Origin of the sequence: Clostridium sp. AM29-11AC, assembly GCF_003480545.1 — a bacterium.
Classification (GTDB): domain Bacteria; phylum Bacillota; class Clostridia; order Lachnospirales; family Lachnospiraceae; genus Otoolea; species Otoolea saccharolyticum_A.
On the sequence record NZ_QUJI01000002.1, the window covers coordinates 1 to 57,671 of the forward strand.

Below are 57,671 nucleotides of genomic sequence, written 5' to 3' on the forward strand. Positions count from 1 at the left end.
CTACAATTATAGGCAAAACTTGAGGATCAGGAAATCCGCAGGAATATTTGGCGCTTACGCTGTCAGTGTCAGAATGGCCGGGGAAGATAAAGAAAAGGAAGAACAAAAGACAGAGTGTGGAGTATCCTGCGCTCTGTCTTTTACCTTGGTCTCTGGAAGGTGTGTCCCATGTAGTAGGACAGCTCTGCCGCGCTGTGCTTTACCTGTTCTATCATATGTTCTAAATGAATATCATCGGCAATTCGGCTGTAGGGAGCGATGATTCCCACAGAGGCTGCAACCTTTCCGTCTATGCTGAATACAGGAGCTCCTATCCCAACTGCGTCGTGGACGTATTCTCCGTGTGAGACAGAGAGCCCTGTCTCGCGGATTTCCTTCAGCTCTTTGAGAAGTCCTGCCCGGCTTGTCTGGGGGAACGCCTCCGGGCGGTCTAAAACCTGTCTGGTATAGTAGTCCAGGTATTCCGGTGTCTGATAGGCAAGAAGAACCTTGCGTATGGCACCGCAGTGGAGATCCAGCTCATACCCGAATTTTTCCACTACCTTTAAGTGGTTGGGGCCGTCCACTTTGTCGAGAACGAGCCCCTTATCGCCCACCTGGATAATGAGGTAGGAATCCTCGCGCGTCACATAGGAGAGATTCTTCAGAATAGGAATAGCTGCGTCCTGAATGCGTACATTTGCCGCTGCCGCCCGGCCCAGTGAGATGAGCGCCGGGCCGAGACAGTAGGTGTGTGTGTGTTCATCCCGGATTACATATTTTTTTTCGCAGAACGTCTGGAGAATCCGGTGAATCGTGCTTGGTGGAAGTTCAAGCCGCTCTGAAAGCTCTGCAATCGTTATCTTGTGGTCAGACTCCTTGAGGACCTCCAGGAGATCCAGGGAGCGCAGAAGGCTCTGAATCATAGTTTAAATCCTGCCCTCCATTACTGATTTTCGGTTTCTTCGTCGTCCACAATGGTGGTTGCAGAAGTTTCTGCCCCAGGGGAAGCGGAGCTCTCTGACTTCTCTGAGAACAGGGGCTCATCATCCAGAAATTCCATGTCGCTGTCCAGGTAACCGGTATTTTCGGACGAAGCCTTTGGCTTTTCTTCTGTTTTGCCGGCACTGCCTTCTTCGGTGGAATCAGCAGGAGCGGTTCCGGGCATCTCTGCCTCTGTTTTCAGGGTATCCTCAGCTGCCTTCTCGGGAGTCAGGGAAACGTAATTTCTCTGCGGAGATTCTTCCTCGCTTTCCCCGACGTCAAACTCATCGAGATCATCTTCAAAATCGTGGAAATCTTCTTCCAGCTCTTCGTGAAAGGATTTGTATCTGAGAAAATAAGTGATTCCCACTGCGGCTCCTGCCAGAGCGGCGAGAGCAGCAATTCTTCCAAACTGTTTTTTTGCCATGATATAACTCCTTTTTTAGTTAATATTTTATATTTGCTCCTGCCCGATGATGTACAGCACCAGGTGGAAAATTCAAACATATTTGAGCAGAGGCGGGGAGAAGGGATCTCAAAAAAGGGACCTCAAACTCCGCTATGCTCCGTTTGGGTAGCGGGGGGAGAAAAGGAACCTCAAACTCCGCTGCACTCCGTTTGAGTAGCGGGGGAGAAAAAGGAACCTCAAACTCCGCTGCACTCCGTTTGAGTAGCGGGAAGCAAACAGCACTTGTGCTGTTTGCTTCCCTTTATTGTAATACGAATTCGCTGAAAAATAAAGGGATTGGGGATGAATAAATTGTAAAAAAAGGAATAAACTAACAGGGATGATGGAAGAGGCGGGGGAGAACAGGGGAGTTTTGGAAAATTTTTGAAGCTGTGGATTAAAATAAAAAGTGTTTATATATTCGGAAGTGCCTGAAAATCAGCCGGATAGCGGAAGGAACTGTTTTGCTCTGAAAAGGGAAAGTATTAAATCTCTATAAATTTATCAAAAATTAGCACTCACCTATTGACAGTGCTAATAAAGCGTGGTATAACTTTTCTTGTGATTGAGAGAGGAAGATATTTACAATAGAGGATGGTTCTGAGAGGGAGCCATGAGAGCTGCAGATGACAGAGTCAAAAACAGATTATTCTGCTTATTTAAAGAAAATCACAAACAGTAAGGAGGAGTCAGTAATGAAATTAGTACCATTATTTGACAGAGTTGTTTTAAAACAGTTAGTTGCAGAGGAGACTACAAAGTCAGGCATCGTTCTTCCAGGTCAGGCAAAGGAGAAGCCGCAGCAGGCTGAGGTTATCGCAGTTGGCCCGGGCGGAGTGGTTGACGGCAAGGAAGTTACCATGCAGGTAAAGGTTGGCGATAAGGTAATCTACTCCAAGTACTCCGGAACAGAGGTTGAGGTAGAGGAAGAGAAGTATGTTGTCGTAAAGCAGAACGACATTCTGGCTGTCATCGAATAGGCAGAGAGCAGAGTGGGGCTGCTGAAAACGGCGTGAGATTCTGAAAACGCAAAACAGCATCAGATTTGAAAAACAGAGATTGAAACAAAACATAGTTTGAAATAATGTTGGAGGTTGATAACCATGGCAAAGGAAATTAAGTACGGCGTAGAAGCCAGAAAAGCACTGGAATCCGGCGTAAATCAGTTAGCAGATACAGTACGCGTGACATTAGGCCCGAAGGGAAGAAACGTAGTTCTTGACAAGTCTTTCGGAGCTCCGCTTATCACAAACGACGGCGTGACCATCGCAAAGGAGATTGAGTTAAAGGATCCATTTGAGAACATGGGAGCGCAGCTCGTAAAAGAGGTTGCCACAAAGACAAACGACGTAGCCGGCGACGGTACAACGACAGCCACTGTTTTAGCTCAGGCTATGATCAATGAGGGAATGAAGAACCTGGCAGCAGGCGCAAACCCAATCGTTTTAAGAAAGGGTATGAAGAAGGCCACAGAGGCTGCTGTGGAGGCTATCAAGAATATGTCCAAGTCCGTGAAGGGCAAGGCTGATATTGCCAGAGTAGCTGCTATCTCCTCTGCTGACGACGAGGTTGGCGAGATGGTTGCAGATGCCATGGAGAAGGTTTCCAAGGACGGTGTTATCACTATTGAGGAATCCAAGACCATGAAGACAGAGCTTGACCTGGTTGAAGGTATGCAGTTTGACCGCGGTTATGTTTCCGCTTACATGGCTACTGACATGGATAAGATGGAAGCAAACCTGGACGATCCGTATATCTTAATCACAGATAAGAAGATTTCCAACATCCAGGAAATCCTTCCTCTGTTAGAGCAGGTTGTTCAGGCCGGCGCAAAGCTCTTAATCATCGCTGAGGATATTGAGGGTGAGGCTCTCACAACTCTGATTGTCAACAAGTTAAGAGGAACCTTCACAGTAGTAGGAGTCAAGGCTCCGGGATACGGCGACAGAAGAAAAGAGATGTTAAAGGATATTGCTATCCTGACTGGCGGCCAGGTTATCTCTGAGGAGCTGGGCCTTGAGTTAAAGGAAACAACCATGGATCAGCTGGGACGCGCGAAATCCGTTAAGGTTCAGAAGGAGAACACCATCATTGTTGACGGCTGCGGAAACAAGGAGGAGATCTCTGCAAGAATCGCACAGATTAAGGCTCAGATTGAGGAGACAACATCTGAATTTGACAGAGAGAAATTACAGGAAAGACTTGCAAAGCTGTCCGGCGGCGTTGCTGTAATCCGCGTAGGCGCTGCTACAGAGACAGAGATGAAGGAAGCTAAGCTTCGCATGGAGGATGCTTTATCCGCAGCTAAGGCAGCTGTAGAGGAGGGAATCATCGCAGGAGGCGGTTCCGCATACATCCACGCTACAAAGGAAGTGGAGAAGGTTGTTGAGGCTCTGGACGGAGATGAGAGAACAGGCGGCCGCATTATCTTAAAGGCTCTGGAGGCTCCGCTGTTCCATATCGCTGCCAATGCAGGACTGGAGGGCTCCGTTATTATCAATAAGGTAAGAGAGTCTGAAGTTGGAATGGGCTTTGATGCATACAACGAGAAATACGTTGATATGGTAGAGGGAGGCATCCTGGATCCGGCAAAGGTTACAAGAAGCGCCCTTCAGAACGCCACAAGTGTTGCTTCCACACTGCTGACAACAGAGTCTGTAGTTGCTAACATCAAGGAAGAGACACCGGCTATGCCAGGCGGTGCAGGCGGCATGGGAATGATGTAAATCACCCCGCACTGAGAAATCATAAAACCATATATGATAAAATCAGTAAAATCAGATAACGGCTGATAATCAGCAAAAGAAGGGACTGTGTGCCCCGCCGGATGGCGGAGCTCACAGTCCCTTCTCTCTTTCTATTATAGGAAATTCCTCCGAATTTCCTATAATAGAAAAAGTTCTGCCGGGCGGGATGCGCACGCCGCTCAGAGGAAAAAGGCTGCTTAAGGCAGCCCCGCGGCGGCGCGAAAAAGCAGGCAAGCCTCTCATGATTGAGGGGGATGGGGAGCTGAGGCGGGCCTGCCTGCTTTTTTTGTTTGTTCTGGTTTCTGGTACTATGCGTGATCTGCCACAGTATAGCTGCCGTCCCTGTATACGGCGGGGCGGCACTGGCCTTTTTTAAAGACAGAGATAAATTCATCCAGAGTGGCCACCGGCTCAGGAAACCAGGTGGCATATACGCCTACCTTGGACGGAACATGGCAGTCGCTGGCTCCTGTACACTGGATTCCCAGTTCCCTGGCATAGGAAAACGCCTGATTGCAGGCATCAGGAAGCGTGCTTCCGTTCAGGGCCTCGATGCCGTCCAGCCCTTTTACAAGGCGAAGATTCTCCTCCAGCCCGCGGCTGTTGTTTCTGAACGGATGGGCTGCTATGCAGACTCCCCCGAAACTTTTTACATAGTTGATAAAATCCTGGGCTGAAATACGCTCCGGCGGAACCTCTGGAACCCCGAAGGCCAGAATGTCCCCCTGAAGAGAGTAAAATTCATATCCCACAAAAATAGGAAACCCCGTTTCTCTGGAGTAGCTCTCTGCGTACTCCTTAATGCCGATGTCGTCGTGATCCGTAATACAGATTCCATCTAACCCCTTTTTTCTGGCAATATCCACCATCTCTCTCAGGGAGAGGAAGCTGTCCTTTGAAAATGTCTTCTCATGCATATGCAGATCAATAAACATGCGCAATCTCCTTCTCCTTTAATGTCTGATAAAATTGTACCAGCAGAAATTAAAAACAGTCAATAGAAGAAAGGGCGGAAACGGGGAAAGTCTTATAGAAAAAAACAATAAATAAGGGCACTTATAGATAATGTGGAATAAAGAGGGGACAAAAGACGACAAAAGTATACAATATAGACAAACTGATACATAAAATACACATACAAAACAGAAAGATTCCATAAAGCCAAAAATAATAAAATTGAGAGCCTTTGTACACAATATTGAAAAGCAGTTGACGGAGCACTTTTTATCGTATACACTATGTGGGGCCTGAAATGGGACCGGAAGGATGGTAAAAACAGGAAAACCGTTTTCTGGTCGCCCGGGCAGAGATAAAAGTCAATTCAGGCAAATGGAAAAAGAGGAGGAAAAAGCATGAGAAAGCAGAGCATTGCGGGATTCATGGCAGCGGGAATGGCAGCGCTTATGCTGGCAGGATGCAGCACCCAGAGCACACAGGAGACGACAGCCGCTTCCGAGACAGGTGCAGAGACCAAGGCGGAGAGCGAAGCTTCAGAGGCGGAAAGCGAAGCCAGGGATGAGGCCGGCGGGACGCTGAGAGTAGTTGCCACCAGCGAGGATTATGTGACCTTATTTGACAAATTTACACAGGAAACAGGAATAGAGACAGAGCTTCTTTCCATGTCTTCCGGCGAGGTTCTCTCCAAGGTAAAGGCAGAGGGAGGAACTCCGATGGCCGATCTGTGGTTCGGAGGCGGAATCGATGCCTTCATGGGAGCCAAGGAGGACGGACTTCTCCAGCAGGTGAATTTTGACGAGGCGGCAAATCTGGCGCCTGAGTATAAGGATGCAGACAACTACTGGTTTGCCAAGGGAATTACCGTGGTGGGCTTTGTGGTGAACAATGATATTATCGAGGAGAAAGGCCTTGAAATTCCTAAGACCTGGGATGATCTTACAGATCCTTCCTACCAGGGAGAGGTTCTCATGTCCAATCCGGCTATCTCAGGAACAAACTATGCAGTAGTGAATGCGCTTCTTCAGACAAAGGGTGAAGAAGAAGGCTGGAAATACTTTGAAGAGCTGAATAAAAATATTGAATATTACTCCAAGCGCGGCTCCGATCCGGTAACCAAGACAGTGGCCGGCGAGTTCGCAATCGGAATCGCACCTATGGACAGGGCGATTGACAAGATGGAGGAGGAGCAGAATATCACAGCTGTTTATCCGGAGGATGGAATCCCATACGTTCCAGAGGGAGTGGCCGTATTTAAGAATTCTGAGGGAGCAGAGGCTGCCTGCGAGTTCATTGAGTGGTTCTATTCAGACGATGAGAATCTGAAAATGGTTGCCGATATCGACAACAAGGATACAATCAAGATGGTGAAGCCTGACATTGAGGGAATGGAGCTTACATTCGACACAGAGATGCTGATGGATGAGGATTTATCCCTGTTTGGTTCCGAGCGTGAGAACATCCTGGCAAAGTGGGATGAGCTGGCTGGGGACAAGTCTGAAAATGAATAGCCGCAGGGCAGAGGGCAGCCAAAAGACGCAGAGGAGGGTATCTGATTCAGGTACCCTTTTTTGTAGTACAGGAAACAGGTCCGGAAAGCATCTTTTTTACGGCGCTGTCGACCGGCTGATTTTCTGGGCCATGGCGGCTGCTGTCCTTCTGTTCGTTCTCTGGCCGCTTCTGTGCATTGCAGCAGAGAGCCTGTGGGCAGACGGGGGGCTTACCTTCTCAGCATACAAAAATCTGTTTCAGGAGAATGCTTCGCTGATACGGCGCAGCGTATTTACCGGGACGCTGGCTGCGCTTTTCTCCACAGTTCTGGGAATTGCGGTGGCTCTGAGGATCGTGACGCTCCAGGGAAGGGTTAAGCTTGTCCTCATGGGAATCCTCCTTATGACTATGGTTTCGCCACCCTTTATCGCTTCTCTTGTGTATATCCAGCTTTTTGGAAAGAGGGGATGGATCACCTACCGGCTTCTGGGACTGATGATAAGCCCCTACAATAAATGGGGAATTATTGCAATGCAGAGCCTTCACTTTGCATCATTGAACGCCCTGTTTGCAGTTGGAATTCTGGAAAAGATCGATCACAGGATTCTGGCGGCTTCCAGAGATCTGGGGGCATCTGCGGCTGATACTATGAAGCAGATTGTATTTCCCATGCTGAAGCCTGCAGCAGGTATCTGCTTTATCCTGTCGTTTATCCGCTCCGTATCTGATTTTGGAACACCGGCCGTGATCGGAGGGCGCTATAATACGCTGGCTTCCGCCATATACCTGGAGCTGATCGGCTATGCCGATCTGGAAAAGGCCTCAGCCATGAATATGCTCCTTCTGCTTCCGGCAGTGGCGGCCTTTCTTCTCTACCGCCTTTTGATGCGGAAATCAGACCGTCTGACTGCAGCTGACAGCCAGAAAAACAGCAGAAGCGGGCTGCCCCTTCCGCTGACAGGAATTGTGGGAGCAGCAGTGCGGCTGATGTCAGCCATGTTTTTCCTTATGATGACACTGCAGTATATCTGCATTTTTCTGACAGGATTTCTCAAATCGAAAAAAGGCGTATATTATTTTTCGCTGGACAATTTTAACAGCCTCCTGTCCTACAACATGGAGAGCCTGACAAGGAGTATTCAGTATTCGCTGATTGCGGCAGTGGCGGGAACTGCCTTTGCCATCCTTTTTGCCTACTACCTGGAACGGAGAAAGGTGAGGTTCAGAGGATTTTTCGATTTCATCTCCACGATGCCGTATCTGCTGCCCGGAACCTGCTTCGGAATCGGCTACATTCTGGCGTTTAACAGCGGAATCCTCAAGATGACAGGCACTGCGGCAATCATCATTATCAATATGATATTTAAGCAGCTCCCCATGGTGACAAAGCTGACAGTCGCCTCCCTGGCACAGCTTAACAGCCGGGTGGAGGATGCCGCCAGGGATCTGGGGGCGGGACGCTTCCATGTGACGAAAGATATTGTTCTGCCAAATCTCAGGCGAACTTTTGTGACAGGTTTTATATACAATTTCTCCAGCTCCATGACGACGGTGGGAGCAGTGGTGTTTCTAATAAGCGCACGCCACAAGCTGGCAGTTTATACGCTGTTTGACGCCATCAATTCCGGTGAGTACGGGGTGGCATCTCTGATCTCATCCCTGATCATTCTGACAACTATAGCTGTCACCGGCGGTGTATCCGCCCTTCTCCTGAGGGAGGAGAGAGGAGACGGCAGCAGCGGCCGAAAAAAGCGAAAGCGGAAAAAGGGGGAAGTGAAACAGGCACCGGGTCAGGGGGAAGTTTGGAAGGAAGGTGAGAAGCATGTATCTGGAAATTGAAAATCTGAGCAAGTCCTTTGACGGCAAAGAGGTGGTTTCGGGGCTGAAGCTCTCCATGAACCGCGGAGAAATCCTCTGCCTTTTGGGGGCTTCCGGCTGCGGAAAGACGACTACGCTCCGGATGCTGGGAGGATTTTTAAAGCCCGATGGCGGTAAAATTTTTCTGGACGGAGAGGATATAACGGGACTTGAGCCGGAGCGAAGGCCGGTGTCCACGGTGTTCCAGTCCTACGCGCTGTTTCCTCATATGACAGTTCTTCAGAATGTGATGTACGGGCTTAAATTTCAGGGGATGAAAAAGAAAGAGGCGGCAGAATGTGCCTACAGATACCTGGATATTGTGGGGCTCTCTGATCGGGGCAATGGGGCTGTCCAGGAGCTCTCCGGAGGCCAGCAGCAGAGAGTGGCCCTGGCCAGGGCGCTGGCCGTGAACCCGAAGGTGCTTCTGTTAGACGAGCCTTTAAGCAACCTGGATGCGAAGCTTCGAATCAGGATGAGGGACGAGCTGAAGGAGCTGCAGAAAAAGACAGGGATCACGATGATCTTTGTAACCCATGATCAGGAGGAAGCCATGGCCCTGGCAGACAGGATAGCGATTATGGACGGGGGACGCCTGGTCCAGACGGGGACTCCGTCCCAGGTTTACCGAAATCCCGCGAACCTCTTTGTCATGGAATTTCTGGGAACTGCAGATCGGATAGAACTTCCAGACGGACAGACGCTGTATGTCCGGCCGGAGGAAATTTCGATCCTGGGAAGGACGAAGCCGGGAGAAGAGGATGGGGCAGGAGGCAGAGACAGAACTCAGGGAGCTGGGACAGAGGAGAGGGACGGATGCGTGCTCTTGGGCGGAACGATTTCAAAGGCTGAGTACATGGGCTTCTACAGCCAGTATTTTGTGACTGCCGGTACGAACGAGATCATGGTCAGGGATTTCAGCCACGAGTACAGTGCAGGAGAAACAGTACGGCTGTCCGTCTGTACAAAACATGCCTTCAGAAAGGGGAGGCTGTCCCGGACAGGGGATTAAAAGGCTTCGTTTATGACCTCCAGCACCTGCTGCTCAAAAAGCCGGTTCTTCTGCCAGACTACGGAGATCTCATGCTGCATGCCGATGCTGATGGGGATTTCACGGATAGTCCCCTCTGAGAGCTCCCGGCTTACTGCGCTTTTGTACAGGAAGGTAATGCCGCAGCCGGCGGCAATCAGCTCTTTTATGGTCTGCATGTTTCCGATTTCTGCCGTATTCTTAAAATCAGAGACAGAAAAACCGTGCTCCTCCAGAATCTGTTCCAGAATCATCCGGGTACCTGAGCCGGATTCCCGCAGGAGCAGCCGTTCTCCCAAAAGCTCATCCAGGGAGGAGGGGGAGCCGATAGAAAGCCCTGCCCCGCAGACGGGGATGAAAGGCTCTCTGAGGTAGGTGTGGTAGGAGTAGGCAGCCTTTGAAAAGTTTCCCTCCAGCACAGCGAAGTCCAGAGCTCCGCTGTCGATCTGGCTGAGGAGCTCCGCAGTGTTTTTGACTGTCACGGTCAGGGAAATGTCGGGCCATCTGCGGAAAATGCGCACAAGGGGCTCAGTCAGAAGAACGCTGCCTGCTGTCAGCGTGGCTCCGATCCGGAGAGGGTTCGTTCTGCCCGAAGATTCAGACAGAGCATTCTGAAGACTGTCCTCGTTATTTTTCATAATCAGAAGAGCATTTCTGAGAAGCTCTCCCTCCTGTGTGAGGGAGAGCTTTTTTCCTTCCAGGCGAAAGGCGCGTATATGGTAATAGTCTTCAATATACTGGATGTGCTGGGAAACAGCGGGCTGTGTAATGTGCAGCCTTTTTGCCGCCCGTGTGAAATTCATTTCCTGGCAGACAGCCAGAAAAGTGTGAATGCGGTTGTCCAGCATCGTTCTTCCTCCTTTTCTCATACATTGACCGTTCTCATACGGTTGCCGGCTAAAATGATTATATCAATAATAATTTATTATTGAAAGATAAATAAATATAATTTTACTTTATCTTATGAATCCTTTAGTATAGAGTAATAGAAGTATACCTGAGAGAAGTCAGAGGATGGCAGGCTGCATGTGAGCGTTTTGCCTGAAACACGGCAGCAGGGAGCAGAAAAGGAGATAAAGTATGGGAAATGAAGCGTGGAAGCAGGATTTAGCGGAGTTTAAGAAGGTAACAGAGCAGTTTTACAACAAGGAAGTGGCAGTAAAGGATTACAAAGGCTTTTCCGGCGGCTTTGGAAGCTATGCACAGAGAGGGGCTGAGGCCAGCATGCTGCGCCTTCGCCTGGCAGGCGGCCGCATGACGAAGGATCAGCTGAAATTTATCGCCGACAGCATTGAGGCGTATCAGATCGACAAGGTTCATTTGACGACCTGTCAGTCTGTTCAGCTTCACAACCTGAGCGGACAGGCTGTCTGTGAGATTATGGAGGAGGCCCTTGACCACGGGATCAACACCAGAGGAGGCGGAGGAGATTTCCCGAGAAATGTGATGGTTTCCCCGCTTTCCGGCGTGGAGGAGGGCGAGCGGTTTGACGTGCTGCCCTATGCCCTCAGGGCGGCTGACTATCTGATGGGCTTTATCAAGACAGTAAAGCTGCCGAGAAAGCTGAAAGTATGTTTCTCCAACTCGCCTAAGAACCTGTCCCATGCAACCTTCCGCGATCTGGGCTTTGCGGCCAGGGAGGACGGACTGTTTGACGTCTACAGCGCAGGAGGCCTGGGGGCAAATCCAAAGATGGGAGCTCTGGTGGCGGGCGCAGTGGAACCGGAGGATATTCTCTACTATATAAAGGCTATGGTAAAGACCTTCATGGCTTACGGAAACTATGAAAACCGCGCAAAGGCGAGGACACGCTACATGCAGGACACTCTCGGCAAAGAGGGCTACATTGAGGCCTACGGTGAAAAACTCAGAGAGGTGATGGACGAGGAGAAGGACAATCTGAAGATAAAGAAGGAGGAGCTGATTTCATTTCATCCCGAGGAGAAGGCCAGGAAGGCAGCCGCCTGCACGGAGCTGTCGGATCGGGCAAGGGAGGCTGTGAAGAGCTTTCGTGTGACAGCCCAGAAGCAGAGAGGGCTCTATGCGGTAGAATATCACCCCATTGGGGGAACACCGGAACCTTCTGTATTCAGAAAGCTCTACGAGACTGTGAAGGATATGGAGGAGGTGGAGATGCGCGTGGCGCCTGATGAGGCCATGTTCATTCTCAACCTGACGGCAGAGGAGGCCGCTGAGGTATTGGAGGTGACGCAGGACAGTGCTGCCAGCCTTTTTGAAACCTCTGTGGCATGCATCGGCGCCTCCATCTGCCAGGTGGGAGTGCGGGACTCCCAGGCCTTAATCCGCACACTGGTGGAGGAGATGAGAAAGCACAGCTTTAAGGACGGCACACTTCCGAAGATTCATATTTCCGGCTGCCCGTCTTCCTGCGGAACCCACCAGATTGGAACCATCGGCTTCCAGGGAGGCGTAAAGGTCATCGACAAGGCTGCCAATCCGGCTTTTGTGCTCCATGTAAACGGAAGCGATCGTGAGGGAGACGAGCGCTTCGGCGAAAACTGGGGCACGATGCTTGAAAAGGACATTCCGCCTTTCCTGGCAGAGGTCGGAGAGACTGTGGAAAGAACAGGAAAGAACTTTGACGAATGGCTGGCAGAAAATGCCGGGGAATTCAGAGCCATTGCCGACAGATACCTCTGCTGATGGGCTGAGCGGCGCCGACAGAGGGCGGGCACTTATTCTGTCGAAAAGTGCTTGCATAAAATTAGGCTCTGTGATATAGTATAAAAGTTGAAAAATCACGCACGGCGGATTCTCAAGGACGGTGCCTGATATCAGGTCCCAAAGGAAGCATAAGATGCCGGCGGAAGAAAAACCAAAATGGAGGAAAGAAATATGAGCGTTATTTCAATGAAGCAGTTACTGGAAGCTGGCGTACATTTCGGTCACCAGACAAGAAGATGGAACCCTAAGATGGCTCCATACATCTACACAGAGAGAAACGGAATCCACATCATCGACTTACAGAAGTCTGTAGGCAAGGTAGATGAGGCTTACAAGGCAGTTTCCGATATCGCAGCAGAGGGCGGCACAATCCTTTTCGTAGGTACAAAGAAGCAGGCTCAGGAGGCTATCAGGGTTGAGGCTGAGAGATGCGGAATGTTCTATGTAAACGAGAGATGGTTAGGCGGAATGCTGACAAACTTCAAGACCATCCAGAGCCGTATCAACCGCTTAAAAGAGATCGAGACCATGGCTGAGGACGGAACATTTGATGTTCTTCCAAAGAAGGAAGTTATCGCTCTTAAGAAGGAGTGGGAGAAGCTTGAGAAGAACCTTGGCGGTATCAAGGAGATGAAGAGAATCCCGGACGCTATCTTCGTAGTAGATCCGAAGAAGGAGAGAATCTGCGTCCAGGAGGCACACACACTGGGTATTCCGTTAATCGGCATCGTTGATACAAACTGCGATCCGGAGGAGCTTGACTATGTGATCCCAGGAAACGACGACGCTATCAGAGCCGTTAAGCTTATCGTGTCCAGAATGGCAGATGCTGTTATCGAGGCTAACCAGGGTGAGGCTGAGGCTCCTGCAGAGGGCGAGGAGTTCGCTGAGGAAGCTGCAGAGGCTTAATTCCAGATAAGAGGAAATCAAAGTCCGCGAGGCGGAGAGGGGAAACCCTTCCCGCTTTGCGGAATTTTCCGCATAGGCAGTCTGTTGTCTGTGCGGCTATAGGAAAGAACATGGAGGTATGGTAAGATGGCAGTTACAGCCGCAATGGTAAAGGAATTACGTGAAATGACAGGTGCCGGAATGATGGACTGCAAGAAGGCTCTTGCAGCTACAGACGGCGACATGGACAAGGCAGTTGAGTTCTTAAGAGAAAAGGGACTTGCCGGAGCAGCTAAGAAGGCAGGACGTATCGCAGCAGAGGGTATCGTTGCCACAAAGCTGGCAGAGGACGGAAAGACAGCCGTTGTCGTTGAGGTTAACGCAGAGACAGACTTCGTTGCAAAGAATGAGAAGTTCCAGAGCTACGTTGCAGATGTTGCCGCACAGGCACTTGCTTCTGACGCAGCAGATATGGATGCATTCATGGCTGAGAAGTGGGCAAAGGATGAGAGCCTGACAGTTGCAGAGGCGCTTTCTTCCCAGATCTCCATCATCGGCGAGAACATGAAGATCAGAAGATTCGAGAAGCTGACAGAGGCTAACGGCTTCGTTGCTTCCTATATTCATGCAGGCGGAAAGATCGGCGTTTTAGTAGACGTTGAGACAGACGTTGTAAACGATGAAATCAAGGAGATGGCTAAGAACGTAGCTATGCAGGCTGCCGCATTAAAGCCATTATATACAAACAGAGATGAAGTTGACGCAGAGTACATTGAGAAAGAGAAAGAGATCTTAACTGTAGCTGCCAAGAACGAGAAACCGGACGCAAATGACAAGATCATCAGCGGAATGGTTATGGGACGCATCAACAAGGAGTTAAAGGAAATCTGCTTATTAGATCAGGTTTATGTAAAGGCTGAGGATGGCAAGCAGTCCGTAGCTCAGTATGTTGCCCAGGTTGCCAAAGCTAACAACGCAAAGGTAACAGTTAAGAAGTTCGTTCGTTTTGAGACTGGCGAGGGTATCGAGAAGAAGGAAGAGAACTTCGCTGAGGAAGTAGCAAAACAGATGGGAATGTAATCTGGATTGAAGGGGCTGCCGCAAAATAAATAGTTTCCGCAGAAAGTGACAGATGCTTACGGGCGATTTGTCTTTCTGCGGGATGTGATATTTTGCGGCGGCTCTTTTCTTTTAGCAGAGATGTCCGCACCTGGCCTACATATGTGTTTTTTATATAACAGGAAACTTCGTTCCCTGTTATATAAAAATGTTCCGCGGGGATCGCACTGCGGCGGAGAGGAAATGCCGCTTTCGCGACCCGCCGCAGGCGGAGAATCCTGCTTCGCAGGATTCTTTCTTATCCGGCTTTCAGATACGTTCTTTGCTGTTTTGGGCTGTCCAGGCCGCCGGGAAAACTGTCAGATTTCCCCGGCGGCCTGGACAGAGGAAACAGAGCATGCAGCGATGCGTCAGAAAGACGGTCTGAAAAAGCGGATAGACGACACATGATGGCTTTAATATGGCAGTGCGGGAAAGGAGATAAGCTATGGCAAAATACATTTTAAAGCGTATTGGTCTGGCGGTTGTTACAGCCTGGCTGGTTGCTACTCTTACATTCTTCCTGATGAACCTGGTGCCAGGCGGCCCATTTATGGCTGAAAAGGCGCTCACGCCACAGGCTCAGGCTGCAATGGAGCAGAAATACGGTTTGGATAAGCCGCTGGGAGAGCAGTATATCATCTATATGGACAAAGTTATCCATGGAGATTTGGGACCCAGCGTAAAACAGAGAGGACGTACAGTAAACACGATTATTCAGACGAAGTTCCCGGTTTCCGCAAGGATCGGCGGTCTGGCAATCCTGCTGGCTGTCTGTATCGGAGTTCCCTTAGGAAGTATTGCGGCGTTCAACAGAGGAAAGCTGATTGACAATATTATTATTCTGTTTACCACCTGCGGAATCGCCATACCCAGTTTCGTTATCTGTACGGTGCTCATGCAGATTTTAAGCAACTGGCTGGGACTGCTTCCTACCTACGGACTGACGTCCTGGAAGCACTACATCATGCCGGTCATCGCTCTGGCCCTGTATCCGTCTTCCTATATCGCAAGACTGATGCGTTCCTCCATGCTGGACGTTCTGGGACAGGACTATATGAGAACAGCCAGGGCGAAGGGCGTTTCATGGGTAGCGAGCGTATTCAAGCATGCCCTGAGAAACGCAATTCTTCCGGTTGTCACCTATCTGGGACCGCTGTTAGCCTATACAGTTACAGGAAGCTTTATTGTTGAGAAGATCTTCACCATTCCGGGACTTGGCTCTGAGTTCATCGGCGCTATCACGGGACGTGATTATCCGCTGATCATGGGTACTACCATTTTCCTGGCCGTTCTGATTATTGTGATGAACGTGATCGTGGATATTGCGTACACGCTGATTGATCCGCGTATTAAACTGAAATAGGGAGGAGCGTAATCATGGAGAAAAATAAACTGTCATTTCAGCTTAAGGCAGAAGACTTCCTCCCTGCAGGAGATGACGAGAAAAAAAGCCTTGTAGTAATGAGGGAGAGCGTCAGCTTCTGGAAGGATGGTCTGCGCCGTTTTAAGAGAAACAAAATAGCCATGACAAGCCTTGTGGTTGTCATTCTCATCTTTATACTATCCTTTATCGTGCCTCAGTTTTATCCGTACAAGTATGAGCAGCAGATAAAGGGAAGCAACAGCCTTGCGCCTTTCGAGTATTCTGAGGCAGAGCAGGAGGCAATCGCCAACGGCGAGGACGTGTTCCCCCACATTCTGGGAACGGATCAGCTGGGCCGCGACTATGCCATCCGTGTTATGATGGGAAGCCGTGTCTCTCTGACTGTAGGTCTGGTGGCCTCCGCCATTATTCTTTTGATAGGATCCATATACGGCTCCATAGCCGGATTCTTCGGAGGCTGGGTGGATATGGTGATGATGCGTATTGTAGACATCATATACACGGTCCCCGACGTTCTGATCGTAATTCTTCTGGCTACTGTGCTGAACTATCCGCTGAAGGAGCTGGCCATGAAGCCGGGATTTGAGTGGATTGGCCTGATCGGAGTCAATCTGATCAGTATTTTCGTGGTGTTCGCCCTCCTTTACTGGGTAGGTATGGCACGTATCGTGCGAAGCCAGATCATGATCTTGAAAGAACAGGAGTATGTGACTGCAGCCCGCGCTCTGGGCGCGTCAAACGGCCGCATTATCAAAAAGCACCTGCTCACCAACTGCATCGGAACCCTGATCGTTACGACTACCCTTCAGATCCCGTCCTCCATCTTTACGGAGAGCTTTTTAAGTTTCCTGGGACTGGGCGTAAACGCGCCGATGCCTTCTCTGGGAAGCCTTGCAAGTGCGGCCTTAAACGGACTTCAGAGCTATCCTTACCGCCTGTTTGCACCGGCTATCATGATTTCTGTCATCATCCTGAGCTTTAACCTCTTAGGTGACGGACTCCGTGATGCCTTTGATCCGAAGCTGAAGAACTAGGGAGGAAATGAGCATGAGTGAATATCTTGTAAATATTAAAAACGAGCGCCTTTCCTTCTTTACGCCGGCCGGAGAGGTGAAAGCTTTAAATGACGTATCCCTGCATTTAAAGGAGGGAGAGGTTCTGGGAATCGTAGGCGAGTCAGGCTCTGGAAAGTCTGTAACAGCGTACAGCCTCATGGGACTGACGGCCTATCCGGGACGTCTGATCGGCGGAAGCATCGAGTTTAACGGCCATGAGATTGACAAGATGAACGAGGCCCAGATGAGAAAGATCAGAGGAGAGGAGATTTCCCTGATTTTCCAGGATCCCATGACCAGCTTAAACCCTGTATACACCATTGGAAATCAGATCTGCGAGATGATCCTGCTCCACACAAAGAAGACAAAGCAGGAGGCCAGGGAGAGGGCCAAAGAGCTCCTCACTCTGGTTGGAATCAATGAGCCGGAGAAGCGGTTAAAGCAGTATCCCCATGAGCTGTCCGGCGGCATGCGCCAGCGTGTCATGATCGCCATTGCCCTGGCATGCGAGCCGAAGCTGCTGATTGCAGATGAGCCGACCACCGCCCTGGATGTTACGATTCAGGCCCAGATTCTGGAGCTGATGATGGAGCTCAAGAAAAAACTGGGTATGGCAATTATCATGATCACTCATGATCTGGGTGTAGTGGCCAGCATGTGTGACAGGATTGCCGTTATGTACGCAGGCAAGGTGGTGGAGTACGGTACCACAGACGATATTTTCTACCGTCCGTCCCACGAGTACACCAAGGGACTTCTCCGCAGTATTCCGCGTCTGGACGAGAAGGAAAAGACAAGGCTTGTACCTATCGAGGGCTCACCGGTAGACATGCTGAACCCTCCGGCAGGATGTCCCTTTGCGCCGCGCTGTGAATCCTGCATGAAGATCTGCTTAAGACAGATGCCGGAGTACACGGACCTGTCAGACATTCACTACAGCGCCTGCTGGCTGCTCCAGAAGGCCGAGTTCGAGAAAGCGCAGGGAGGTAACAACTGATGGAAAATAAGAAGCTGCTTGAAATCCAGAATCTGAAACAGTATTTCCCTGTGGCCAGCGGAAAGCTCTTTGAGAAAAAAGTGGTTAAGGCTGTTGATGATGTATCCTTCTATATTAATAAGGGAGAAACACTGGGTCTGGTAGGCGAGTCCGGCTGCGGAAAGACGACCACAGGACGTACCCTTCTGCGCCTCTATGAGCCTACCAGCGGCCGCATTATCTACGATGGCACCACGATTTTCGACAGCGGAGATCTTCCCCTCAGGGATGAAAGCGGGAATCCGGTGATCGGAGAGGATGGAAAACCTGTATACGGGAAAAAGACAAAGGTTGATATGCTTCCCTACAGAAGAAAGATGCAGATCGTTTTCCAGGATCCTTACGCCAGCCTGGATCCGCGTATGACGGTGGGCGACATTGTAGGCGAGGCCATCGATATTCATAAGCTGGCTGCAAACCGCAAGGAGCGCCAGGAGAGGATCATCCGCATGCTGGAACGGGTGGGGTTAAACTCGGAGCATGCAAACCGTTATCCTCACGAGTTCTCCGGCGGCCAGAGGCAGCGTGTCGGCATTGCCCGCGCATTGGCTGTGGATCCGGAATTTATTGTCTGTGATGAGCCGGTATCTGCTCTGGATGTTTCCATTCAGGCTCAGGTTGTCAATATGTTTGAGGAGCTGCAGAACGAGATGGGGCTGACGTATCTGTTTATCGCCCATGATCTGTCTATCGTAAAGCATATTTCCAACCGAATCGGCGTTATGTACCTGGGAAAGATGGTGGAGCTTGCAGACAGCTACGAGCTGACCTTCCACAGCGTCCATCCCTACACCAAGAGTCTGATCTCAGCGATTCCGATTGCAGATCCGGAAACCAGCAGAAAGTCCAAGCGTATTGTGCTGAGCGGCGACGTGCCAAGCCCGGTAAATCCGCCCAGCGGCTGCCACTTCAGAACGAGATGCCCGTACGCCACAGAGCTGTGCGCACAGCAGGATCCGGAGTGGAGAGAGGTTTCCAAGGGACACTATGCAGCCTGTCACCACTTAGACAAGATCAATTAATAATAGCAGTCATAAACTTTGCCTCTCTGGAAACAGGGAGGCGAATTACTGCCTGCCTGCAGGGCTGCAGACGGCAGATAAATATTTATACTAACGTACCTATGAGGAGGAAACAAGATGAGAAAGAAATTTGCACTTCTTCTGGCAGCTGCGATGCTTACCACGACTGTGCTTTCCGGCTGCGGAGGAAGCGGCGGTGACGGCGCAGGCACAGGTGCTGCAGCAGAGGCAGGAAATAACCTGGTGGTTCAGATTGGACCAGATCCGGAGACCATGGATCCGGCATTAAACAGCGCCATTGACGCGTCCAATATGATCATCCACTTATTTGAGCCGCTGTTAAATATGGACAAGGACAACAATATCATCGGCGGAATGGCTGAGACCTGGGAGGTTTCTGAGGACGGCCTCACCTACACCTTCCACCTGCGCGACGGCTTAAAGTGGAGCGATGGATCTGACTTTACAGCCAATGATTTTGTATATACATTTAAGAGAATGGCAGATCCGATGACAGCTGCTCCTTACGCCTATGACCTTCTGTGCATGGTAAAGGGCTATGACGAGGCGGCAGGCGGAGACGTGGATGCTCTGGCAGTTTCCGCACCGGATGATCAGACCTTTGTGGTAGAGCTCTCCTATCCGTGCGTATACTTTGACAAGATCTGCGCATTTGCAGCCTTAAGTCCCGTTCAGCAGGCCACTGTAGAGGCAAACGGCGAGGCGTGGGCAGTAGATCCGTCCACTTATGTGAGCAACGGACCGATGAAGATCAAGGAGTGGGTTCCAGGCTCCCACATTCTTGTTGAGAAGAATGAGAATTACTGGAATGCGGACGCTGTTACAGCCGACACTATCAAGTTCGTTCTCATGGAGGACGCCAACGCATCCTTCAGCGCCTACAACACAGGCGAGATCATGTTCACAAGGGACGTGCCGACAGAGGAGGTTCCGAATCTCCGCGATAATCCGGAGTTTCATGTAGCTCCGATTCTTGGAACCTACTATGTGAGCCTGAATCTGGAAAGAGAGTATTTCCAGGATGTAAATGTGCGCCAGGCATTAAGCCTTGCCCTTGACCGTCAGTATATTGCAGATACTATTATGCAGGGAACCTACTCTGCGGCTACGAACTTTGTAGGCCCAGGTGTTTCTGACGCAGAGCCAGGCTCTTCCTTCGCTGACACAACAGTTGCCCAGTACGGGGAGTTCTTCCACACAGACGATTTCGAGGGAGATCTTGCCAAGGCAAAGGAGCTTATGGCAAAAGCAGGATATCCGGACGGAGAGGGCTTCCCGACCATCGAGTACATGACAAATGACGCCGGCTACCATAAGCCGCTGGCAGAGTATCTCCAGAGCGCATGGGGAGAGCTGGGAATCAACATGGACATCAAGATTGTTGAGTGGGCATCCTTTACGCCAACCCGCCGAAACGGAGATTATGACATTGCCCGCAACGGCTGGGTATACGACTACGACGATCCGTCCAATATGCTGAATCTGTTTGAGTCCACAAACGGAAATAATGACGGAAAATACAATAATCCTGAGTACGATGCCCTGATCGAGCAGGCCCGTACAACTGTGGATAAGACGGAACACTATGCCCTTCTCCATGAGGCAGAGCAGATGCTGTTAAACGACATGGCTATGATTCCTGTGGCTTACAATAATGACTTCTGGCTGCAGAGCTCTGATCTTCAGGGAATCTGGCACTCTCCGTACGGATACTGGTATTTCATGTACGGCTATATTGGTGATGCGCCAGAGGCCGACGATGATGCAGAGGCCAAGGTGAGTACAGAGGCTGCTGAGGCTGCCGCAGAGAGCACAGCCCAGGCTGAGTAAAGATAAGAGCGCATTCCTGCAAAAAGCAGAAAAGAAAAGGCTTCGGAGAGCTTCTCCGGGGCCTTTTTTCGATTCTGAATACGAAAACTGCCGCAGTCGGCAGTGCAGCGTCAATCTAAAACGTCAGATTATGGGAGAAATAACCACAGGGAATAAAAGACTTACAATTCAGCAATTTTGGATATTTTCTGACTTTTTTCCATCATTTTTGCGGCATAAACGGGTATATTAAAAAAAATAGCTTGCATATTTTTTTTTCTGTGGTATTATAGATGTAACTTTTCCGTTTCGTGCTTTATCAAAGAAAAGTGTTTAAAGGGCAGATGATGCACTAGGGGAGCATCTGGCTGAAAAATGTCTGAGGCACGCTCTGACAGCGTTTCTCATAGAAACCTTTAAAGGAGGAATATTATGAAAAAGAAATTTGCACTTCTTGTAGCGGCAGCGATGCTTTCCACGACAGTGCTGTCCGGCTGCGGCGGTGGCGGCGGTACCGAGACGACAGCGGCATCCGGAGGCGGCGATGCCCAGGCAGTGGATACGGCGTCTGGCGGCAACAATCTGGTAGTGGAGATAGGGCCAGATCCGGAGACCATCGATCCGGCGTTAAACAGCGCTATTGACGGCGCAAATATGATCATCCATTTATTTGAGCCGCTCCTCAACTTTGACAAAGACAACAATATCATCGGCGGAATGGCTGAAACCTGGGAGGTTTCCGATGACGGTCTTACATATACCTTCCATCTGCGCGACGGTTTAAAATGGAGCGACGGCACTCCGCTGACAGCAAATGATTTCGTATATACCTTCAAGAGAGTGGCAGATCCGCTGACAGCTGCTCCTTATGGCTATGATCTGCTGTGCATGGTCAAGGGCTATGATGAGGCGTCAAACGGAAATGTGGATGCTCTGGGCGTTTCCGCACCGGATGATCAGACCTTTGTGGTAGAGCTCTCCTATCCGTGCGTATACTTTGACAAGATTTGTGCATTTGCAACCATGAGCCCTGTTCAGCAGGCAACCATCGATGCAAACGGCGAGGCATGGGCAGTCGATCCGTCCACTTATGTCTGCAACGGTCCGATGAAGATCAAAGAGTGGGTTCCAGGCTCCCATATCCTGATGGAGAAAAATGAGAACTACTGGAATGCAGATGCAGTTACAGCAGACACGATCAAGTTTGTTCTGATGGAGGATGTAAACGCAGCATACAGCGCCTATAATTCCGGCGAGGTTATGATGATTAAGGATGTTCCGACAGAGGAGGTTCCGAATCTTCGCGACAATCCTGAGTTCAACGTAGATCCGATCCTTGGAACCTACTATATCAGCCTGAACTTAAACAGAGAGTATTTACAGGATGTGAGAGTACGCCAGGCATTAAGCCTTGCTCTTGACAGAGCCTACATTGCAGATACCATCATGCAGGGAACCTATTCCGCAGCTAAGAATTTTGTGGGCCCGGGCGTTTCCGATGTAGAGCCAGGCTCCTCTTTTGCAGATGTGACCCTCGAGCAGTACGGTGAGTTCTTCCACACAGACGACTTTGAGGGAGACCTTGCGAAGGCTAAAGAGCTGATGGCTGAGGCAGGCTACCCGAACGGAGAGGGATTCCCGGCTATCGAGTATATGACGAACGATGCCGGCTATCATAAACCGCTGGCAGAGTATCTCCAGAGCGCATGGGGCGAGCTCGGAATCAACATGGATATCAAGATTGTTGAGTGGGCATCCTTCACACCAACCCGCCGCAACGGCGACTATGATATTGCCCGCAACGGCTGGGTATACGATTACGATGATCCGTCCAACATGCTGAATCTGTTTGAGACAGAGAACGGCAATAATGACGGCAAGTACAGCAATCCTGAGTACGATGCCCTCATTGATCAGGCACGCACAACGGCCGACAAGACAGAGCACTACGCACTTCTGCATGAGGCAGAGCAGATGCTGTTAAATGATATGGCTATGATACCGATTGCCTACCAGAATGACTTCTGGTTACAGAAGCCAGAGCTTCAGGGAACCTGGCATTCTCCATACGGCTACTGGTACTTCATGTACGGCTATATCGGTGACGGAACAGAGGCTCCGGCAGACGGCGAGGCAGCAGCCGCCGCAGAGACGGAGGCAGCAGCCGAATAAGCGGCAAAGCTGCAGAATCTGATTATAACAGACAGATGCAGAGCATCCATCTGTTTCAGGGCAGGCGCCGGGTGACCGAAAGACTGGCTCACCCGGCGGAAAGGAAAATGCCGCCTTCACGACCCGCCGCAGGCGGAGAATCCTGCGAAGCAGGATTCTTTTTAAAATTGAAAATAGAAAACCGTAATGAGCCCCCGCGGCTGCCGTCCAGGCAGCAGGCGGGGGCTTTTGCTGTATAAAATTCTGTCAGACTTGCGGACAAAAAAATACCCTGGCAGGCAGAAATTTACAGAAGAAAGGCGGCTGAGAACAGGACGGACGGCAGGTCAGGCTGTTTTGACAGACAGATATAAACATGATAAAATAACAGCTCAGCGCCTAAGCGCATGGACGCGCGAGGCAGAAAATAAGAGTGAGAAGCCGGGGCATTCTGTTTCAGAGAGGGATGGAAATGCAGGCAGCCAGAAAGGGAGAGAGCGGACAGATGACAGTTGAGAGGATAAAAAGAGACAGGGTTTTGGAGGATGACGGGAAAAAGGCCATCCTTGTAGTCAGCTTTGGCACAAGCTATGAGGGACAGAGAAGAGATGCGATCGGAGCCGTGGAGAGGGCAGTGGGACGGGCTTTTCCGGGGTGGGAGATCCGCCGCGCCTTTACAAGCCAGATGATTATCAATCATCTGAGAGAAAAAGGGGAGGATCAGACAGACAATGTAGAGGAAGCTCTGAAACGCCTGTTAAGGGACGGATACCGGGTGGCGGCCGTCCAGCCCACTCATGTGATGAACGGGCTGGAGTATGACAAGATGATGGCAGCCGTGAGAGCGCACGAGGCTCAGTTTGACGCAATATACTGCGGAAGCCCTCTTTTAAACAGTATCAGCGACTACGAGAAGACCGCAGAGGCCCTGGCCCGGGTGACCGGGGAATTTCAGGACGGCCGGACAGCCATTGTCTGCATGGGACACGGCACGGAGCATGAGGCAAACCAGGTGTATGGCAGGATGGAATCCTGTTTCAAAAAGCTGGGCATGGAGAATTTCTTCATCGGGACAGTGGAGGCGAGGCCCTCGCTGGAGGATGTTATGGCAAAGGTTCAGAGGCAGGATTATGAGCGGGTGATTCTTCTGCCGCTCATGATTGTGGCAGGAGACCATGCCAACAACGACATGGCCGGCGGGGAGGATTCCTGGAAAAGAGCTTTTGAGAAAAGTGGATGCAGAGTGGAATGTGTACTTCGGGGGATGGGAGAGTACGGTGATATCCAGCAGATTTTCGTGGAGCATGTACACCAGGCAATAAGAGGGGGGCTGTGAGAAAAAAAGGGAATGATTTGACCTGAGTTCTATTTTCTTTATCTCATTCATATGGTGTGAAAAGGCCAAAGCCTTGTCCGGCGGGAGCTGTTCAGGGGAGAGGGACAGACGGTTCGGTGTGTTCATAAGGCCTGTGTCAGAAGGAGGGGACGCCATGTATGAGAAAAAGACCATAGAGGAAACGCTTCAGAAGCTGAATGCGGATGGGAAAGAGGGGCTTAAATTAGGCGATGTGGAGGAACGCCAGCGCCACTATGGAAGAAATGTGCTGGAGGAGAAAAAACACAGAACCCTGCTTCAGAGGTTTGTGGGACAACTCTGCGATTCCCTGATTTTTGTGCTGTTTGCAGCGGCAGGGATTTCAGTGCTTCTCGGAGAGTACAGCGATGCGGTGATCATTCTTACGGTGGTGGTACTGAATGCGGCTGTGGGAGTAGTTCAGGAGGGGAAGGCGCAGAAGGCGCTGGAAGCCCTCAGAAATATGACCAGACTTGAGGCAGTTGTCATCCGGGAGGGGGTGGAGCAGGAAATCGACGCCCAGGAGCTGGTGCCGGGGGATCTGGTGGTCCTAGATACAGGCTGTCAGGTGCCGGCGGATATACGCCTGATCCAGTCGGCCGGACTCAAGATAGAGGAGTCGGCCCTCACAGGGGAGTCTGAGCCGGTAACAAAAGAGGCCGGATTCATCGCTGAGGGAAAGGTGGCTGCCGGCGACAGAAAAAACATGGCATTTATGACCTCCTATGTCACCTCCGGCCGCGGCAGGGGAATTGTGACGGCCACGGGAATGGGAACGGAAATTGGAAGAATTGCCGCCATGATCCATGAGGCTCCGGAGGAGGAGACACCGCTTCAGAAGCGTCTGGGAGAACTGGGAAAAATACTGAGCCTCACTGCCGTAGCTCTGTGCGCAGTTCTGTTCGTCCTGGCAGTGGTTCAGAAGCGCGATGTGATGGAAATGCTGATTACCGCAATTTCCCTGGCAGTGGCGGCCGTACCGGAGGGACTTCCCGCCGTGGTTACCATTGTGCTGGCCTTGAGCGTTACCAGGATGGCAAAGGCGGGGACCATTGTGAGAAAGCTGCCGTCTGTGGAGACACTGGGGGCTGTCAGTGTGGTGTGTACGGATAAAACAGGAACGCTGACTAAGAATCAGATGACGGTGACAGAGTGGTATGAAAACGGAAGGGTCTGTGAGGTAGGAGAAAATGGGACGGACAGTAAGCCCTGCCTTCCGTCTGAGCGGCTGGCAGAGTGCTTTGCCCTGTGCAGCGATGCAGTGCTGGAGAGCCGGACGGGTGATCCCACGGAGCTGGCTCTTCAGGAGTTCGCTCTTCTGGCCGGTGTCAGCAGGGAGAGTGCAAATGCCAGAAAGAAACGGTGCGGGGAGATCCCCTTTGATTCGGATCGGAGGATGATGACTACCCTTCACAGGGAAAAAGGAGGGTATGTTTCTTACACAAAGGGAGCGCCGGACGAAGTGATCCTGCACTGCACAAAGATATGGAAAAATGGAGAAGCAGTTCCCATGACGCCTGCTGATCAGAAGCGGGTCAGACAGGCGGCGGAGACCATGTCCGGGAAGGCTCTGCGGGTTTTGGCGGCTGCTATGCGGGAGGGAGTCTCTAAGCCTGCAGAGAGAGGGCTCACCTTTATTGGAATGGCCGGTATGATGGATCCTCCCAGAGATGAGGCCAGAGAAGCGGTGGAGCTGTTTAAAGAGGCCTCCGTCCGCACGGTGATGATTACAGGAGATCATGTAAAGACGGCAGGCGCCATCGCAAGGCAGCTGGGAATTGCAGAATCCGGAGAGGAGTGCATGACGGGGGAAGAGTTAGACAGGACGGATGATGAAACTCTCCGAAAAAAGATAGGGACCCTGTCGGTGTTTGCCAGAGTATCACCGGAGCACAAGGTCAGGATTGTGAACGCATTCCGGTCCGCCGGAATGATTACGGCTATGACAGGGGACGGAGTCAATGACGCCCCCTCCCTGAAAAACGCAGATATTGGAATAGCCATGGGACGCTCCGGCACAGATGTAGCCAAGCAGGCAGCTGATATGATTCTGACAGATGACAATTTCTCGACTATTGAGAAGGCGATTGAGGAGGGGAGAGGGATCTATGAAAATATTAAAAAATCCGTGATTTTCCTTCTGTCGTCGAATTTTGGGGAGATAGCTACCATGTTTGCCGCCATAGCGGCAGGGGTAGCCTCCCCGCTGAAGCCCAGTCATATCCTGTGGATTAATCTGATCACAGATTCTCTTCCGGCTCTGGCGCTGGGAGTGGATCAGAATGATAACCGGAGACTGATGCGGCGTCCGCCGAGAAAGGCAGGAGAAAGCCTGTTTTCCGGGGGAGGATGGTTTTACACGCTGTTTTATGGACTGCTGATTGCAGGAATCAGCCTGCTTGCATTTTTCCGGCTTCCGCTGGAGATGGCGGCAGCCGCAGGAAAGGAGCTGTCTGTGGATGCTGTCAGACAGATGCTTCAAAACCCGGAGATTCTTCTGCACTCCCAGACTTATGCCTTTACCGTGCTAGGGCTTTCACAGCTGTTCCACGCTGTCGGCATGAGGGATGTAAATGCATCAGTTTTTGGCAGCAGGCTTTTTTCCAACCGCCTGATGCTGCTTGCGTTCGGAGCCGGACTGCTGCTGCAGGCGGCTGTGACAGAGCTGCCGTTTCTTTCTGAGATGTTTGGAACCAGTATTCTGTCCATTTCAGAATGGGGATTTCTGCTGTCTCTGGCGTCTGCCCCTCTCATTGCCCATGAGATACTGGCCATGGTCACAGCCGGAAAGGACAGATAACCGTACAGGGGAAAAACTTTTCAGAGCTTACAGCCTGGAAAAGGCCAGCAGAATCAGGAGAAGCCCTCCAATCCACGAGAGGTCAAAATTCAGCTTTTCTGCCGCCAGGTTTCCGAGGAGACTTCCGCCGGCAACTGCAGCAGCTCCCGCTAAGAGAGACAGAAACAACGCCGGGATAAGAGAGAAATCCAGCATTCCTGCCCCGAAGCCTGCGGCAGCGCTGTCCAGGGAGAGGGCGATCCCGAGGGAAAATGCCTCAGCCGGTGAGAGGACAGATACATCCTCGGCATTGGCTTTTTCCGGATCTGCATACACCGTCATAATGAAATGCAGGCCGGAAAAGGAGAGGGAGAGGTGACGGGAGCACAGGCGCAGCCTTCGGATCAGGGCTTTTACAGAGCTGTCGAAGAGCTTGAGAAGGCCCAGGAGAAAGAGCAGCAGGAAGCTGAGAAAGGCGGAGAAGCCTTCCGGCAGAAGCTGCTGCATCAGCCCTCCCAGGAGCAGAAAAGCCAGCAGGACAGCAGAGGACACCCCTGTGATAATACAGGCAGACAGCAGAGGGATCTTTACCCTGTCTGCCCCGTAGATGAAGCAGGCGGCAAAAGCGTCCACAGAGAGGGCTGTGACAAGCAGCAGTATATCATAAACAGAAGCGCTCATAAGCACCACCAGAATTTGTACCATTACTCTATCTTATTCCGCAGAGGGCAGAGCGGTTCAGAAAAAGAGAACCGGGAGTAAAGGTTAGAATCTGTCATACATAAGGTTGTATTATAGAAGAAAAAGCGGTAAAATAGACAAAAAGTTTTCGGCGGAGCAATGCCGGAAGAGAGAACAGCAAAAAGGGACCAGAAATGATGCACGGAGTAAAACCGGTACAGGCAGAAAAAGGAGCGGTATGGATAGAGAGAGAGTAGAAAAAAACAGCAGAGGTGAAAACGCTTCCGGAGCGTCAGAACCGGTAAACGCGCAGAAAAAGCCGGAAACAGGCAGGCAGGAGGAGATCATAAGGGAGCTTCAGGAGGAAGAGGCAGTACAGAGAGAGCTGTGCGACAGCATGCGCAGGATTCTTGGGGAAGAGCAGGACGGACAAGAGAAGGAAGAGAGCCTGCAGCCTGAAAAGCCGGATTTAAGAAAACAGGAAGAGGAAGGTACAGAGGAAGAAAAAACCAGTGCCGGAGGGCAGGGGGAGAAAGGTCCGGGAACAGGCAGTCCGGACATGGAAAAACCGGCTCCCATGAGGCCGGAAAAGAAGACAGGGAAAGGCAGACAGGGCAGAAAAAGAAAAAAACACCGCCTGCTGCGGCGCTTTCTTTCAGTCTTCTTTCTCCTGCTTTTCATCGCCCTCGCAGGAGGCGGGATTTTTGCCTGGAAGTTTTACACTGTCTGCAGGGACGAGGTGGCAGGCCTGGTAGAGAACAGTACGGAGAGCGATTTCCTTCCCAGCCAGGCATCCTATGTTTACGACTCAGCCGGAGAGGTTATGGCGAAGCTGGCCCAAGATGTGGATTCCCAGTATCTGTCCTACGAGGAGATACCAAAAGCTGCAGTAAATGCCTTCGTGGCGGTGGAGGACCGCACTTTCTGGGAAAACTGCGGCGTGGACTTCAAGGGAATCGCCCGTGTGGGGATTCACTTCATACTGACAGGAGGGGAGGAGGTCCACGGGGCCAGCACTATCACCCAACAGCTTGCCAGAAACCAGTATCTCACAAGGGATGTTTCCATCAGGCGAAAGGTAAAGGAAATAATCATTGCCATGGATCTGACAGAGAAGTACACGAAAGAGCAGATCATGGAATTTTATATTAATGACATTAACTTTGCCAATACATATTATGGGCTTCAGGCGGCTGCCAGAGGCTATTTTGGAAAAGATGCCGATGAGCTGAGCCTGAGCCAGACGGCTTATCTGTGCGCAATACCCAACTCCCCGTCCTATTATAACCCATACCGCCACCCGGAAAACGCCCTGAAAAGAAGGGATAAGATTCTTGGCGACATGCTGGAGATGGGGTATATCACACAGGAGGAGCACGATGCGGCGGTCAGCGAGGAGATTTCAGTTTCCAGAACCTCCTATGAGATGAAGAATTATGAAACCACCTATGCCATTGACTGTGCGGTGCGCTGGCTGATGAGGGAGGACGGTTTCACGTTTGAATACGGCTTTACAAACTATGATGATTACCGGGCTTACCAGGAGGCTTATGAGGAAAGCTATGACAGGGCAAAGGATGAACTGTACACAGGAGGATACAGGATTTATACCTCTCTGGACCCTGCCAAACAGTCAATTCTGCAGTCGGCGGTGGATCAGGGGCTGTCCTTCGACGCAGAGACAGCGGAAAACGGAATCTATGCCCTTCAGGGAGCTGCGGTAGCTGTCAATAATGATACCGGAAAGGTGGAGGCCATCGTGGGCGGAAGGAGCCAGGAAACGGATACCTACACGCTGAACCGGGCATTTCAGAGTTTCAGGCAGCCGGGCAGCAGCATTAAACCTCTGATTGTCTATGCTCCGGCTCTTGAGGATGGCTATGCCTCCTTCTCCCGGGTGAAGGACATCAGTGTGGATGCGGCAAAAAAACCGGGAGCCGATGTGTTCTCCCTTCCCGGAAACTGGATTACCATGCGGCAGGCGGTGGAGAGGAGCAGAAATGGAGCTGCCTGGTGGCTGTTTAATGAGGTGACTCCCGAGGAAGGGCTCTCCTATCTGACGAAGATGAGGTTTGACAATATTGTGCCGGATGACTACAATATGGCGGCCTCTCTGGGAGGCTTTACCTACGGGGTGACAGCAGAGGAGATGGCAGGCGCTTTCTGTGCTCTGGAAAACGGGGGAGTATACAGAGAGCCGGACTGCATTCTGCGGATGGAGAATCTGGAAGGGGATGATATTTACACGGAGAGGGAGCCAAAGGAGGTGTACTCCAGACAGACGGCTGCCGTTATGGTCGATATGATGAAGGGCGTAATCACAAGAGGAACGGCCCGCGGCATGGGATGGAACAGCAGTATTGAGGCCGCGGGAAAGACGGGAACTACCAACAACAGCAAGGACGGATGGTTCTGCGGAGTGACACCCTACTATACCGTAACAGTGTGGGTGGGCTACGATACTCCAAGGACCCTTTCCTCCCTTTACGGTTCTACTTATCCGGCGGCTATCTGGAAGCAGGCGATGGAAGGGCTGACAGCCGGACTGCCGGAAGCATCCTTCTCTGCGCCGGAGGCGGAGAAGGAGAATATCCACAAGGAGGGCAGGGGTACCTACCTGGAAGGATACGATGACGCCTATGTGCTGTCTCCGGGCTATACGGTGGGGGATTACAGAAAGGATCACGCCCTGGCAGATGAAGCGCAGAAGTATATTGACCAGATGACCGGGGCAAGCCCTGAGGAGCAGGAGCGGCTGAGAAAGAAAGCGGAGAGCGCCATCAACCGCATTTACGGACAGACTTTAAAGGGACAGATGCTCCAGGTGCTGGAGGGGGCCGGAAAGTCATAGGCTGTACCCTGATTTGAAATAAGAGAGAGACAGGAAAAAATGAGCTGTATCCAGAGTGAACCATTCTGGGTGCAGCTTTTTTTTAAAAAGTGCTTTACAAAAACAGAAAGTTAGTATATACTAACTGACATGAAAAGTTAGCATATACTAACTTCAAAAACGGCCTTTCAGACAGGGCGAAAAAAGGAGGTTAAAGCCGGATGAATCAGCAGGATGTCCAGGTGAAAGAAGCAGGGGACTTTGAGAGTGAAAACAGGCACAGGCGAATCCGCAGACAGGCCGCGCTCCACTGCGCGCAGGTGCTGGCAGGAATGAAGGCCTCCAATATTTTTATCATGTCAGAGGGGACGGGACAGGATTTGGATGCAGTCCTTGCGGGAACGGGAATAGAGCACAGAAAGCTCTGCCAGGACGGAAAAAGAAAGGTGTATCTACTGTACAGGAGAGGGCGGGCGGAGCGCATTCTCTCAGATCCGGCAGTGAGAGGATTTTTTGAGAGGTACGGATACGCTTCCTTTGAGCTTGAGCAGGTACTGGAACGTCTGGCAGAAAGGTATGGAGCCTATGCAGGAGGGGAAGAGGAATTTCCCCATGAAATCGGCCTGATCCTGGAATATCCGCTCTGTGATGTGGAAGGTTTTATCGAGCACAGGGGAAAAGATTTCCTGTTTTCAGGATACTGGAAGGTTTACGGAAACCCGGAGGAGACAAAGAAGCTGTTCGCCGCCTACAGAGCCGTTCAGAAGAAGGTGATGGAAGAGGTGGAGAGAGGGTACATGTTCTGGCAGCTCTCCTCTGTTCTTGGCGGTCAGACAGCTGCGGCCTGAATATGAAAAACATCCGGCGGATATACGGCCGGTTGTCAAATAAATCAAGTATTTACAGGAGGAATTTATCATGGAACAGGTTTTAATTGTTTACTGGAGCGGCACAGGAAATACGGCTGCAATGGCAGAAATGGTTGCCGAGGGAATAAAAGAAGCAGGCAGGGAGGCTGTCATCCTTCCGGCAGAAGAGGCATCTGTGGCAGATGTGGAAAAATACAGAGCAATCGCCATGGGCTGCCCGTCCATGGGAGATGAGGTTTTAGAGGAGAGCACGATGGAGCCGTTCGTTGAGGAGATAGAGGGCTCCGTTTCCGGAAAAACACTGGGCCTTTTCGGCTCCTACGGATGGGGAGACGGACAGTGGATGCGCGACTGGACGGACAGAATGAAACAGGCAGGTGCATCTGTTATCGGAGGTGAGGACGCGATCTGCAACGGCGCTCCGGATGCAGACGCAGAGGCTGCATTAAAGGAACTTGGAAAACGGCTGGCAGCCATTTAAGGCTCGCTCAGACACAGGGCAAATAAACTCCGGGCAAGAGCAGCTTCAGGCAGCAGCTCTTTGCCCGGAACGAAAAAAAGACTGCGGCGAACCGGCAGCTGCAGCTATTGGAATCAGAAAAGGAGGCGTTTATGAGCGTTGTGATTGTAGGGGGACATGACAGAATGGTCTGTCAGTATAAACAGATTTGCAAGAATTTCAGATGCAAGGCAAAGGTTTTTACACAGATGACTGCTGATTTTAATAAACAGATAGGAACTCCTGACCTCTTGGTCCTGTTTACAAACACCGTGTCTCATAAGATGATCCGGGCAGCTGTGGACGGCACGAGAGGAAAAAAGACAGAGATCGTCCGCTGTCATACGAGCAGTCAGAATGCGCTTTCAGAAATTCTCCAGGAAAGATGTGTATAGTGACAAACTGCATGATACATTCCAAATATCTCATACAAGAATCTCTTACATCTCTGTAAGGGGAGGGCTAAGCTCTCCCCTTATACGCATGTCAGTCATCTCAGATATGTCTTTTTATTTCAGGCTGCCTTATATTAGGCTGCTATTTCAGGCTGTCTTCCGCTGCCTGAACAGGCTGGGCCTGTACCCCGTCTGAATCTGCACTCTGCCCAGGGTGGTGGTGTGCCAGCTCATTTCTGGCAAAGGTTTTGATCGCCTCGAAGCTTTCCGGGCTTATCACGTGTTCCATCCGGCAGGCATCCTCTGCAGCTGTTTCTGGGGAAACGCCGAGGAAGGTCAGAAGCTTTGTGAGAAGTGTGTGCCGCTCGTAGATGGTTTCCGCAATTTTTCGTCCCGATTCCTCCAGCGTGATATAGCCTTCCCTGTCCATGGAAATGTAGCCGTTTTCCCGCAGATTCTTCATGGCGACGCTGACGCTTGGCTTGGAATAACCCAGCTCATTGGCGATGTCGATGGAACGAATCTGAGGCTTTCTTAAGCCGAGCACAAGGATTGTCTCCAGATAGTCTTCCGCTGACTGTTGAATTTTCAATGTAACCGCTCCTTTAACCGTTTTATATCTTTTGCTGCTCTGCGCTTCGGCGTGTGACAGGAAAACGACGGCGCAGACCTTCAGTTCCTTATAGGATACCATAATTTGTGCGCTAATTCAAACAGTAAAAGCCTGGGCCGGAGAAATTCCGATGAAATCCAGCCTGCCCGGGAAATTCGGAACTTCTGAAAAAACAGTTGACAAATGAGTTAGAAGGTGCTAACCTATAAGACGTTAGGAGACACTAACTTAAATTAGCTAAAGTTAACTGCAAGTGCTGAAGGGGTGATTTATGATGCCTTTAACAATGGCTGTGCCTGGAGAGATAAACTCCATCAAACGCGTGGGAGGAAAAGAGGAAGTCCGGAGATTTCTGGAAACCCTGGGCTTTGTCCCCGGAGGAGCGGTAACGGTCATCTCGCAGAATGCGGGAAATGTGATTGTCAATATCAGGGAATCGAGAGTGGCCATCAGCAGCGAGATGGCCAACAAAATTTTAGTTTAAGGAGAAAACTATGACACTGAAGGATGTAAAGGTAGGGCAGACCGTTTCAGTCGTTAAGCTGAGCGGGGAAGGAGCTGTCAAGCGCCGTATCATGGACATGGGAATTACAAAGGGGACAGAGCTGTATATCAGGAAAGTAGCTCCCCTGGGCGATCCGGTTGAGCTTACAGTACGGGGATATGAGCTGTCTGTCCGCAAAGCTGACGCTGAGATGATTGAAGTCCAGTAGGAGCAGGCAGGAACAGCCTGTGACGGTAAAGGGGCCTGCGCCGGAAGGTGCAGAGACAGAATGGGAGGAAAGGAACTATGTCAGTAAAAATTGCACTTGCCGGAAACCCAAACTGCGGCAAGACAACACTGTTTAATGCTTTGACCGGCTCCAACCAGTTTGTGGGAAACTGGCCTGGAGTTACGGTGGAAAAAAAGGAAGGAAGGCTGAAGGGACAGAAGGATGTTATTATTACAGACCTTCCGGGTATCTACTCTCTGTCGCCATATACGCTGGAAGAGGTCGTGGCCAGAAACTATCTGCTGGCAGAAAGGCCGGATGCCATCATCAATATTGTGGACGGAACAAACCTGGAGAGAAACCTCTATCTGTCCACACAGCTGATGGAGCTGGGAATTCCGGTTATCATGGCTGTCAATATGATGGATGTTGTGAAGAAAAACGGGGATCGGATCAACACGGAAGCCCTCGCAAAGGAGTTTGGCTGCGACGTAGTTGAAATTTCCGCTCTTAAGGGCAACGGAATCACGGATGCGGCTGAAAAGGCTGTGGCTCTCGCGAAGGACGGTCATGGAACTGCACCGATTCACCGCTATGGGGAAGAGGTAGAGGCTGCCCTCAGGGACATTGAAGCCCTGCTGGGAAGCGATATTCCTGAGGCTCAGAGGAGATTCTATTCCATCAAGCTGTTCGAGCGGGATGAAAAGATCCTTGCCCGAATGACGAAGGTGCCTGATGTGGAGGATATAATCAAGAAGGTGGAAAACGCCATGGATGATGATGCGGAGAGCATCATAACCAACGAACGATATACATACATTACCTCCATCATCGGAAAATGCTGCCATAAGAACAGGAAACATTCCCTTACGGTTTCCGACAAGATTGACCGGATTGTGACAAACCGTATTCTGGCTCTTCCGATCTTTGCGGCTGTGATGTATATTGTCTACTATGTGTCAGTGACTACCATCGGCACTATGGCCACAGATTTCGTGAATGACGGACTGTTCGGAGAGAGCTTCAGCTTCTTCGGGGCAACTGTTCCGTCTATCCCGACCGCTATCGGCGGTGTTCTGGAGGCAGTAGGCTGTGCGGCATGGCTGCAGGATCTGATCTTAAACGGCATTGTGGCCGGCGTGGGTGCTGTTCTCGGCTTCGTGCCCCAGATGCTGGTGCTGTTCATTTTTCTTGCCTTCCTGGAGGGCTGCGGCTACATGGCGAGGATTGCTTTCATCATGGACAGAATCTTCCGCAGATTTGGCCTTTCCGGAAAGTCCTTTATCCCGATGCTGATCGGAACAGGCTGCGGAGTGCCGGGCGTAATGGCATCCCGTACCATTGAGAGCGAGCATGACAGAAGAATGACAGTTATGACTACAACTTTCATTCCATGCGGCGCCAAGCTGCCGATTATCGCTCTGTTCGCCGGCGCTATTTTCGGAGGCGCATCCTGGGTTGCCCCGAGCGCCTACTTTGTGGGGATTTTGGCAATCGTTGTCTCCGGAATCATTTTAAAGAAGACAAAGATGTTCGCGGGAGATCCGGCTCCGTTCGTTATGGAACTTCCAGCCTACCATCTTCCTACAGTCGGAAGCGTACTCCGAAGCATGTGGGAGAGAGGCTCCTCTTTCATTAAAAAGGCCGGTACGGTGATCCTTGTCTCCACAATCTTCGTCTGGTTTGCATCCGGCTACGGATTTATAGACGGACACTTCGGGGCTGTGGAGGATTTAAGTCAGGGCATCCTCGCAAATATTGGTCATGCGATTGCATGGATCTTCGCCCCGCTGGGATGGGGAGACTGGCAGGCAGCCGTTGCCACGATCACCGGGCTTGTGGCAAAGGAGAATGTGGTTGGAACCTTTGGCATCCTGTATGGATTTGCTGAGGTGGCCGAGGACGGTGCTGAGATTTGGGGAACTCTTTCCGGCAGCTTTACGGCGGCATCCGGCTACTCCTTCCTGGTGTTCAACCTTCTGTGCGCTCCATGCTTTGCTGCTATCGGCGCCATCAAGAGAGAGATGAACAATGCAAAGTGGACCTGGTTTGCCATCGGATACCAGTGCGGTTTCGCCTACTGCGTAGCCCTCTGCGTATATCAGTTCGGCAGCCTGATCACAGGCACCGGCTCCTTTGGAATCGGAACAGCTGCGGCGCTTGTGGTTCTTGCCTTCCTGATTTATATGATGGTCCGCCCATACAGCGAGAGCGCAGGATTAAAAGCAGATGTAAGGCTTGCAAAGAACTGATAGCAGTATATAATAAAAAAGAGCAGCTAAATGATTATTTTATCCAGAAAGGGTGATGGTATATGGAAATTTTCGTATCTGGACTTTCCACACTGGTGGTGGGGCTTATTGTGGCAGGAATTGTATTCCTGGCTGTCAGAAGTATTGTAAGAGATAAGAAGAACGGAAAATCGCTCTGCGGCGGAAACTGCGGAGGGTGCAGCTGTTCCGGCATGTGCCATCCTGCGAGGGATGAAAAGAATAAATAGCAGAGACAGCGGGGGAAGAGATAGGACTCTTCCCCCGCTGTCTGTTTATGATGAAACAAGCTGTACAGAGTAATCAGACGGGCCGCCCAGGATAGTCAGCATGTAGTAGCTTCCGCTCTGGAACTGAACCCGGTTGTTGATAATCGGAGCGCCTCCCGGATTTGTCCTTCTGTATACAGTCAGGAGATAATTGCCGGGCAGGATGTGGAGGTATCTGGTGTAATTCATGTAGTCCAGATCGGAGACAACCAGCCGTCCGTTCAGGTAAATGTCAAGAGGTTCCCGGATGGAGGCTGCGTTGTAAAAGCGGACATGGGAGACAGAGGACGGCGTGGCGGTAGGCGGAAAAGCGCCCCAGGACCAGAGGATTGTTCCCAGAAGCCCCGGGATAGTTCCCTGTCCGGGACCGCAGGAAACACAGTTGTTTCCTGAATTGGAGGGAAGCGATGGAGTAACCGGACCGATGGGACCAAAGCCTGGGCTGGCAGGCTCCGAGAAGGAGGGGGCCTGGGCAGAAGACGGAGCCGCCTGCACCTCCTGAACCATGTTTTCCGGTGCTGACATGACGAAGGCAGACTGGCCGTCACTGCCGGCCTCCCCTGATGTACGGCCAAGCTGCGGCGTTCGGATGTTCTGGGAGGCCTGGCTCATCTGAGATCCTGAAGCAGCCGGATTCTGTCCTGCTGCCTGCTGGGGAGCACAGGCCGTTTCCTGTACCGTCTGTGGGAAGGAAACAGCGGATTGTTCGTAATTATAAGTTTCCATATGGCATACCTCTCTTAGATTTTATACTCTATTATATGGCCTGTGCCTGTCAGCTTTTCACAGATTTTGAAAAGGCTTTCTCACATAAAGCGCAAAAAACGACGGTTTCCCTTGAAAGAGGTGAAAAAATGGGCTATAATCGGTTGTAACTAAATGCCAGGCAGATGAAGGGTGTGGATGCCAGGCGGTGAGGATGCTCGCCGGATGGCATCCACACCCTTCATCTGCCTGAAAGATAGGGGGAATTTAATTATGGAAGAGCAGAAAAACGGAAGAGCCTCTGCGCTGCTTCCCATTCTTGTATTTCTGCTGATTTTTCTAGGTTCCGGCCTGCTGACAGGGGATTTCTACAGTATGCCGGCTATCGTAGCCTTTCTTATTGCTCTGTTCGTGGCATTTATCCAGAACCGCAGTCTGTCGTTTGCTGACAAGATGAAGCTGGCCGCGAAGGGCGTAGGAGAGGAAAATATTATCACCATGTGCCTGATTTTCCTGGCAGCGGGAGCTTTCTCAGGCGCTGTCAAGGCTGCCGGAGGTGCAGAAAGCACGGTAAACTTAGGACTGTCCATTCTGCCGTCCAATGTGGCGGTGGCCGGACTGTTTGTCATCGGATGCTTTATTTCCATTTCCATGGGTACCTCGGTGGGCACGATCACAACTCTTGCCCCCATCGCGGTGGAGATCAGCGAAAAAACAGGCTTTTCCATGGCTGTCTGCGCAGGGGCAGTGGTGGGCGGAGCCATGTTTGGAGACAATCTGTCCATGATCTCCGACACGACGATTGCGGCAGTGAAGACGCAGGGATGTGAGATGAAGGACAAATTCAGGGAGAATTTTCTGATTGTCCTCCCGGCGGCAATTCTGACGGTGATTATTTTTCTCGTTATTGCCCAGGATGCCGATTTCCAGATGGATGAGCCTCTGCCCTACAATATTTTTAAGGTGCTTCCTTATCTCGTGGTGCTGATCGGAGCCCTGGCGGGAGTCAATGTTTTTATTATCCTTTTAGTGGGAACGGTGCTTTCTCTGATAGTGGGAGTGGCTGCAGGGGCTTTTGGAATTGCCGAGATGTTCACCTTTGTAGGCGAGGGAGTCACAGGCATGTATGATATTACAGTGATTTCCCTCGTGGTGGCCTGCATTGTAGCTCTGGTCAGGGAGTACGGGGGAATTGATTTCGTACTTTCTTTTATCAGGAAGCGGATCAGCGATGAAAAGGGCGGAGAGCTGGGAATTGCGGCCCTGTCTCTTCTGGTCGATATGTGCACGGCCAACAATACGGTGGCGATTGTCATGGCAGGCCCCATTGCCAAGGAAATAAGCGATGACTTTGGAGTGACACCCAGGCGTTCGGCCTCCCTGCTTGATATGTTCAGCTCCATGGGACAGGGACTGATTCCCTATGGTGCCCAGCTTCTCGCTGCAGCCAGCCTGACAGGTCTTACTCCGTTTGATATTATCCCGTACTGCTATTATCCGATTCTGATGGGAATCAGCGGACTTATATTCATTTTTATCAAAAAGAGAAAATAGGGGGAAAAGGTATGAAAGCTTATAATCAGTGGGCCAGCAAGCTGGGATTTATCATGGCCACGGCGGGAGCGGCAGTCGGGCTTGGGAACCTCTGGAAGTTTCCCTATCTGATGGGCAGAAACGGCGGTTTTCCCTTCCTGATTGCCTATCTTATCTTTGTGTGTGTGCTGGGAGTGCCTGTCATGATTACAGAGATGTCCCTGGGCAGAAAGACGCGTCATGATCCGGTGCAGGCCTACGCAGACATTCATCCCCACGCCAGAATTGTGGGAGTGTTCGGCATACTGGCCGCCTTTATTATTCTTTCCTACTACAGTGTCATCGGAGGATGGATTTTAAAGTATATTGTAAGCTATGCCACTACGCTCCATGCTCCGGCTGATTTCAATGGCTTTATTGCGAACGGTACGGAGCCGGTAGTCTGGCATCTGATCTTCATGGTGGCCACAACGGCGATCTGTTTTTTCGGAATCAGAGGAATTGAGAAGGCTTCGAAATTTATGATGCCCATGCTCTTTGTACTGCTGCTCATCATCATTGCCAGAAGTGTGACGCTTCCAAACGCGGGGGAAGGGCTTAAATTTATCTTTTCCCCGGCAGGTTCCTCCTTCAGCATCACCTCTGTCAGCGCTGCTGTGGGGCAGGTGTTCTACTCCCTGAGCCTCTGCATGGGGATCACAATTACATATGGAAGCTACCTCAGTGATCAGGAGAGTATCCCCAAAAGCTGCGCCAGCGTGGCGGGGCTTGACACGGCAGTAGCAGTTCTGGCGGGGCTTGCCATCTTTCCGGCTGTATTTTCCTTTGGACTGGAGCCGGGACAGGGACCGGGACTTATTTTTGGAACACTTCCAAAGGTATTCTCAAGCATTGCCGGAGGCGCGGTGTTTGCGCTGGCCTTTTTTATCCTGGTCTTTTTCGCGGCAGTGACAAGCGCCATCGCTCTTCTGGAGGTGGTGATTTCTTTTGCCATTGATACCCTGGGATGGGAGCGGAAAAAGGCTACGCTCATTCTGGGAACCCTGGTGTTTCTGACAGGTATTCCGAGTGCCCTGTCCTACGGAGTGCTGGGGGATTTGACGATTGCCAATTACAGCGTCTTTGACTTTGTGGGAATGCTTACTGACAATATTCTGCTGCCGTGCGGCGGAATTACCATGTGCTATTACATCGGATGGAAATGGAAGCCTGAGTATCTGGTGGAGGAAATGGAGAAAGGAGGAAACGTGTTCAGACTGAAACGGCTGTGGATTCTGTGCATCCGTTTCCTGACTCCGGTATTAGTGGGAATTGTTACCATCTCAGGTCTGATCAGCGTGTATGGAGTGGTGTTTCAGTAAAGTGTGACGGCACGCCTGCCAGTGATCTGCCCTCTCTGCGGCAGTTCACCGGCAGGGTGCCGTTTTTCTTTTTTTGCGGCCTGCAGTCCATTGAATTGTAAGAGAATTGTAAATATTGTTAGCTGGAAATAGCAAAACTCTGTGTTATAATAGGGATCAAATGGAAAATGGGGGAATATCTGAGAGACAGACACAGAGAATGATAAGCTCAGTTTTATAAGACCTGAAGGAATGACAGCGTAAAGACAGGAGGAAGATATGAGAAAATTGAGATGGTTAAAGACAATTCTTTCTGCAGGGGCCATGGCCCTCGCCTTTGCGGGGACGGCTTTTGCTTCAGATACAGCCAATATTTCATCCTGCACGGTGAATGGAGGCGAGATCCGGATTACAGGAACGGCCCAGCACACGGAAGACGGGGTGACGGACGATGGAAACTATTATCTGTTCGACCTGATGCCCTATGAAGGCTCCATAGGGGGAAGGACAGATTATGTGGCTTCGTCTGGAAAGACAGACAGCTTTACCTTCACCCTTCCCTTCGACAAAATTCAGGATGAAGATCCGCTGTTTGCAAGATATGTGGTTGCGGTGAATAAGGGAGGAGTCTATGAGGCGGTCAGCAACGAGGCCTATGTGACAAACCCGGAAGTGACGGCCGACTATCAGGAGCCGTTTCCCGAGGCACAGACGAAGAAGGGGCTTAATATCGAGCTTTCCATGCTGGATGACGCCATGTCTCTGGGAGTGAAGCACACGGCTGTCAATATATCAGTCCGGGAATTTCTGGATCCCAACGGGTCCATGACATATACTTACAATGGAAAGACATATCATTTTAACAAGAGCCGTGTGGAGGAGTACGATAAGACAATCAGGATGTTTTCCAATAAGGGAATCATCATTACAGGCATTATCTTAAACGGATGGAACACAGCGAATCCCGAGCTTCTCTATCCGGGAGTGAAGGAGACAGGAACTTCCCAGTACTATATGTTCAACACTGCCACGCTGGAGGGATTTGAGACCTGCCGTGCCGTAATGGCCTTCTTTGCTGAGCGGTACAATGGAAGCAATCCGAACTACGGCCAGGTGTCAAACTGGATTATCGGAAATGAGATTAACAACCAGGCGATCTGGAATTACACAGGCCCCATGCCTCTGGAACAGTATGTGGAGATCTACGAGAGGATGTTCCGTGTCATGTATACCTCCATCCGAAGCGAGAATGCAAACGCCAGAGTTTATTTTTCCACGGATTACAACTGGGTTCAGCCAAACGGCGATACCAGCTACGGAGCCAGGGATCTCATCGACTGCTTTAACAATCAGATCAAGAAGGGCGGACAGATTGACTGGAATCTGGCTTACCACCCATACCCGCTGAACCTTCAGGAACCGGAATTCTGGCTGGAGGATGCAAGGGTGACAGACAGTGTGGATTCGCCGGTAGTCAACTTTAAAAACCTGCATGTGCTGACAGATTACTTTACCCGCCCGGAGCTTTTAAACAGTCAGGGACAGGTGCGCCACATTATCCTGTCAGAGCAGGGATTCACTTCCCAGAGTCCTTCCAGAGGAAATGTGGAGAAGGAGCAGGCTGCGGCCTTTGCCTATGCCTACTTCCTTGTTGACAGCAATCCGTACATCGATTCCTTTATCCTGAGCCGCCAGGTGGATAATCCCTATGAAGCGCAGCAGAGCATGGCTTTCGGCCTGTGGACGGTAAATCCCAGTTCCCAGGTGATTGCGGGCTTTGACAGGAAGAGGATTTACCCGATCTTCAGGGTAATTGATACAAATAAGGCGGTAGAGGAGACGGAATACCTGAAGTCTGTTATCGGAATTTCCAAGTGGAGCGATGTCATTCCTGATTTCAGATGGGGTACAAACAACTAAGAGTGAAGGGGAAGGTGCTGTCCTTTTCCTTGGCTTCCGGCAGTTTTGGAGAAGCTGTATTTTGTGCGACTGAATGATTGAAAATACAGAGGAAAGAGTGAGGCAATTTTCGCGTTTAGTTGACAAAACGGAAAAATAGGCTTATAATTCCTTTCAATTAAGGCATCATAGGATTTTCATAAGGCAGAATAATCAGGAAGTTGTTATAGGAGGATAGGAAAAATGGCAGCACCTAGAAAGAAAACTGCAGCAAAGACTACAGCCGCGAAGGAAGTGAAGGCAATGGAGCCTGCAGCTGAGGTGGAAGTGAAGGCAGAGGCAGCAGGATCTCAGGCGGAGGCTAAGGCTCCGGCGAAGAAGACGGCAGCCAGAAAGACAGCAGCTCCAAAGAAGGAAGCGGCAAAGAAGGCTGAGCCGAAGAAGGAGGCTAAGTCCCGCGTATTTGTTCAGTATCTTGGCAAGGAAATCTCCACCGATGCTCTCGCTGCAGAGGCCAAGAAGGCATTTGTGGCAGCAGGACACAAAGAGGAAGAAATTGAGACGATCGATATCTATGTAAAGCCGGAGGAGAATGCCGCATACTACGCAGTAAACGGCATAGGCTCTGAAGCGTACAGGATTCAGTTATAAGTCCCTCTGAAAAGCAAGTTTGAGGCAGAAATGTGCATCCTGCGTTCTCAGGGGTACAGAAGAGACAACATTCAGAAGTGGCGCTTTCTGATGGCTGAGCAGGCCGTGAGGGCGCCGCTTTCTTTATATAACAGGAAACTTCGTCCCCTGTTATATAAAAACGCTCCGCGGGGATCGCACTTATGAGGGGCAGGACATTCCTGTTCAGAGCCGTTTGGGTGAAGGAGCGGAGAAAAACAGGTGGAGCCTGTTGGCCACGGTACAGCAGGTCAGAGTGTACACAATTTCCATGGCGCTGTTTACAATCCCTGTAATCAGGTAGGAGGAAGCGCAGAAGGCGGCAGCTGCTGTAAGAAGGCAGAACAGCACCCGTCCCTCCTTTTGGCGGTGGAAATAAACTGGAAGGACGGCCAGTACAAGAAAGAAAAAGAAACTGACAGCTGACCAGACGGAAGCGTATACGTGAATCTGGGAGAGAAAAGGTTCTTCTCTCGGCAGGTAGGGGGTAAATACCGACGTCAGGAGAAGGAGGCCGCAGCCCAGGAAAAGAAGCAGCATACCGTCCCATTTTCTGCGGCGCGGAAGGCTTCTTCTGTAAAAAAATGGCAGGAAGCAGAAGAGCAGGTAGATGAGGAGAAAAAAGCTCCAGACGAGAAATTCTCCCTGCCTGTGGTTTGCGGTGCGGATGGAAGAAAAATTAGTGGAAAACAGGGCTGTTTCCCGGCTCAGAGCAACGGTGAGAAAGGGGACAGCAAAATATCCGATAAAATCAAATGCCATATATAGCCCTCCTGACAGCGATTAGTATTTCCCGGGTATCAGTTTGTCCATACTGGAACTGCCAGGTATTTTTGCATGAAATCCGCTGAAATTCCAAAAAACAGCACAGGACTCCCGCTTTTTAGATTTACAGAAACTTTGAGTTGGACAGCGGCAGGAAAAGCTCAGTCTGCAGTATGGAAATAAAAAAGATGCCGGAAAAGAAACAGACAAAACAAAACAGGAAAAGAGAGGAACGAAGATGGAGCTTCCGCAGGTATTTAGAAAAAAAATGAAAAACCTTCTGGGAGAGGAATATGAGGCGTTTCTGGAAAGCTACGACAGGGAGAGAGAGCAGGGCCTGAGGCTGAACCTTCTGAAAACAGACAGAGAGAGGTTCAGGGAAGAAACAGAATTTTCTCTGAAACCGATTCCCTGGGCGGAGGAAGGATACTATTACGGAGCAAAGGACAGGCCAGGCCGCCATCCCTACCATGAGGCAGGGGTGTACTACATTCAGGAGCCAAGCGCCATGGCGGTGGTTTCTCTGCTGGATCCGAAGCCGGGAGATCGGGTGCTCGATCTGTGCGCAGCGCCGGGGGGAAAGACAAGCCATATTGCATCGAGACTCCAGGGAAAAGGTTTTCTTCTGAGCAATGAGATTCACCCGGCCAGGGCCAGGATTCTCTCCCAGAACGCAGAGCGCATGGGGATAGCCAATGGGGCTGTATTCAACGAGGATTCTGCGAGACTGTCCGCTGCCTTTCCCGAGTATTTTGACAAGATTGTGGTGGACGCCCCGTGCTCCGGAGAAGGAATGTTCCGAAAGGACGAGGGAGCCAGGGCTGAGTGGAGTCCCGACAAGGTAAGGCTGTGCGCCCAGCGCCAGGCAGAGATTCTGGAAAACGCGTCGGCAATGCTGAAGCCGGGGGGAACTATGGCTTACTCCACCTGCACCTTTTCTCCTGAGGAGGACGAGCAGGCGGTGGAGGCATTTTTAAAAGCCCATCCGGAGTTTAAAATAAAAAAGGTGAAAAAGTATCCGGGAATGTCAGACGGAGTACCCGGGTGGACCCTGGAGGGCCGGGAAGAGCTCTCCTGCGCTGTCCGAATCTGGCCTCACCGGACAGGGGGAGAGGGACATTTCATTGCGATTCTGGAAAAAGAGGGACGGGATGAGAGGGAAAGAAAGAGAAGATTTCCCGTGTATGTAAAGGACAAAAGACTTTTTAAGGACTGGGAGGACTTTCTGAGGGAAAATCTTTCTGCCGGAAATACGGGGCAGGGAGAGCTCCTGAGCTCCGAAAGGAGAAGGGAATTTATGCTCTTTGGGGATCAGCTTTATCTTCTGCCGCCGGAGCTTCCTTCCTTTGACGGGCTTCGGGTGCTGAGGCCGGGCCTCCATCTGGGAACCTTAAAAAAGAACCGTTTTGAACCCTCTCATGCCCTTGCTCTGTGGATGAGGGAGGAGGACGCAGCAGGTTTCTGCCGCCTTTTCCCCGAAAGCCCCGCCATGGGAGCCTACCTGAGAGGGGAGGCCCTTTCCCTTTCTGCAATTTCAGAAAAGGAGGCCGGGGCTGTCAGAATTCCTCCGGAGAGAAAGAAGGGGTGGATTCTCATGAGCACGGGAAACGGAAAAAGCGGCTACAGCATCGGCTGGGCCAAGCTGTCAGGCGGAATTCTGAAAAATCATTATCCCAAAGGGCTCCGCATCCAGGGGTATGAGGAATAAAAACCATGGAAGCAGACAGAGGCGTAAGGCGGGCAAAAGCCTTGCAAATACTGTAAAAATGCAATAAAATATTTGACTTTTGGGATAATACATATTAAACTGATACGTAATGGCTTATCTGAAGCCTTGGAGAGAGCTTTACCAGTTAAGGAGGAAATAGTTTGAGCGATATAAATAAGACAAACGGCGGCGCAGAGAACACAGAGGCTGCGGAGAAGACAGCTGCGAAAAAGACAGCGGCAAAAAAGACTTCTGAAAAGAAGACGGCCGAGAAAAAGACAGCCACAAGAAAGACGGCTGAAAAGAAAACCACAGCTAAGAAGACAGCGGAAAAACCGGCTGAGAAGAGCACGGCCAAGAAGGCGGCAAAGAAGGAGCCGGAGAAAAAGCGCGTGAATGAGAAGCTCATTGGGGCTCTTGAGAAGTGGGAAAAGAATCCTTCCCGTGAAAATCTGAACGCGGTGATGGAGGAAGTTGTCATGACAGGAAAGTTCCTGGTTCCGGCAGTTACTGCAGAGCTGACAGAGGATGAATCCAGAAGAGTCGGTTCCGGTCAGGGAAGAAAGATGCGCTTTACTGCTTTCTCCAATGCCAAGGGACAGAAGTATTTTCCGGCTTTCACCTCCCCGGATCAGCTTCTGCGCTGGAATAAGGAATACAAGGGAGAGACAGCAGTTCTGACCTTCGACGATCTCTGTTCTGTCGTGGGCTGGAATCCGGAGATGATGGGCTTTGTCGTAGATCCTTTTGGCGCAAACCTGTCAATCGGAGGAGAGCTTTGCGGACAGCTGAAGCACAAGAAAGATGCCCTCAGAAGGAAATACGCCGAACTTGTCAGAAGGAATATGAAGAGGCCATAAAATAACCATAGAATAGACAGGACGCGAAAGAAGAAAAATAAGAGAGCCATGGACATGCCGGAGTGGGCGGGCCCGTGGCTCTCATTTTTATTCTGCAGGAAACGCTGCCAGGTTTTCGCAGATGGAAACTTTGCCGCCCAGGGCAGAGCAAAAATCCGGCGGAAGGGGAGCAGAAAAATTCAGGCTTTCTCCTGTCAGAGGGTGGGTAAAGGACAGGAGGAAGGAGTGGAGTGACTGGCGCCTGAACAGGCGGTAGTCGGGATTGTAGAGGAAATCACCAAGGAGGGGATGCCCGATGTGCTTCATATGCACCCGAATCTGGTGAGTGCGGCCGGTATCCAGAGTCAGAAGGAGAAGGGAGCAGTCATTTTCTGAAGAGTAGACCAGTCTTCTGTAATGGGTGCAGGCGTATTCTCCTCTCGTTTCGTCAACGCATCTTTCGATTGTGGAGCCGTCGGTTCTGGCGATGGGAGCGCAGATGGTTCCCTCTTCGTCAGTTTTTCCCGAAGCGATGGCCAGATACTGCCGTCTGACCTCTTTTCTGGCGACCATTTCGGATAGGAGAGCGGCGCACAGTCCATGTTTGGCGATGATCAGAAGCCCGGTTGTGTCCCGGTCCAGCCGGTTGACAGCCCGGAAGGTAAACGGTTCTCCTCTCTCGCTGAAGTACCAGGCAATCCCGTTTGCCAGCGTGTTGTAAAAGTTTCCCTGGGAAGGATGGACCGGCATTCCGGCAGGCTTGTCGATGACCATCAGATCCCTGTCCTCATAGATAATGTCAAAGTTCTGGCGGACGGGTACGATGTGTTCAGAGGGGGCGTCATCAGGCAGGCGGACCGTCAGCAGATCTCCCTCGGTCAGAAGTTTCGTGGTATAGACAGGAAGCTCGCCGTCTGCTCCCAGGCACAGCCCGTTTTCTGTTTTCCTGAGACGGATAAGGAGGCGGCGGGAGAAGCCGCGGCAGCGCAGATAATGCTCCACGCTTTTTCCGGCGTCCTGTCTTGTAATATGGTAGGTAAATGTCTGTTTCATGGGAATGATTGTACCATGGACAAACGGGAATTGACAAGCCAAAGCTTCCATGGGATAATCGAAAAAAGAAACGGATCATAAAGAAAAAGCGACAGAGAATGGAGAGGGAAGAAGGGTATGGAAAGGGATGCGAAACAGCGGCTTAAACAGAGGGTGAAGAAAATAGCAGATTTCCAGGCAGCGGCCGGGGGAATCTGCCTGGCGGCAGCCCTCGCGCTTCTCGCCCTCAGGCTTGGGACAAAGTATATTGGAGAACATGAACCGGCCTGGGCGGGTGAGATGGCCATGTATGTATTTGTGTGGGGGATCTTTCTTGAATCCGGAGCTCTGGTGTATGAAAAACGCCATTTTGCATTTGAAGCTCTGGCAGAGGGGATTAAAAACAGAAGAGCCAAGCAGCTGATTGTGCTGTTTGACAGTCTGGTAAAGCTGGCGTTTTCCCTGATGGCTGTCTATTACGGCTGCCGTCTTGCGGGAAGACTTCTGGCAGGCGGGGAGACGTACGGGCTGAGCCGCGGCTTTTTATGGCTCTGCCTGCCGTTTTGCGGAATGACATCTGTCCTGTATCTGCTGTTTCATCTGTGGGAGGATTGGGCAGAAAAAAGGGATGCAGATTCAGAAGAACCGGTAAAGGAGGAAGGAGAAAAATGCTGATAATAGGGATAAGCCTGGTCATCCTTCTGGTTTTAGGCGTTCCGGTATCCTTCGCTGTGGGCGCGGTGTCCATTGCAGGAGCCATTTTGCTGACCGATATTCCAGGTGCAGAGATTTTTGCGGGTATGATTGAAAGCCTCTGCGATCCTCTGCTGTTAGCCGTGCCGCTCTTTATTCTGGCTGCCAACCTGATGAATGAGGGGAAGGCGACAGATCGTCTGATTGATGTGGGAACAGCCCTTCTGGGTCACAGGAGGGGAGGACTCGCCTATGTAAATATTCTGGTCTCCATGATCTTTGCCGGAGTGACGGGATCCTCCCAGGAGGACACAGTCAGCGTGGGAAAGAACATGATTCCCTCCATGATACGTCAGGGATACGACAGAAAAACGGCGGTGGGCGTCACAGCCGCCTCCTCGACAATCGGCTCTGTGATTCCGCCCAGTGTATCGATGGTGGTCTTTTCCACACTGGTGCATGTGGACACAGCAGAGCTCTTTCTCTGCGGCCTGCTGCCGGGAATCCTGTTTGGCCTCTTTATGATGGCTGCTGTATGGATTCTGAACAGAAAAAAACAGTTTCCCTCCGGTGAGAGGGCGGAGGGGGAGACGGTAAAGCATCTGGTTATGGAATCGCTTCCGGCTCTTTTAACTCCCGTCATCCTGATAGGAGGAATTGTTTCAGGCTGGTTTACGGTTACGGAGGCCGCTATGTTTGCCTGTCTTTACAGCCTGGTGACAGGGATTTTCTTTTACGGGGAGATAAAGCCTTCAAGGCTGCCGGGAATTTTTGTAGATACCATGAAGGCAGCGGCGCTTCCTCTGTTCGCCTTCGCCACCGCCGGCTCCCTCGGAAAGCTGGTGGCATACTACAATCTGGACGGGCAGGTGCTGGAAGTGTTTTCAGGGATGGAGGGAGGAGCGTTCTTCTTCCTTCTGGCAGTGGAAATTCTGCTGCTGATAGTGGGAATGTTTGTGGATGCCTCCCCTGCCATGATCCTGCTGGTTCCCATTCTGCAGCCTGCATCCGCTGCTCTGGGAATACCGGTTTTGGCTCTGGGGCTTGCGGTTGTCATCACGCTGTCCCTGGGCCTTGTGACTCCCCCCTATGGCCCCTGTCTTCTGATAGCGTCGGGAATCGGAGGCCTGTCCATGGAGGAGGGCTTCAGGGGAACACTTCCGTATTTTCTGTCTTCTGTGCTGGTTCTTCTCCTCCTGGCGGCAGCCCCCCATCTCTTTGCAGAGCTTCCGGTCATGCTCTTTCCCGGAAGATTTTAGGCTGCCTGGCACTCCTGCTCAGGATAAGAGCGCAGCTGAAATTGAAAGGCCGGGGAAGCCGGTTTCTTCCCCCGGCCCGTCAGAATATTGAAACACCAGACAGCATATAGTTTGGTAAAATGGAAGCAGGGGGCAGCCCAGGTGAGACGCAGAGAAGGGGAAAGGGGGCGCCTGAGGAAGGGCGGAACAAAACCAGAGAAAAAAAATAGGGAAGAGCAGAGGAAAGTGCTCAAAGGACGGAAAGAAAAGGAAAGTAATGCAGGAGGAAGGCAAGGAAAAGTCAGGGTGAAAGCCTTCGGCCGGAAGGCAGAACAGGGTTTCCTCGGTATGCTTGGCGGGATTTTCCTAGCTGTTTCGGTAACATTGCTTCCGGCAGGCCAGGACGGAAAGTCAGAGACGGCCGGCGGCTCTGCTCTGGCTTCCCCGGAGACAGTGTCCTCAGAGAGGGCGTCATTTTCTGCGGAACCAGCCAGCCAGAGCCTTTCAGGAATATTGGACGAGACTTTGCCTGCCCAGGCTAAGCCCGAAGAGGATTTTAAGCTGTACGCCCAGTCGGCTGTCCTGATGGACGCCGGTACGGGGCGTATTTTGTATGAGAAGGATGGAAAAACGAAGCGGCCCATGGCCAGCACAACGAAGATTATGACCTGTATACTGGCCCTGGAGGAGGGGAGCCCGGAGGATCTGGTGACTGTCTCCTCCTATGCAGCTTCCATGCCCGATGTGCAGCTGAATATTCGCGAGGGGGAGCAGTATTATCTGAAGGATCTGCTGTACTCCCTGATGCTGGAATCGCACAATGACACGGCAGTTGCGGTGGCAGAGCATATCGCCGGCTCAGTGGAGGAGTTTGCCGTCCTTATGAACCAGAAGGCCAGGGACATCGGGTGTACTGACACCTGGTTTGTCACTCCAAACGGGCTGGACGGGGCAGGCGGCCCCCAGCAGACGCCTCACTCAACTACAGCGGAGGACCTGGCCCGCATCATGAGTTACTGCATCACTCAGTCCCCGAAGCGGGAAGAATTTATTGAGCTGACTAGAACGGCATCTCACTCCTTTGCGGACAGGGAGGGAAAGCGCTCTTTCTACTGCGCAAACCACAATGCCTTTCTGACCATGATGCCGGAGGCCCTGACGGGAAAAACAGGCTTTACAGGGGCGGCGGGCTACTGCTATGTGGGAGCCGTGCAGGACGAAGGCAGAACTTTTGTGGTTTCCCTTCTGGGCTGCGGATGGCCGCCCCACAAAACTTACAAGTGGTCGGATATGAAAACGCTCTCTTCCTACGCGCTCAGGGAGTACGGATGGAGAGAAGTCTTTGAGTCAGGGAAAACGTTTCCGGACGCGGCTGTAAAAGACGGCGTTGCAGAAAAGACAGGTCTGGTTCTGGCAGTGCCGAAGGAGGAGCAGACGCTCCGGGTGCTGATGCGCGAGGGGGAGGAGGCTGACATCCGCTACCGGTACCCTTCAGAGCTTGAGGCGCCTGTGGCGGCCGGGACTCCGGTTGGAAGCGCGGATTACTATATAGAAGGGGAGCTTTTAAAAAGCTATCCCATCTGTACCAGGGACAATGTGGAGCGCATCAGCTATCTCTACTGTCTGAGACAATGCGTCAGACAGATTTTTTCTTTCTGATCCTGGCTGCAAACTGTTACGAATTTCTTTCTTTTGATTTAAAATATGCAAAACAGCTTTATTTTAAGGGAATATTTTGATATAACTAAAGATAGCTGTATGCAGGGCGGCCGCATACGGAAAAACCGGCCGCCGAATGAAGGCCGGAAAACGGGCGAAGGACAGGGAGGAAGATGAAAATGGACGCAGGATTAAGCAGGGAGCAGGCGCTGGAATTTTTGAAAAAACATAACAAAGAGCCGTTTCATGTTCTGCACGGACTGACAGTTGAGGGAGTGATGCGCTGGTACGCCAGAGAGCTTGGCTACGGTGCAGACGAGGAATTCTGGGGGCTTGTGGGCCTTCTCCATGATATTGACTTTGAGGAGTATCCAGAGGAGCACTGCATCAAGGCGCCGGAGCTTTTGAGGGAGGCCGGAGCATCAGAGGAGCTGATCCACGGGGTAGTCTCCCACGGATATGGGCACCGGGTGGATACTAAGCCGGAGCATGAGATGGAGAAAGTGCTCTTTGCTGCTGATGAGCTGACAGGCCTTATCTGGGCGGCGGCAAAGATGAGACCTTCCAAAAGTGCCAAGGACATGGAAACTTCCAGCCTGAAGAAGAAATTTAAGGATAAACGATTTGCCGCAGGCTGTTCCAGGGATATTATACGGGAGGGAGCGGAACAGCTTGGCTGGGATTTGGATATACTGTTTGAGCGCACGATTCTGGCTATGCGGGACTGCGAGGATTCAGTAGCCCGTGAAATGGAGAATGCATAAAAAAGGAGGATAAACCTTTGAAACTTCTGACGATTGCGATACCGTGCTATAATTCTGCCGCCTATATGGACAGATGCATCAGGTCCCTGCTTCCCGGCGGGGACGAAGTGGAGATTCTCATAGTAGATGACGGCTCTGAGAAGGACAACACGGCGGAGATTGCCGACCGGTATGAGCGGGAGTATCCAGGCATCTGCCGGGCCATCCATCAGGAAAATGGCGGCCATGGAGAGGCGGTAAATGCCGGGCTTCGCAATGCTGCAGGCATTTTTTTCAAGGTGGTGGACAGCGATGACTGGGTGAACGGGGAGGCCTACAGAGAAGTGCTGGATACTCTTCGCCGCTTTGCTCACGAAAACCAGAGGCTGGATATGCTCCTCACCAACTTTGTCTATGAAAAGCAGGGAGCAAAGCGCAAAAAGGTCATGAATTACAGGACGGCCATCCCAAAAGGCGAGCTGATCGACTGGAGAGGAGTGCGCATGTTTATGCTGGGACAGTATATTCTGATGCACTCTGTAGTATACAGGACAGAGCTCCTTCGGGAATGCGGCCTGGAGCTGCCAAAGCATACCTTCTATGTGGACAACATCTTTGTGTATCAGCCGCTGCCGCATGTGAAGTCCATGTATTACCTGGATGTGAACTTTTACCGCTACTATATAGGGAGAGAGGATCAGTCGGTCAATGAAGCGGTGATGATCGGGCGCATTGACCAGCAGATCCGAGTCACAAAGCTGATGCTGGGCTACTACGATGTGATGAAAATTTCCAATAAAAAGCTGCGCCGATATATGATCCGCTATCTGGAAATTATGATGACCGTGTCATCCATTCTGGCTATCCGCTCGGAAACAGAAGAAAATCTGGCGAAGAAAAAGGAGCTGTGGCAGTATCTGAAAAAACAGAATTTCGCTCTTTTCCTTCGGCTGAGATGGGGATTTTTGGGCCAGGGCGTCAACCTTCCGGGAAAGGGCGGCAGAAAAGTTTCCATCGCCTGCTATAAGATCAGCCAGAAATTTTATGGATTTAATTAGCCTGTGCTGCATATGGGAATAGGACAGATGTGAGAGAAAGTCAGAAAGCCGCCGCTTCCGGCAGGGAAGCGGCGGCTTTCTGCATAAAAGATTAAGATGTTCTTTCGGAACGTCTATCCGGCTACCGGATCAGTACGCTCTCCTGATCCTTTTCGCCGGCCCGTGAAGCCCCCGGTGCATAGACAAGAGGATACACGGCAGCACACAGCAGCATGGCTCCCGCCACATCGATGACGGAATGCTGTTTTAAGAATACTGTGGACATACAGATGGAAACCATAATAATTCCCGATATCCAGTGCATAAGGCGGCAGTTTTTAAACTGTTCGCTTCTGACAATGCCGATATGTACGGCCAGGGAATTGTAAACGTGGATGCTGGGAAACACGTTGGTGCAGGTGTCCGCCGCATATAAATAGGAAACAAGCCTTGTAAAAATATTTTTGTCGGGATCAACAGCCGGCCTGAAATCGGTTCCGTTGGGAAACAGAGTACAGACCAGAAGGCTTAAAGTCATTCCGGTAAAGAGGAAGATGCAGAGTCTGTAATAGTCCTCCCGGTTAGTAAAGAAAAACCACACCACTGCCAGGGCAATGTAGGCGAACCAGAAGAAGTAGGGGATGACAAAATATTCATTGAAGGGTATCAGGTCATCCAGTGAGCTGTGCATCACGTGATATCGGGTCGTCACATGCTTTTCCAGATAGATAAACCATGGAAGATAAATGGCGAAATAAAGCAGTATCCATGCGTGACCATACTTTTTGATCAAATTTTTTAATGTATTCATTTTATACGCTCCATCTACGCAGAAAATGAGAAATAAAGCGGAAGCTGCCAGATATCTCTTTGCAGGCTTCCAGCCGTATTAACAATTTTGTAACAACTTTTGGAGATTATAGCACATTCCGCCAGGGGCTTCAAGGGGATTTTGAAAAGGTTAATAAAAACGTAAGTTGGGCTTTGGAATTCCTGAAGATTCTTTAGAAGTTATTCGAAATTGAGAAAATAAATACCAGAATACGTTCCGGAATTTCGGCTGAAAGTCATTCGTGGGAGGAGATCCTGCCCCGGCAGCAGGAGAAAATCGGAGCAGAAAAAGTAAAAGGCTTCTGAAAACCAGAAGCCTCAAATAGAAGTAGCGGAAGGGAGATTCGAACTCTCGACACTACGGGTATGAACCGTATGCTCTAGCCAACTGAGCTATTCCGCCGTGTTTGCCTAATGCTCTAATAAGATACCACGTTTTTTGGCGTCTGTCAACAGAAAATTGCATATTTTGGCAATAAAATTTTTATATTCAGGAAAATCATGACGATTCAGGGAGAAACATCCAGTTTGCCAGATGCGGAGAGGAGCATATACGGCGATTATCATATGCGGCAGGTATCCTATGCGGAGAGTATGAAAATCGGTTCAGAGACAGAGAAAGGCCGGAACCGGGCATAGGAGAGCAGGAGCAGAGGGACAGGAAAAGGGAAGGCAGAAGGAAAGGAAAAGACAGAAGAAAAAGGGAATGAAAAAAGATATTGAAAAATGAAAAAGACTTCTGAGTAACCAGAAGTCTTAAATACAGAGTAGCGGAAGGGAGATTCGAACTCTCGACACTACGGGTATGAACCGTATGCTCTAGCCAACTGAGCTATTCCGCCATATTTATAGAATTTCAATGGGGCCTATAGGGCTCGAACCTATGACCCTCTGCTTGTAAGGCAGATGCTCTCCCAGCTGAGCTAAGACCCCATCGCTTTGCCGCTCACTCGCGACTGCTTAGACAGTATAATATACTTTCCAGGGATTGTCAATACTTTATTTTAGATTTTTTAATAGAAATTTTCTTAGTATTTTCCGGGAAGTATGCTATAATAATCAGAAAGAGCTTTACGGGCCTTTCTACCAAGGAGATAAACGGAGGCTGTCATGTATTATTTTATCGTAAATCCCCAATCCAGGCATGGGTATGGTTTGAAGATATGGAAAAAAATAGAACAGCAGCTAAAGCGTGAAGGGACTGAGTACAGAGCGTTTCTGACAGAGCGTCCCGGTCAGGCGTCGGAAATCGCTGACGACCTGACGAGAGGCAGGAAGGAAGAGCTGACGATCGTGGTTGTCGGAGGCGACGGGACGTTTGGAGAGGTACTGGACGGGATTAATTTCGCAGGCGCGCTGACCTTTGGCTATATTCCGGCGGGGCGGGGCAATGACCTGGCCAGAAGCCTGAGGCTTCCGAAAAGCCCTGCGAGAAGCCTCAGGAGGATTCTGCATCCGAGAAATTACAGATATCTGGATTATGGGCTTGTGACTTACGGAGAGGAGACGCTTCGGCACAGACGCTTCATGGTGAGCGCGGGAATTGGCCTGGATGCGGCTATATGCCACAGCCTTTTATATGAAAAATCAGGTTTTTTGAGAAGGCATTTTCCCTTACCCCACAGAGGTTATCTGACAGCTGGGCTGTGGCAGTTATTAAAGGCAAGGCCGTCAAAGGGCTACCTGCTTCTCGATGGGACGAGAAAAGTGGAATTTAACCATATCTATTTTATCTCTGCTCAAATTCATCCATCGGAGGGCGGCGGCTTTTATTTTGCGCCCAGGACAGAGCCGGGGGACGGAAAGCTGACGCTGTGTGCAGTCAGCCAGGCGGGTAAGTTCAGCCTGCTTTTGCTGTTTCTGAGGACCCGCCTGCCCATTTTTCGGAAGAAAAAGGGCGTGCGCACCTACGAGTGCAGGGAAGCGCTGATTCACACAGAGCAGCCCATGGCAGTTCACACCGACGGAGAAAGCTGTCAGTATCAGAATGATCTGGAAATCCGGTGCATCGAGAGAAAAATCAGGATGATCGTGTAAGCTGTACAGAGATTTAAAATAAACGAAAAGACGGACACAGACAGATAGAGCTTGGAGGAAATGAATATGAGGATCGGACAGGGCTATGATGTCCACAGATTAGTGGAGGGCAGAGACTTGATTCTGGGAGGAGTGAAGATTCCTTATGAGAAAGGCCTTTTGGGCCATTCAGACGCAGATGTGCTGGTTCATGCGGTGATGGACGCGCTTTTAGGAGCTGCGGCTCTCGGAGATATCGGCCAGCATTTTCCGGATACGGATCCGGCTTATGCAGGTATATCCAGTATAGAGCTTCTGAGGCATGTGGGCAGGCTGCTGTCAGAGCACAGCTATATTATAGAAAACATTGACGCCACTGTGATTGCCCAGAGGCCTAAGCTGCTCTCATACAGGCCGAAGATGGCCGAGAATATAGCAGAGGCCCTGGGAATCAGCCCTGGGCAGGTGAGTGTGAAGGCTACCACGGAGGAGGGCCTGGGATTTACAGGAACCGGAGAGGGGATCTCGGCTCAGGCCATTACCCTGTTGACGGAAGTGGAAAATTACTGCTATGATAAAGAAATGATGGCGTCGCCCGGGTGCGGCGGCTGCTGCCCCGGCAGGGGCTGCGTTCAGTAAAAGAGGGCTGCGGGAAAAGGGGCGGGAGTCCAGGAAAAGTACAGGGAAGGCAGAAGCCCCTGACCTGCAGACATTGGCACGTCATGATTAAATAGTAAGGAGAAAAGCCATGAAAATTTTTAATACTCTGTCCAGACAGAAGGAGGAGTTTGTCCCGTTAGAGGAAGGAAAGGTAAAGATGTATGTGTGCGGTCCCACCGTATACAACTTTATCCACATTGGAAATGCAAGGCCGATGATTGTATTTGACACAGTCAGGCGCTATTTTGAATACAAGGGCTACGATGTAAATTATGTATCCAACTTTACCGACGTGGATGACAAGATCATCAGGAAAGCCATCGAGGAGGGCGTGGACGCCCGGACCATTTCCGAGCGCTACATTGCCGAGTGCAAAAAGGATATGGAGATGATGAATGTCAAGCCGGCTACGGTTCACCCGAAGGCCACCGAGGAGATCTGCGGCATGGAGGAGATGATACAGGAGCTGATCGACAAGGGCCATGCCTATGTGGCAAAGGACGGAACCGTTTATTTCCGCACGAAGTCCTTCAAGGAGTACGGAAAGCTGTCACACAAGAATCTGGAGGATCTCCAGTCTGGTTTCAGAGAGCTTAAGGTAACCGGCGAGGAGGATAAGGAGGATCCCACTGATTTCGTTCTCTGGAAGCCGAAAAAGGACGGAGAGCCGTTCTGGGAGTCTCCCTGGTGCGAGGGACGTCCCGGCTGGCATATTGAGTGCTCTGTGATGTCGAAAAAATATCTGGGGGATTCCATCGATATCCATGCCGGCGGTGAGGATCTGGTATTCCCACACCACGAGAATGAGATTGCCCAGAGCGAGGCGGCCAATGGAAAACCTTTCGCAAAATACTGGATGCACAATGCATTCCTGAACATTGATAATAAGAAGATGTCAAAGTCCCTGGGAAATTTCCGCACGGTGCGAGAGATTTCCGAGCAGTACGACTTACAGGTTCTGCGCTTCTTCATGCTGAGCGCCCACTACAGAAGCCCGCTGAATTTCAGCGCCGAGCTGATGGAGGCGTCCAGAAACGGCCTGGAGAGAATCCTGACCGGTGTTGAGAGGCTGAGAGATCTGCTGGCGAAAGCGGCGGAAAAGGAGATGAGCGGGGAGGAGAGAAGAAATCTGGAGACTGCAGCGGAGCTTGTGAAGAAGTTCGAGGCAGCCATGGACGACGATTTCAACACAGCCGACGCTATCTCAGCTATTTTCGAGATGGTTAAGCTGAGCAACTCCACAATCTCTGAGGAGAGCAGCAGGGCATACCTTGAGGAGTTAAAGGGAAGCATTGAGAGGCTCTGCGAGGTGCTGGGAATTATCACAGAGAAGAAGGCCGAGGTACTGGATGACGAGATCGAGGCGATGATTGAGGAGCGCCAGCAGGCCAGAAAGGCAAAGAATTTCGCTCTGGCTGACGAGATTCGCGGAAAGCTGCTTGACATGGGAATTGTGCTGGAGGATACCAGAGAGGGCGTTAAATGGAAACGGGTTTAGACTGTTTAAAGGAGGCGCTGAGGCTTAAGGAGGCGGATGCCGCCTCCTATTCTCCCCTTGTGCTGGCCTACCTGGGCGATGCAGTCTATGAGCTTGCGATCCGGACACTTGTGGTAAACGAGGGAAACAGGCAGGTAAACAAGATGCACAGGGAGACGGCTTCCCTGGTCAAGGCAGGCGCTCAGGCAGAGTTTCTCAAGCTCATCGAGGAGGCGCTGACGCCGGAGGAGCTGTCTGTCTACCGCAGGGGAAGAAATGCCAAGTCTGTAACCATGGCAAAACATGCCACCATGAAGGATTACCGGATGGCCACAGGCTTTGAGGCCCTGATGGGTTACCTCTATCTGACCGGACGCCTCGGGCGGATGGCAGAGCTCTTAGGCATGGGTCTTGAGAAGCTGGGAAAGCTCCGGGATGAGGAAGAATAAGATGACAGGCACAGGCAGCAGGGGCAGACTGCTGCAGGCAAAAAGGGAAGGATTAAAAACAGGAGTGCGTTTTAGAGAATGAGATACGAGGAACTTACCATTGAAGGGCGCAATGCCGTGCTTGAGGCATTCCGCTCTGGAAAAACCATTGACAGACTCTTTGTCCTGGACGGATGTCAGGACGGGCCGGTGAAGAGTATCACCAGAGAGGCCAGAAAGCAGGACACGATTATCAATTATGTGTCAAAAGAGAGGCTTGACCAGCTCTCAGAGACCGGAAAGCACCAGGGCGTGCTCGCCTACGCAGCCGCGTACAAATATGCCCAGGTGGAGGATATGCTGCGGGCCGCCGAGGAAAAGGGCGAGCCCCCGTTTCTGTTCCTGTTAGACGGGATTGAAGATCCACATAATCTGGGAGCGATCATCAGGACGGCAAACCTGGCCGGCGCTCACGGCGTGATTAT

At 51.0% G+C, this 57,671-nt stretch carries 50 protein-coding genes and 3 tRNA genes (1 of these 53 running past the window's edge); 40 read left to right on the top strand and 13 right to left on the bottom strand.

Annotation, left to right across the window (positions count from 1 at the left end; all coding sequences use genetic code 11):
- Positions 1 to 140: 140 nt before the first annotated feature.
- Together DW757_RS01825 and DW757_RS01830 are read right to left on the bottom strand one after the other, a co-directional pair.
- Positions 141 to 905 carry an IclR family transcriptional regulator gene (locus DW757_RS01825; RefSeq protein WP_118750820.1) on the bottom strand — a complete coding sequence of 255 codons (765 nt, stop codon included), beginning with the start codon at positions 903 to 905 and terminating at the stop codon, positions 141 to 143.
- A gap of 20 nt (positions 906 to 925) precedes the next feature.
- The gene (locus tag DW757_RS01830; protein WP_118750821.1) at positions 926 to 1,390 is read right to left on the bottom strand and encodes a hypothetical protein; all 465 of its coding nucleotides are present in this window, start codon (positions 1,388 to 1,390) and stop codon (positions 926 to 928) included.
- Positions 1,391 to 2,106: 716 nt separating this feature from the next.
- Between DW757_RS01830 and DW757_RS01835 the strand changes: the two genes are divergently transcribed.
- Together DW757_RS01835 and groL are read left to right on the top strand one after the other, a co-directional pair.
- Entirely contained in the window at positions 2,107 to 2,391 is a 285-nt protein-coding gene (locus tag DW757_RS01835) for a co-chaperone GroES (RefSeq protein WP_021965677.1), read from the top strand.
- 123 nt (positions 2,392 to 2,514) lie between these two features.
- Positions 2,515 to 4,137: a chaperonin GroEL gene (groL, locus tag DW757_RS01840; protein ID WP_118750822.1), complete on the top strand. Its 1,623-nt coding sequence runs from the start codon at positions 2,515 to 2,517 to the stop codon at positions 4,135 to 4,137.
- 329 nt (positions 4,138 to 4,466) lie between these two features.
- Here groL and DW757_RS01845 read toward each other — a convergent pair whose 3' ends face one another.
- Positions 4,467 to 5,093 (bottom strand): PHP domain-containing protein, encoded by a 627-nt coding sequence (locus DW757_RS01845; protein ID WP_008394866.1) that lies wholly within the window; start codon positions 5,091 to 5,093, stop codon positions 4,467 to 4,469.
- 417 nt (positions 5,094 to 5,510) lie between these two features.
- Between DW757_RS01845 and DW757_RS01850 the strand changes: the two genes are divergently transcribed.
- Genes DW757_RS01850 through DW757_RS01860 form a run of 3 tightly spaced genes read left to right on the top strand, consistent with a single transcriptional unit; the run spans position 5,511 to position 9,472 of the window.
- Positions 5,511 to 6,623 carry an ABC transporter substrate-binding protein gene (locus tag DW757_RS01850; RefSeq protein ID WP_015545164.1) on the top strand — a complete coding sequence of 371 codons (1,113 nt, stop codon included), beginning with the start codon at positions 5,511 to 5,513 and terminating at the stop codon, positions 6,621 to 6,623.
- Entirely contained in the window at positions 6,616 to 8,442 is a 1,827-nt protein-coding gene (locus DW757_RS01855) for an iron ABC transporter permease (protein ID WP_243033292.1), read from the top strand. Before DW757_RS01850 ends, DW757_RS01855 begins: the two co-directional genes overlap by 8 nt.
- Positions 8,426 to 9,472 (top strand): ABC transporter ATP-binding protein, encoded by a 1,047-nt coding sequence (locus tag DW757_RS01860; protein WP_008394869.1) that lies wholly within the window; start codon positions 8,426 to 8,428, stop codon positions 9,470 to 9,472. The genes DW757_RS01855 and DW757_RS01860 overlap by 17 nt, the downstream gene beginning before the upstream one ends.
- Here the strand turns inward: DW757_RS01860 and DW757_RS01865 are convergent.
- The gene (locus DW757_RS01865; RefSeq protein ID WP_182433232.1) at positions 9,469 to 10,338 is read right to left on the bottom strand and encodes a LysR family transcriptional regulator; all 870 of its coding nucleotides are present in this window, start codon (positions 10,336 to 10,338) and stop codon (positions 9,469 to 9,471) included. The genes DW757_RS01860 and DW757_RS01865 overlap by 4 nt on opposite strands.
- 232 nt (positions 10,339 to 10,570) lie before the next feature.
- On the opposite strand from DW757_RS01865, the gene DW757_RS01870 reads away from it, so the two are divergent.
- The 11 genes from DW757_RS01870 (at position 10,571) to DW757_RS01935 (ending at position 26,796) form a co-directional block, all read left to right on the top strand.
- Complete coding sequence (locus DW757_RS01870) at positions 10,571 to 12,154, top strand: nitrite/sulfite reductase (protein WP_008394871.1); 1,584 nt, start codon at positions 10,571 to 10,573, stop codon at positions 12,152 to 12,154.
- Positions 12,155 to 12,346: 192 nt separating this feature from the next.
- On the top strand, positions 12,347 to 13,084 hold the full coding sequence (rpsB, locus tag DW757_RS01875; RefSeq protein ID WP_021965680.1) for a 30S ribosomal protein S2: 738 nt from the start codon (positions 12,347 to 12,349) through the stop codon (positions 13,082 to 13,084).
- 126 nt (positions 13,085 to 13,210) lie between these two features.
- Positions 13,211 to 14,143 carry a translation elongation factor Ts gene (tsf, locus tag DW757_RS01880; protein WP_008394873.1) on the top strand — a complete coding sequence of 311 codons (933 nt, stop codon included), beginning with the start codon at positions 13,211 to 13,213 and terminating at the stop codon, positions 14,141 to 14,143.
- A 466-nt stretch (positions 14,144 to 14,609) separates the two neighbouring features.
- Positions 14,610 to 15,527, top strand: coding sequence for an ABC transporter permease (locus tag DW757_RS01890; RefSeq protein ID WP_008394875.1), 918 nt, complete (start codon positions 14,610 to 14,612; stop codon positions 15,525 to 15,527).
- 14 nt (positions 15,528 to 15,541) lie between these two features.
- Positions 15,542 to 16,582, top strand: coding sequence for an ABC transporter permease (locus DW757_RS01895; protein ID WP_008394876.1), 1,041 nt, complete (start codon positions 15,542 to 15,544; stop codon positions 16,580 to 16,582).
- A gap of 13 nt (positions 16,583 to 16,595) precedes the next feature.
- Positions 16,596 to 17,600, top strand: coding sequence for an ABC transporter ATP-binding protein (locus DW757_RS01900; protein ID WP_015545162.1), 1,005 nt, complete (start codon positions 16,596 to 16,598; stop codon positions 17,598 to 17,600).
- On the top strand, positions 17,597 to 18,661 hold the full coding sequence (locus DW757_RS01905; protein ID WP_044930307.1) for an oligopeptide/dipeptide ABC transporter ATP-binding protein: 1,065 nt from the start codon (positions 17,597 to 17,599) through the stop codon (positions 18,659 to 18,661). Before DW757_RS01900 ends, DW757_RS01905 begins: the two co-directional genes overlap by 4 nt.
- Before the next feature lie 117 nt (positions 18,662 to 18,778).
- Positions 18,779 to 20,512, top strand: coding sequence for a peptide ABC transporter substrate-binding protein (locus DW757_RS01910; RefSeq protein WP_118750825.1), 1,734 nt, complete (start codon positions 18,779 to 18,781; stop codon positions 20,510 to 20,512).
- A 411-nt stretch (positions 20,513 to 20,923) separates the two neighbouring features.
- Entirely contained in the window at positions 20,924 to 22,663 is a 1,740-nt protein-coding gene (locus tag DW757_RS01915) for a peptide ABC transporter substrate-binding protein (RefSeq protein WP_015573662.1), read from the top strand.
- A 451-nt stretch (positions 22,664 to 23,114) separates the two neighbouring features.
- Entirely contained in the window at positions 23,115 to 23,978 is an 864-nt protein-coding gene (locus DW757_RS01930) for a sirohydrochlorin cobaltochelatase (protein WP_243033295.1), read from the top strand.
- A 154-nt stretch (positions 23,979 to 24,132) separates the two neighbouring features.
- On the top strand, positions 24,133 to 26,796 hold the full coding sequence (locus DW757_RS01935) for a cation-translocating P-type ATPase (protein WP_118750829.1): 2,664 nt from the start codon (positions 24,133 to 24,135) through the stop codon (positions 26,794 to 26,796).
- Between the two features lie 27 nt (positions 26,797 to 26,823).
- On the opposite strand, the gene DW757_RS01940 is transcribed toward DW757_RS01935, so the two are convergent.
- Positions 26,824 to 27,480, bottom strand: coding sequence for a manganese efflux pump (locus DW757_RS01940; RefSeq protein WP_015573665.1), 657 nt, complete (start codon positions 27,478 to 27,480; stop codon positions 26,824 to 26,826).
- A 214-nt stretch (positions 27,481 to 27,694) separates the two neighbouring features.
- Here DW757_RS01940 and DW757_RS01945 point away from each other — a divergent pair, with 214 nt between their 5' ends.
- From DW757_RS01945 to DW757_RS01960, 4 genes are all read left to right on the top strand, one after another.
- On the top strand, positions 27,695 to 30,307 hold the full coding sequence (locus DW757_RS01945; protein WP_118750830.1) for a transglycosylase domain-containing protein: 2,613 nt from the start codon (positions 27,695 to 27,697) through the stop codon (positions 30,305 to 30,307).
- Between the two features lie 200 nt (positions 30,308 to 30,507).
- Positions 30,508 to 31,134, top strand: a complete 627-nt coding sequence (locus DW757_RS01950; protein ID WP_118750831.1) for a DUF3793 family protein — start codon at positions 30,508 to 30,510, stop codon at positions 31,132 to 31,134.
- A 70-nt stretch (positions 31,135 to 31,204) separates the two neighbouring features.
- The gene (locus DW757_RS01955; protein WP_118750832.1) at positions 31,205 to 31,636 is read left to right on the top strand and encodes a flavodoxin; all 432 of its coding nucleotides are present in this window, start codon (positions 31,205 to 31,207) and stop codon (positions 31,634 to 31,636) included.
- A 131-nt stretch (positions 31,637 to 31,767) separates the two neighbouring features.
- Entirely contained in the window at positions 31,768 to 32,049 is a 282-nt protein-coding gene (locus tag DW757_RS01960) for a DUF2325 domain-containing protein (RefSeq protein ID WP_008394890.1), read from the top strand.
- Positions 32,050 to 32,191: 142 nt separating this feature from the next.
- Here the strand turns inward: DW757_RS01960 and DW757_RS01965 are convergent, their stop codons facing one another.
- Positions 32,192 to 32,641: a metal-dependent transcriptional regulator gene (locus tag DW757_RS01965; protein ID WP_118750833.1), complete on the bottom strand. Its 450-nt coding sequence runs from the start codon at positions 32,639 to 32,641 to the stop codon at positions 32,192 to 32,194.
- Positions 32,642 to 32,933: 292 nt separating this feature from the next.
- Here DW757_RS01965 and DW757_RS01970 point away from each other — a divergent pair, with 292 nt between their 5' ends.
- The 4 genes from DW757_RS01970 (at position 32,934) to DW757_RS01985 (ending at position 35,875) form a co-directional block, all read left to right on the top strand.
- Entirely contained in the window at positions 32,934 to 33,146 is a 213-nt protein-coding gene (locus DW757_RS01970) for a FeoA family protein (RefSeq protein ID WP_118750834.1), read from the top strand.
- A gap of 10 nt (positions 33,147 to 33,156) precedes the next feature.
- Entirely contained in the window at positions 33,157 to 33,375 is a 219-nt protein-coding gene (locus DW757_RS01975; protein ID WP_118750835.1) for a ferrous iron transport protein A, read from the top strand.
- Positions 33,376 to 33,452: 77 nt separating this feature from the next.
- Positions 33,453 to 35,627: a ferrous iron transport protein B gene (gene feoB, locus DW757_RS01980; protein WP_118750836.1), complete on the top strand. Its 2,175-nt coding sequence runs from the start codon at positions 33,453 to 33,455 to the stop codon at positions 35,625 to 35,627.
- A 62-nt stretch (positions 35,628 to 35,689) separates the two neighbouring features.
- Positions 35,690 to 35,875 carry a FeoB-associated Cys-rich membrane protein gene (locus DW757_RS01985; RefSeq protein ID WP_008394894.1) on the top strand — a complete coding sequence of 62 codons (186 nt, stop codon included), beginning with the start codon at positions 35,690 to 35,692 and terminating at the stop codon, positions 35,873 to 35,875.
- A 45-nt stretch (positions 35,876 to 35,920) separates the two neighbouring features.
- On the opposite strand, the gene DW757_RS01990 is transcribed toward DW757_RS01985, so the two are convergent.
- Entirely contained in the window at positions 35,921 to 36,640 is a 720-nt protein-coding gene (locus tag DW757_RS01990; protein WP_118750837.1) for a DUF4397 domain-containing protein, read from the bottom strand.
- A 252-nt stretch (positions 36,641 to 36,892) separates the two neighbouring features.
- On the opposite strand from DW757_RS01990, the gene DW757_RS01995 reads away from it, so the two are divergent.
- From DW757_RS01995 to DW757_RS02010, 4 genes are all read left to right on the top strand, one after another.
- A complete protein-coding gene (locus tag DW757_RS01995) occupies positions 36,893 to 38,173 on the top strand; it encodes a Na+/H+ antiporter NhaC family protein (protein WP_044930309.1) in 1,281 nt (426 codons plus the stop codon).
- Between the two features lie 11 nt (positions 38,174 to 38,184).
- Positions 38,185 to 39,513 (top strand): sodium-dependent transporter, encoded by a 1,329-nt coding sequence (locus DW757_RS02000; protein ID WP_008394897.1) that lies wholly within the window; start codon positions 38,185 to 38,187, stop codon positions 39,511 to 39,513.
- Between the two features lie 258 nt (positions 39,514 to 39,771).
- A complete protein-coding gene (locus tag DW757_RS02005; RefSeq protein WP_118750838.1) occupies positions 39,772 to 41,412 on the top strand; it encodes a DUF5722 domain-containing protein in 1,641 nt (546 codons plus the stop codon).
- Between the two features lie 222 nt (positions 41,413 to 41,634).
- Positions 41,635 to 42,042: a DUF6465 family protein gene (locus DW757_RS02010; RefSeq protein WP_008394900.1), complete on the top strand. Its 408-nt coding sequence runs from the start codon at positions 41,635 to 41,637 to the stop codon at positions 42,040 to 42,042.
- A 204-nt stretch (positions 42,043 to 42,246) separates the two neighbouring features.
- On the opposite strand, the gene DW757_RS02015 is transcribed toward DW757_RS02010, so the two are convergent.
- Positions 42,247 to 42,822 carry a hypothetical protein gene (locus DW757_RS02015; RefSeq protein WP_015573672.1) on the bottom strand — a complete coding sequence of 192 codons (576 nt, stop codon included), beginning with the start codon at positions 42,820 to 42,822 and terminating at the stop codon, positions 42,247 to 42,249.
- 241 nt (positions 42,823 to 43,063) lie between these two features.
- Between DW757_RS02015 and DW757_RS02025 the strand changes: the two genes are divergently transcribed.
- Together DW757_RS02025 and DW757_RS02030 are read left to right on the top strand one after the other, a co-directional pair.
- Positions 43,064 to 44,533: an RsmB/NOP family class I SAM-dependent RNA methyltransferase gene (locus DW757_RS02025; protein WP_118750839.1), complete on the top strand. Its 1,470-nt coding sequence runs from the start codon at positions 43,064 to 43,066 to the stop codon at positions 44,531 to 44,533.
- Positions 44,534 to 44,694: 161 nt separating this feature from the next.
- Positions 44,695 to 45,393 (top strand): SseB family protein, encoded by a 699-nt coding sequence (locus tag DW757_RS02030; protein ID WP_118750840.1) that lies wholly within the window; start codon positions 44,695 to 44,697, stop codon positions 45,391 to 45,393.
- A gap of 87 nt (positions 45,394 to 45,480) precedes the next feature.
- Here the strand turns inward: DW757_RS02030 and DW757_RS02035 are convergent, their stop codons facing one another.
- Positions 45,481 to 46,425 (bottom strand): RluA family pseudouridine synthase, encoded by a 945-nt coding sequence (locus tag DW757_RS02035; protein WP_118750841.1) that lies wholly within the window; start codon positions 46,423 to 46,425, stop codon positions 45,481 to 45,483.
- A 117-nt stretch (positions 46,426 to 46,542) separates the two neighbouring features.
- Between DW757_RS02035 and DW757_RS02040 the strand changes: the two genes are divergently transcribed.
- The 5 genes from DW757_RS02040 to DW757_RS02060 all read left to right on the top strand — a co-directional run bounded on the left by DW757_RS02040 (position 46,543) and on the right by DW757_RS02060 (position 51,795).
- Positions 46,543 to 47,079 (top strand): TRAP transporter small permease subunit, encoded by a 537-nt coding sequence (locus DW757_RS02040; RefSeq protein WP_008394907.1) that lies wholly within the window; start codon positions 46,543 to 46,545, stop codon positions 47,077 to 47,079.
- Positions 47,073 to 48,356, top strand: a complete 1,284-nt coding sequence (locus DW757_RS02045) for a TRAP transporter large permease (RefSeq protein WP_118750842.1) — start codon at positions 47,073 to 47,075, stop codon at positions 48,354 to 48,356. Before DW757_RS02040 ends, DW757_RS02045 begins: the two co-directional genes overlap by 7 nt.
- 285 nt (positions 48,357 to 48,641) lie before the next feature.
- Complete coding sequence (locus tag DW757_RS02050) at positions 48,642 to 49,994, top strand: D-alanyl-D-alanine carboxypeptidase family protein (RefSeq protein ID WP_243033299.1); 1,353 nt, start codon at positions 48,642 to 48,644, stop codon at positions 49,992 to 49,994.
- A 179-nt stretch (positions 49,995 to 50,173) separates the two neighbouring features.
- Positions 50,174 to 50,758 (top strand): domain HDIG, encoded by a 585-nt coding sequence (locus DW757_RS02055; RefSeq protein ID WP_015573677.1) that lies wholly within the window; start codon positions 50,174 to 50,176, stop codon positions 50,756 to 50,758.
- Positions 50,759 to 50,775: 17 nt separating this feature from the next.
- The gene (locus tag DW757_RS02060; protein WP_044930314.1) at positions 50,776 to 51,795 is read left to right on the top strand and encodes a glycosyltransferase family A protein; all 1,020 of its coding nucleotides are present in this window, start codon (positions 50,776 to 50,778) and stop codon (positions 51,793 to 51,795) included.
- 121 nt (positions 51,796 to 51,916) lie between these two features.
- On the opposite strand, the gene DW757_RS02065 is transcribed toward DW757_RS02060, so the two are convergent.
- The 4 genes from DW757_RS02065 to DW757_RS02080 all read right to left on the bottom strand — a co-directional run bounded on the left by DW757_RS02065 (position 51,917) and on the right by DW757_RS02080 (position 53,538).
- A complete protein-coding gene (locus DW757_RS02065) occupies positions 51,917 to 52,585 on the bottom strand; it encodes a phosphatase PAP2 family protein (RefSeq protein ID WP_008394912.1) in 669 nt (222 codons plus the stop codon).
- 349 nt (positions 52,586 to 52,934) lie between these two features.
- A tRNA-Met gene (locus tag DW757_RS02070) sits at positions 52,935 to 53,008 on the bottom strand.
- A 365-nt stretch (positions 53,009 to 53,373) separates the two neighbouring features.
- Positions 53,374 to 53,447, bottom strand: a tRNA-Met gene (locus DW757_RS02075).
- 18 nt (positions 53,448 to 53,465) lie between these two features.
- Positions 53,466 to 53,538 (bottom strand) — tRNA-Val (locus DW757_RS02080).
- A gap of 177 nt (positions 53,539 to 53,715) precedes the next feature.
- Here DW757_RS02080 and DW757_RS02085 point away from each other — a divergent pair.
- From DW757_RS02085 to rlmB, 5 genes are all read left to right on the top strand, one after another.
- Positions 53,716 to 54,642 (top strand): diacylglycerol kinase family protein, encoded by a 927-nt coding sequence (locus DW757_RS02085; RefSeq protein WP_118750844.1) that lies wholly within the window; start codon positions 53,716 to 53,718, stop codon positions 54,640 to 54,642.
- 66 nt (positions 54,643 to 54,708) lie between these two features.
- A complete protein-coding gene (gene ispF / locus DW757_RS02090) occupies positions 54,709 to 55,260 on the top strand; it encodes a 2-C-methyl-D-erythritol 2,4-cyclodiphosphate synthase (RefSeq protein WP_015573678.1) in 552 nt (183 codons plus the stop codon).
- Between the two features lie 109 nt (positions 55,261 to 55,369).
- Positions 55,370 to 56,779, top strand: a complete 1,410-nt coding sequence (gene cysS, locus DW757_RS02095; protein ID WP_118750845.1) for a cysteine--tRNA ligase — start codon at positions 55,370 to 55,372, stop codon at positions 56,777 to 56,779.
- Complete coding sequence (locus DW757_RS02100; RefSeq protein ID WP_008394917.1) at positions 56,764 to 57,207, top strand: ribonuclease III domain-containing protein; 444 nt, start codon at positions 56,764 to 56,766, stop codon at positions 57,205 to 57,207. Before cysS ends, DW757_RS02100 begins: the two co-directional genes overlap by 16 nt.
- Before the next feature lie 78 nt (positions 57,208 to 57,285).
- On the top strand, positions 57,286 to 57,671 hold the 5' portion of the coding sequence (gene rlmB, locus DW757_RS02105; protein WP_118750846.1) for a 23S rRNA (guanosine(2251)-2'-O)-methyltransferase RlmB. The gene runs 358 nt beyond the window's last position; the window shows 386 of its 744 coding nt (coding positions 1–386); it begins with the start codon at positions 57,286 to 57,288; its stop codon lies beyond the right edge, outside the window.

Coding starts and splice junctions, on each gene's coding strand:
- DW757_RS02055 (WP_015573677.1), top strand. CDS start 50,174: ATGGACGCAGGATTAAGCAGGGAGCAGGCGCTGGAATTTTTGAAAAAA.
- DW757_RS01945 (WP_118750830.1), top strand. CDS start 27,695: ATGGATAGAGAGAGAGTAGAAAAAAACAGCAGAGGTGAAAACGCTTCC.
- DW757_RS01955 (WP_118750832.1), top strand. CDS start 31,205: ATGGAACAGGTTTTAATTGTTTACTGGAGCGGCACAGGAAATACGGCT.
- DW757_RS01845 (WP_008394866.1), bottom strand. CDS start 5,093: ATGTTTATTGATCTGCATATGCATGAGAAGACATTTTCAAAGGACAGC.
- DW757_RS01975 (WP_118750835.1), top strand. CDS start 33,157: ATGACACTGAAGGATGTAAAGGTAGGGCAGACCGTTTCAGTCGTTAAG.
- DW757_RS01995 (WP_044930309.1), top strand. CDS start 36,893: ATGGAAGAGCAGAAAAACGGAAGAGCCTCTGCGCTGCTTCCCATTCTT.
- rpsB (WP_021965680.1), top strand. CDS start 12,347: ATGAGCGTTATTTCAATGAAGCAGTTACTGGAAGCTGGCGTACATTTC.
- DW757_RS01850 (WP_015545164.1), top strand. CDS start 5,511: ATGAGAAAGCAGAGCATTGCGGGATTCATGGCAGCGGGAATGGCAGCG.
- DW757_RS02065 (WP_008394912.1), bottom strand. CDS start 52,585: ATGAATACATTAAAAAATTTGATCAAAAAGTATGGTCACGCATGGATA.
- ispF (WP_015573678.1), top strand. CDS start 54,709: ATGAGGATCGGACAGGGCTATGATGTCCACAGATTAGTGGAGGGCAGA.
- DW757_RS02000 (WP_008394897.1), top strand. CDS start 38,185: ATGAAAGCTTATAATCAGTGGGCCAGCAAGCTGGGATTTATCATGGCC.
- DW757_RS01985 (WP_008394894.1), top strand. CDS start 35,690: ATGGAAATTTTCGTATCTGGACTTTCCACACTGGTGGTGGGGCTTATT.
- DW757_RS01890 (WP_008394875.1), top strand. CDS start 14,610: ATGGCAAAATACATTTTAAAGCGTATTGGTCTGGCGGTTGTTACAGCC.
- DW757_RS02035 (WP_118750841.1), bottom strand. CDS start 46,425: ATGAAACAGACATTTACCTACCATATTACAAGACAGGACGCCGGAAAA.
- cysS (WP_118750845.1), top strand. CDS start 55,370: ATGAAAATTTTTAATACTCTGTCCAGACAGAAGGAGGAGTTTGTCCCG.
- DW757_RS01935 (WP_118750829.1), top strand. CDS start 24,133: ATGTATGAGAAAAAGACCATAGAGGAAACGCTTCAGAAGCTGAATGCG.
- DW757_RS01940 (WP_015573665.1), bottom strand. CDS start 27,480: ATGGTACAAATTCTGGTGGTGCTTATGAGCGCTTCTGTTTATGATATA.
- DW757_RS01900 (WP_015545162.1), top strand. CDS start 16,596: ATGAGTGAATATCTTGTAAATATTAAAAACGAGCGCCTTTCCTTCTTT.
- DW757_RS02085 (WP_118750844.1), top strand. CDS start 53,716: ATGTATTATTTTATCGTAAATCCCCAATCCAGGCATGGGTATGGTTTG.
- DW757_RS01915 (WP_015573662.1), top strand. CDS start 20,924: ATGAAAAAGAAATTTGCACTTCTTGTAGCGGCAGCGATGCTTTCCACG.
- DW757_RS02100 (WP_008394917.1), top strand. CDS start 56,764: ATGGAAACGGGTTTAGACTGTTTAAAGGAGGCGCTGAGGCTTAAGGAG.
- DW757_RS01855 (WP_243033292.1), top strand. CDS start 6,616: ATGAATAGCCGCAGGGCAGAGGGCAGCCAAAAGACGCAGAGGAGGGTA.
- DW757_RS01895 (WP_008394876.1), top strand. CDS start 15,542: ATGGAGAAAAATAAACTGTCATTTCAGCTTAAGGCAGAAGACTTCCTC.
- DW757_RS01930 (WP_243033295.1), top strand. CDS start 23,115: ATGCAGGCAGCCAGAAAGGGAGAGAGCGGACAGATGACAGTTGAGAGG.
- DW757_RS01950 (WP_118750831.1), top strand. CDS start 30,508: ATGAATCAGCAGGATGTCCAGGTGAAAGAAGCAGGGGACTTTGAGAGT.
- DW757_RS02015 (WP_015573672.1), bottom strand. CDS start 42,822: ATGGCATTTGATTTTATCGGATATTTTGCTGTCCCCTTTCTCACCGTT.
- DW757_RS02005 (WP_118750838.1), top strand. CDS start 39,772: ATGAGAAAATTGAGATGGTTAAAGACAATTCTTTCTGCAGGGGCCATG.
- DW757_RS01960 (WP_008394890.1), top strand. CDS start 31,768: ATGAGCGTTGTGATTGTAGGGGGACATGACAGAATGGTCTGTCAGTAT.
- DW757_RS01970 (WP_118750834.1), top strand. CDS start 32,934: ATGATGCCTTTAACAATGGCTGTGCCTGGAGAGATAAACTCCATCAAA.
- groL (WP_118750822.1), top strand. CDS start 2,515: ATGGCAAAGGAAATTAAGTACGGCGTAGAAGCCAGAAAAGCACTGGAA.
- DW757_RS01830 (WP_118750821.1), bottom strand. CDS start 1,390: ATGGCAAAAAAACAGTTTGGAAGAATTGCTGCTCTCGCCGCTCTGGCA.
- DW757_RS01910 (WP_118750825.1), top strand. CDS start 18,779: ATGAGAAAGAAATTTGCACTTCTTCTGGCAGCTGCGATGCTTACCACG.
- feoB (WP_118750836.1), top strand. CDS start 33,453: ATGTCAGTAAAAATTGCACTTGCCGGAAACCCAAACTGCGGCAAGACA.
- DW757_RS01990 (WP_118750837.1), bottom strand. CDS start 36,640: ATGGAAACTTATAATTACGAACAATCCGCTGTTTCCTTCCCACAGACG.
- DW757_RS02010 (WP_008394900.1), top strand. CDS start 41,635: ATGGCAGCACCTAGAAAGAAAACTGCAGCAAAGACTACAGCCGCGAAG.
- DW757_RS02025 (WP_118750839.1), top strand. CDS start 43,064: ATGGAGCTTCCGCAGGTATTTAGAAAAAAAATGAAAAACCTTCTGGGA.
- DW757_RS01860 (WP_008394869.1), top strand. CDS start 8,426: ATGTATCTGGAAATTGAAAATCTGAGCAAGTCCTTTGACGGCAAAGAG.
- DW757_RS02040 (WP_008394907.1), top strand. CDS start 46,543: ATGGAAAGGGATGCGAAACAGCGGCTTAAACAGAGGGTGAAGAAAATA.
- DW757_RS01865 (WP_182433232.1), bottom strand. CDS start 10,338: ATGCTGGACAACCGCATTCACACTTTTCTGGCTGTCTGCCAGGAAATG.
- DW757_RS01835 (WP_021965677.1), top strand. CDS start 2,107: ATGAAATTAGTACCATTATTTGACAGAGTTGTTTTAAAACAGTTAGTT.
- DW757_RS01825 (WP_118750820.1), bottom strand. CDS start 905: ATGATTCAGAGCCTTCTGCGCTCCCTGGATCTCCTGGAGGTCCTCAAG.
- DW757_RS02045 (WP_118750842.1), top strand. CDS start 47,073: ATGCTGATAATAGGGATAAGCCTGGTCATCCTTCTGGTTTTAGGCGTT.
- DW757_RS01870 (WP_008394871.1), top strand. CDS start 10,571: ATGGGAAATGAAGCGTGGAAGCAGGATTTAGCGGAGTTTAAGAAGGTA.
- tsf (WP_008394873.1), top strand. CDS start 13,211: ATGGCAGTTACAGCCGCAATGGTAAAGGAATTACGTGAAATGACAGGT.